Here is a 56343-nt window from a genome sequence, read left to right as displayed (position 1 = left end):
GACGTTCTCCCGTCCTCCGTCGAACGTGGATGCCGTGGTCGAGGTCGCCAGGAGCAGTCGGACAGGGCGCCCCTTCGTCGCCGTCCGTCCAAAGGGGACGCCGCATCGTCCGGCGAAGACGTCCCGAAGGTCGCAAGACGGATGAAGCGAGGAGGCTGCTGTCCGGTCCTGCCTCGAGTAGCCCCGTGACCGTTCGCACGAGTGCCTCGGCACTCATGCAGAAGATTCCTCGCCGCTCGCTCGCGCAGTCTCCGGTGGGCAGGAGCCTCCTTTCCGCATCCGCACCGACAGCATGCGTCCCCGAGTCTCGCCCCCACCCAGCAGAGCACGCCCGGGGAGGAGCGCTGCAACGAGAACCCAGGGCACCGGTCGGAGAAACACTGCGCTTGCCCTCCACGCAATGAGCGGCAACTCACCCGTGGCGACAGACGCGAGCCACCTCACTTCTTCGCCCCGATCACCCACCCGCACTCTGGGGCAGCCGCTCACCGCGGTCTACGCTCTGACCCATGGCGCAGATCGTCCTCTTCCACCACGCCCTCGGTCTCACAGACGGCGTGCGCGCGCTCGCCGAACAGATCGCCAGCGGCGGTCACACCGTCCACACCCCTGACCTCTACGACGGCCGCACGTTCGCCACCGTGGACGAGGGTGTCGCCCACGCCCAGCACCTCGGCTTCGAGGAGATCGGCCGACGCGGCATGCGGGCGTGTGCCGAGCACCAGGAGGCCTCCGTCGTCGCGGGCATCAGCATGGGCGTGATGCCCGCCTGGCGTGCCGCCCAGGTGGTCCCCGGCTTCCGCGCGTGCATCGCCATGGCCGGCGTCCTGGCCCTCGACGCCTACGCCCCGCTCTGGCAGCCCCACACCGCCCTGCAGATCCACCTCGGCACCCGCGACCCCTGGGCCCTCGAGGGCGACCTCGCGACCGCCCGCTCCTACGCGGCCACCGCCGAGCACCCGGACCGCCCCGCCGACCTCTTCGAGTACGACACGGACCGGCACCTGTTCATGAACTCCTCCACCGCGGACTTCGACGCGGACCTCACCGCCGTGCTGGTCCGCCGCATCCACGAGCTCCTGGCCTGACGCGCGGAGCGGGTCCGGCTCAGGCGGGACGCCGCCCGCGCATCACCGTCGCCAGGGCGGCCAGCAGCACGAGCACGAAGCCCGCGGCCGCCGCGAACACGTAGCCCGCGGACGGGGCGACGCCGTCGATGAACACGCCGGCCAGCGGGGCGCCCATGGCGGCGCCGGCGGTCATGGCCGAGCCGTAGAAGCCCATCGCCTCGCCGCGCCGCTCCTCCACCACGAGGTGCGAGAGCCGGGACGAGGCCGAGGCCAGGGTCGGCGCCGTCAGCAGACCCGAGGGGATCGAGGCCAGCGCGAGCGCCCACACCCCGTCCACGAGCGCGAGCGGCACCGTCGCCACGGCGAACAGCGCCATCAGCAGGTACGGGTGCACCTGGCGGCCCCAGGCCCCGTAGAACAGCCCGCCCACGGCGGAGGCGCCGCACCAGAACGCGTACACCAGACCCACCGACGCCGCGGCGCCCTGCGACTCCAGCTCGGCCACCATCGAGACCTCGGTGCCGACCATGACGATCCCGGCCGCCATCGACACCACGAGCACACCGAGCACCTCCGGCCCGACCCAGGAGAAGTGGGTCCGCCGCCACTGCCGCAGCCGCTCGGCCCGGGCCCGGCGCGGCGCCGTCGTCGGCCCGGAGCCGTCCGCGGCGATGACGGGCAGCGACCCGGTGACCAGGGGGATGGCCTCCGTGATGGCCGGCAGCGCACCGGTCGCCAGGCTGGGGGCGGCCATCTCCACGTGCATGGGCGCGGCGGTCACCGCCTGGGCGATCGCCTCCTGACGGTCCTGCTCCTCGGTGTAGGGATCCTCGGTCGCCGGTCCGACGACGGCCAGCTGACTCGACCGTGTCGGCGGGTTGAACCACATCAGCAGGATGCCGCCCAGCGCGCTGGAGAGGCCGACGATGGTCAGGCCGAGGGCACTCGACCACGTGGCCGCGACGACGGCGCCCAGCGCCGGGCCCATCATGAAGATCGTCTCCGTGACGATGGAGTCCAGGGCAAACGCCGTCTGCCGGTCCTTGCCGTGGGTGAGCACGCCGAGTCCCTGCCGGACGACGGAGAAGATCGGCAGTGAGAACACGCCGCCCAGGAACACGGCCAGGAGCATCGGCCAGAACGGCAGCCACGGGACGATCGGCCAGATCACGGCCTCCGCGATCACGGAGGGCAGCAGTGCACGGCGCAGCCCCTTCGCGTCCACCACGCGGCCCCGCCACGGCGAGCCCACCGCGATGCCCAGCGTCATCGCCGCCCCAGCCAGGCCGGCCTGGCCGTAGCCCAGGCCCAGCGTGAGCGCCACGTGCAGGGTGAGGATCACCCCGGCCGCGGTGTGCGGGAAGCGGGCGATGAACCCCACCGCCAGCAGATGGCGGATCCGAGGGTCCTGCAACAGCCGTCCGTACGCTCCGAAGTCCACCGTCGAATCCTACGGGAGGGGTCAAGGCACGCCCCGGAGGCGCCGTCGAGACGGCCGCGCGCTCGGCGGACTCAGCCGTTGCTGCGCCGGTCCTTGGCCCGGATCAGGTCGAGGGCGATGGCCGTGCCGAGCACGGCGCAGCGCACCACGGGCGGCATGCCGGGGTCCAGGCGCATCTCGTACCGCGAGCGCCCGGCCAGGGCGTTCATGACGCCTCCGAACCGCGCGGTCACGCGGGCGATCGGCTGCTGGCCCACGGTCATGGCGTAGTCGTGGTCCCACAGGTCGCCGGTCACCGCGAAGCACGTGCCGTCCACGACCTCGACGTTCACGGACGTCCGCAGGAACGCGATCTGGCGGACGAGGTTGGCGAAGGGCAGCCCGTCGGCGTCCAGGATCGCGAAGCGGTCGCGGCCGAACGTGGCCGGGTCGGCGAGGCGGAAGAGCACGCGGCCGTCGTCACCGTCGACCACGTCGAAGCTGCGGTTCCCCATCAGCATTCGGCCCAGGCCCCCGCCCGTAGTGACCACCGAGACGACGGTGCGCCCGTCCGGGTCCGTCACCTGGATGTCGTTGGACAGGAAGCTCGTCACCTGCTGCAGGATGAGGACGTCCGTGTGGGCGAGGCGACCGGCGTCGAAGGCGGGGCTCATGGGACCAGTCTGCCGTGTCGGGCCCTGCGGAATATTCAGGACGGGGCGGCTCGTTGTGCGGTATAGTTCATTTTTGAAGAACACGGCGACGGCGCGGCCGGCACCGTGAGACCCGCCCCCGGGCACACTGAGGAGCACACCATGCAGTTCGGCGTCTTCACGATCGGCGACATCACCGCCGATCCGACGAACGGGACCGCCCCCACCGAGCATCAGCGGATCAAGGACACCGTCAAGATCGCCCGCCACGCCGAGCAGGCGGGCTTCGAGGTGTTCGCGACCGGCCAGCACCACAACCCGCCCTTCGTGGCCCCGGGCAACCCGCCCACGCTGCTGGCCTACCTGGCCGCGCAGACCGAGACCCTCCAGCTCTCCACGGCGACGACCCTGATCACCACCATGGACCCGGTGCGTCTGGCCGAGGACTACGCGTACCTGCAGCACCTCGCCGACGGTCGCGTGGACCTGACGATGGGCCGCGGCAACACCGGCCCCGTGTACCCGTGGTTCGGCAAGGACATCCGCCAGGGCATCCAACTCGCCGTGGAGAACTACAACCTCCTCTACCGCCTGTGGCATGAGGAGACCGTGGACTGGAGCGGCAACCACCGCACCCCGCTGCAGGACTTCACCCTCACCCCGCAGCCCCTGGACGGCGTCGCCCCCTTCGTGTGGCACGGCTCCATCCGCTCCCCCGAGATCGCCGAGCAGGCCGCCTACTACGGCGACGGCTACTTCCACAACAACATCTTCTGGAACAAGGAGCACGTCATCCAGATGGTGCGCCTGTACCGCCAGCGCTACGAGTACTACGGCCACGGCAAGGCCCATCAGGCGTACGTGGCCCTGGGCGGCCAGGCCTACATGGCGAAGAACTCGCAGGACGCCGTGGCGGAGTTCCGCCCCTACTTCGACAACGCGCCGGTCTACGGCCACGGCCCGTCCCTCGAGGACTTCTCGAGGATGACGCCCCTGACGGTCGGCTCGCCGCAGCAGGTCATCGAGCGCACGCTCACGTTCCGCGACTGGGTGGGCGACTACCAGCGTCAGATGTTCCTCATCGACCACGCCGGCCTGCCCACGGACACCGTCCTGCGGCAGATCGACCTCTTCGGCGAGGAGGTCCTGCCCGTGCTGCGCAAGGAGTTCGACGCTCTGAAGCCGGACGACGTCCCGGCGGCCCCGACCCACGAGTTCCTCGTGGCACGCGCCCGCCGCGGCGAGGCTCCCGTGCCCGGCGGCAAGGAGGGATCGCAGGCCCAGCTCGACCGCGCGGCGGCCGCCGAGCAGCGCGCCACCGCCGATGCCGCGAAGGGCGGTGCCGCGCAGTGACCACCCCCGGCGCCCCCGATGCCTCCGCCCCGTTCACGCCGCAGGCCCGGCACCTCGCCGTGGTCTCCGGCGGGTCCGGGGACCCGTCCCAGACCCGCATGCTCGCCGAACGCATGGCGGAGTCCGCCTCGGCGGCGCTCTCCGAGCACGGCGTGGTCCCGCAGATCCACCTGATCACGCTGCGGGAGCTCGCCGTGGACATCGCGCAGGCCCTGGTGACCTTCGCCATCTCCCCGGCCCTGCGCGCCGCCCTGGACGAGGTCGCCCAGGCCGACGCCGTCATCGCGGTCTCGCCCACGTACAAGGCCTCCTACTCGGGCCTGTTCAAGTCCTTCTGGGACCTCGCGGAGCCCACGTCCGTCGTCGGGGTGCCCGTGCTCCTCGGCGCCACCGGCGGCACCGCCCGCCACTCGCTCATGATCGACACCGCCATGCGGCCGCTGTTCGCCTACCTCAAGGCCCGCATCGTGCCGACCGCGGTCTTCGCGGCCTCGGACGACTGGGGCGAGGCGGCCGGCGTGCAGGCCTCGATGCGGACCGACCCGCTGCAGTCCCGCATCCGGGCCGCCGGACGCGACCTGGCCGAGATCACCCTGAGCCGCCCCCCGCGGGCACGCGCCGCCGCGCCCGCGGACATCGACCTGGAGGTGACCCCCTTTGAGCAGCTCCTCAACCCCGGCCCCTGAGCCCGCCGCGCAGGACGCGGCGCCGGCGGAGCCCGACGGCGGCTGGTTCGGCTCCGCCTCGGAGGCGCACCGCCCGGTGGACCCGCCCAAGCGTGCCTGGCGCGCCTATTTCGAGGCCACCCAGATGCTCACGGAGGTGCTGGAGCGCCGCCTGAAACAGGACTGCGGCATGTCGCTGGCCGACTACAACCTGCTGCTGCTCCTCTACGAGTCCCCCGAGGATCGGCTCCGGCTGGGAGAGCTGGCGTCCCGGATGGTCTTCTCCCCGTCGCGCATCACCTACCAGGTGAAGACGCTCGTGGCCCGCGGCCTGATCGACCGCCGCCCGGTGGCCTGTGACCGGCGGGGCTTCGAGGCCGTCCTCACCGACGAGGGCCGGTCCGCCTTCCGGCGCGCCGCGATCGAGCACGCCCGGCAGGTGGACGAGCTCTTCCTCGTCGACCTGGCGCCGGGCGAGGCGGAGTCCCTCACCCGGATCTTCTCCCGCCTGGGGCGGCGGCTCGAGGGGCTGTGCTGACCGCGTCGCCACCTAACCGGGGCCGCCCCGGGACGTGACGAGGCCCGGTGATCCGTGCGGGATCACCGGGCCTCGTCGTGCCGTTCGGGGCGGAGTCGATCAGCCGACCAGCTGACCACCCAGGGTCACGGTGGCGTCCGTGGCGGCGCCGGCCGCGTCGACCACGGTGACCACCACGGAGCCGCCCGCGGGCACCTCGGCCGGCACGGGCAGCCAGGCGCGGTACTCGCCGGTGAGGTCCAGGCCGTCCTGGCCGAGGACCGTGCCGTCGGCGTCGTAGGCCGTGACGGTGACGGAGGCGAAGCCGCCCTGATCCGTCTGCGCGACCACCTGGGTGCCGTAGGCGACACCCTCGGCGGGCGCGGCCACGACGTCGGTCACGCCCGGCGCAGCGGCCTCGGCGACCGGGGCCTCAGCAGCGGGGGCCGCCTCGGCGGCCTCCTCCTCCGCGGCGGCCTCGGCGCGAGCCTTGAGCTCGGCCGCGATGGCCTCCTCCTCAGCCGGCGTGAACTCGGTCAGCTCGGACTCGTCCACGGCGGGCTCGCCGCCGGTGGGCAGGTCCTCGTCGGCCACGGGGCCCGCGACGTCGGCGATCGCCGGGGCGGTCTCGGCGGCCGGAGCGGTCTCCGCGGCCGCGGCGGTCTCGGCGGCGGGCGCCGCGGAGGCGTCCAGCGCGTCGAGGGACTCGACCGGGACCATGATCGAGGACATCGCCTGGGCGTCGCAGCCCACCACGTTGCCCTCGGCGTCGAAGGTCACCGGGGCGATGCCCGAGATGACCCCGACCACCCGCTGCTGGGCGTCATAGACGGCCCCGCCCGAGTCGCCGGCGTAGGTCGAGGCGGTGTCGAGGGCAACCTGATCCGCGTACGCGTCGTCGCAGACCGTGGCGGCCTCGAAGGTCTGCGTGTGGGACACGGTGTTCGGCGCGCCCAGCGGCACGGACGAGCCGTGGGTGTAGACGGTCTCGCCCACACCGATGGACGAGGCCGGCCGCGTGGACCAGTCGCCCACGACGTCGACGTCGTCGGCCAGGGCCACGCGGACCGCGTCCACGCCCGAATCGCCGGGCAGTGCCGAGACGGTGCCGATCGCGGTGCCGTCGACGTCGCGGACGGTCGAGCCGATCTGCCATTGGCCCGCACCACAGTGGGCCGCGGTGTAGGCGGTGGCGTCGTCGACGATGGTCAGACTGCACGCCCCGGCCGGCGCGGTGATCGCCGAGCCCTGGGTGAGCGTGGTCTGCGCGAGGGCGGGGCCGGCACCGGCCACCACCACCGCGCCCAGCGCCGCGGTGGCGACGCCGGTCAAGGTTCTGGTTCTCATGGGTACTCCTCGGAGGATGGGAGGCATGGGGCCGGCGCGCGGCGCACGGCCTCCAGGATGGGGTGGGGCCACCACGGGCCCTCCCCTCCCCCTCAACGGTACCGGACAGGCCGGGCGACCGATCAGGGTCGGCGGACCGTGATCTCCACGGAGTCGGCCCGCTCGGCCAGCAGCGGCAGGTCTGCCAGGAGGGTCTTGAGCGTGGCCGTCATCAGGCGCACCCCGGCCGCGTCGGCGTCCCGGGTGGGCATCGCGACGATCTGCAGCTCGGGCCCGGCCCCGCCTCCGTTCATCACCGCGCCGGAGCCCGTGTGCGTGGCCACCCCCGACCCGGGTGCGAGGCCCAGGTTGAGCAGGTTCGGGACCAGGTCGGCGACCTCGGCGATCTCGTCCGCGATCTCCTGGTCCCGATAGGCGGGGGTCCACTCCCTCTGCTGGGCGAGCGACCACACGGCCGGGCGTCGCACCACGTACGTGTGCTCGGCGCCGGCGTCGATGACGACGAGCTCACAGCCCTCGTCCACGGCGGACAGGCAGGCACGCGGCAGCCACACGGCCACGGGTCGGGCGACCGGGTTCCATGCCGTCAGCGCGGGCACGTTCGTGAACACCGGCAGCGCCTGCCGGCCGTCCGGCGCGCGCATGGTCACGAGGGCCACGTCCGCGGCCTTGTCCCCGTGCGCCGCGACGTCGTGCTCGTGACCGGTGTGGTCGGCGTGGTCGTGGACGTCGTCCTCGTCCACGGCAAGGGTGGGCACGACGGCGGCGAACACGCGGATGCGCGCGAGCACCTCCGTCACCTCCCGCTCATCGGCGGAGCCGTCCGTCAGGGCCGACATGACGGCGGTCCACTCGGCCGGGCTGGTGCCGTCGTCCTCGTCGAACACGTGCAACGGGTTCGCGGAGCCGTCCACGCCGGGGCCGGAGAGGTCACGGCCCCGCCACGGGACGCCCGCGGTGTCCGCGGTGTTCTCGCCCGCGGTCTTCTCCCGCATGCGGTCGAGTGCGGCCCGGATGTGCCCCGGCAGCTCCCGGGCCGCCGGATGCGGCACCGCGACCGTCTCGTCGATCGGACCGAGCCCGTCGTCGCGGGCCAGGCCGCCGTCGTCGTGCGAGCCCGTCACGGGGCGACCGGGCCGGGCTGCTCGGAGCGCGCCTGCTCCACCGTGGCGCCGCCGGCGACGGCCAGCGCCTGCTCCAGGCTGAAGCGGCCGGCGTACAGCGCCTTGCCCATGATCGCGCCCTCGACGCCCTGGCCGGTCATGGCCGCGAGCGCGGCAACGTCCTCGAGGGAGGAGATGCCGCCCGAGGCGACGACCGGCTTCGCGGTCTTCGCGCAGACCTGGGCGAGCAGCTCCGTGTTCGGCCCCTTGAGCGTGCCGTCCTTCGTGACGTCGGTGACCACGTAGCGGGCGCAGCCGGCATCCTCGAGGCGGGCGAGCACCTCCCAGAGGTCGCCGCCCTCCTTGGTCCAGCCGCGGGCGGCGAGCGTGGTGCCGCGCACGTCGAGGCCCACGGCCACCCGGTCGGCGAAGCGCTCGATGACGCGCGCGGTCCAGTCCGGGTCCTCGAGGGCGGCGGTGCCCAGGTTCACGCGCGCCGCACCCATCTCGAGGGCGTTCTCGAGCGAGGCGTCGTCGCGGATGCCGCCGGACAGCTCGATCTTCACGCCGATCTCCTCTACCACACGGCGCATGACCTCGCGGTTGTCACCGCGACCGAAGGCCGCGTCCAGGTCCACGAGGTGGATCCACTCCGCGCCGGCGCGCTGCCAGTCCAGGGCGGCGGTGACCGGGTCGCCGTACGAGGTGGCGCTGCCGGCCTCGCCCTGGACGAGGCGGACGGCCTGGCCGTCCTGGACGTCGACGGCGGGCAGCAGCTCGAGGGCGGGGGCGTTCGGGGTCATGGGGTTCCTCTCGGGTGGGGCGGCCGGCGCGGTCAGGCGCCGACGGTCAGGAAGGAGGCGGCGATGGCCATGCCGGCCAGCACGAGGACGATCACGATGGCCCACAGCGGCGCCTTCTGCGTGCGCATGGACCAGGCGGCGCCGAGCAGCAGCCCGCCGAGGGCGAGGTAGAGGACGGACCAGTAGGGCATCAGAGGGTCTCCAGCCAGTTGCGCAGCAGCTGCAGCCCGGCGTCCCCGGACTTCTCGGGGTGGAACTGCGTGGCCGACAGGGGGCCGTTCTCCACGGCGGCGATGAAGTCCGCGCCGTGGTGCGCCCAGGTGACCTGGGGCGGACGCATGGCGGAGATCGTCTGGTCGAACTCCCATTCGAGCACGCCGTAGGAGTGGACGAAGTAGAACCGCTCGTCCTCGATGCCCGCGAAGAGGGCGCTGCCCTCGGCCGGCCGGACGGTGTTCCAGCCCATGTGGGGCAGGACCTCGGCGGGCAGCTCGGCGACGACACCCGGCCACTCCCCCATGCCTGCGGTGCGCTCGCCGTGCTCGACGCCGGCGTCGAAGAGGATCTGGTGGCCCACGCAGATGCCGAGGACGGGTCGGCCCCCGGCCACGCGGCGGCCGATCCAGCGGGTGCCGCCGACCTCGGTCAGTGCCCGCATCACGGACGCGTACGCCCCGACGCCGGGCACGAGCAGCCCGTCGGCCTCCTGCACGGCCTGCGGATCGCGCGTGAGCTCGACCTCCGCGCCGGCCCGCTCCACGGCACGCAGCGCCGAGTGCACGTTGCCCGAGCCGTAGTCCAGGACGGCGACGCGCGGCCGCACGCCGGGGACGGTGGTGGGGCGGGCCATCAGAGGGCGCCCTTGGTGGAGGGCACGCCGGTCATGCGGGGGTCGTCCTCGACGGCGGCGCGCAGGGCGCGGGCGAAGGCCTTGAACTGCGCCTCGACGATGTGGTGCGGATCCCGGCCTCGCACGACGTCCATGTGGAGGCAGATCGCCGCGTGGTACGTGATCGACTCGAACACATGGCGGGTCATGGAACCGGTGAAGTGCCCGCCGATGAGGTGGTACTGCTGGCCCTCGGGCTCGCCCTCGTGCACGAGGTACGGCCGGCCGGAGACGTCGACGACGGCGCGCGCCAGCGCCTCGTCCAGCGGCACGGACGCCTCGCCGAAGCGGCGGATGCCGGACTTGTCCCCGAGCGCGGTCTTGAGCACCTCGCCCAGGGTGATGGCGACGTCCTCGACCGTGTGGTGCACGTCGATGTGCGTGTCCCCGGTGGCACGGACCGTCAGGTCGATCTGGGAGTGCCGGGACAGCGCGGTGAGCATGTGGTCGTAGAACGGCACGGTGGTGGAGATCTCAGCGCGGCCGGTGCCGTCCAGATCCATCTCGACGTACACGTCCGACTCGCTCGTGGTGCGCGTCATGCGCGCACGGCGTCCGGAGATCAACTCGGCTGCCACGGGTCCTCCTCGGGCTGGGTCCGCACCGGTCCGGGACGGGTGCGGGGGGATGCGGGTGCGCGCGGCCGGTGCCGGCGGGCCGGGGCGCCGCGCGCGCTGTCCCTATCCTAGGGAGCCGGGCGGACGCCGAGACTCCGGTGACGCCTCAGGACCGGTCCCCGGTCTCGCCGAGGACCTCCGCGAGAGCGGTGAGGAACGCCGTCGTCTCCGCCTCGGTGCCGGCGGTGACGCGCAGGTGGTGCGGGATGCCGACGTCCCGCACGAGGACGCCGCGGTCGAGCAGGCGGCGCCACACGTCGGACGCGTCCTCGAGGTGACCGAAGAAGACGAAGTTCGAGTCGGACACCGAGGGCCTCAGTCCCAGGCCGCGCAGGGTGGAGACGATGCGGTCGCGCTGGGCCTTGATGTCCTCCACGGTGCGCAGCAGCGCGTCCACGTGATCGAGGGCGGCCTCCGCCGTGGCCTGCGTGACCGCGGAGAGGTGGTACGGCAGGCGCACCAGGCGCAGGGCGTCGGCGACGGCGGGGTCCGCGGCCAGGTAGCCCAGGCGCGCGCCGGCCAGGGCGAACGCCTTGGACATGGTGCGCGTGACGATCAGCCGCTCACGGCCGGGCAGGAGGGTGAGGGCGGAGCGGGTGCCGGCGAGGGCGAACTCCGCGTAGGCCTCGTCCACGACGACCATGGCGCCGGGCCCGCCGGCGGCCTCGTTCTGCGCCTGCGCGGCGTACACGGCCTCGATGGTCGCCAGGTCCAGGGCGGTGCCCGTCGGGTTGTTGGGCGAGGCCAGGAAGACGACGTGCGGACGGTGCTCCCGCACCATGGCCGCCGCGTGCTCGGCGCTGAGGGTGTGGTCTTCGGCGCGGCCGCCGTCCACGAACACGGTGTCCGTGCCGCCGGCCAGCAGCGGGTACATGGAGTACGAGGGCAGGAAGCTCAGCAGTGTCCGCCCGGGGCCGCCGAAGGCCTGGAGGATCTGCTGCAGGATCTCGTTGGAGCCGTTGCCGGCCCACACGTGGTCCGCCGTGAGGCCGTGGCCGAGGTAGCCGGCGAGCGCGCGTCGCAGCCCCGTGAACTCGCGGTCCGGGTAGCGGTTCAGCCCCCCGGCGACGGCCGCGACCCGCTCGGCGATGGCGGTGGCGACCTCCTCCGGCACCGGATGCGTGTTCTCGTTGGTGTTGAGCATGTACGGCACGTCCAGCTGGGGGGCGCCGTAGGGGCTCAGGCCGCGGAGGTTCTCACGCAGGGGCAGAGAGCTGAGGTCGGTCATGGCCGCCAGTCTAGGAAGCGTGGAGGGCGAGGCCCGCCGTGCGTCACCGCGTGGCCGGGACGAACAGCTCCTCGCCCGGCGCGGGGGCCCGGCCCTCGAGCCCGTTGAGCTCGTCGATCGTGGCGATCACCTCGTAGACGTCCGCCTCCGGAGCCACCGTGGTGGCGATGGTCCACAGGCTGTCCCCGGGCATGACCGTGACGGACTGGGTGGCGGGCCCCGCGGTGTCCGCGGACACCGCGGCGGGCGACAGCAGCACACCCAGGAAGAAGGCGGCCGCCAGCGTGGCGGCCACGGCCGCGGCGATCACGGGGATCCCCCGCAGCACGAGGCGGCCGCGGCGGGTCAGACGGATGGTGGCCGGACGCGGCCGCGCCGTCGCGGGCGAGCCGGCGAACTGGGCGGTGGTGAGCGTCATGGTGTCCTCCTCCGGGGCGGATGCCCTCCAGGTGATCGAACATGTGTTCGAATCCGTTCGAATGCCTTTCTAGCACAGGTGTTCGAGACATGCCACGACGAGATCGAACATATCTTTGAAGGAGAGGCGGCTCTCCTCTAGGCTCGAGGCCATGCACGGACGCCCCGGAACGCCCCGGGACCGCCAAGACACAGGCAACCAGCGGGGGCGGACACGGTAAGCGTCCGGACGGCAGCCGGACGCCGGAACACGAGTCCGGCCACCATCACCCCGGGAGAACGGACGGCAGCCATGAGCACCACCGACGATCAGCCGGCGGCGCGCGCGCCGCTCACCGACCGCCAGCGGCGGATCGTGCAGACCATCCGGGACGCGATCGCCGACCACGGCTACCCGCCCTCCATGCGCGAGATCGGCGACGCCGCGGGCCTGGCCTCGCTCTCCTCCGTCACGCACCAGCTGGGCCGTCTCGAGCGGCACGGCTACATCCGGCGCGACCCCGGACGCCCGCGTGCCCTCGAGGTGCTGCTCGACGTGGACGGCACCCCGCTGGGCGAGGCCGCCTCCCCCACCGCTGCGCCGTCGTCGCGGGTCTCCGCGATCCCCGCGTGGCACACCGGCGCAGACGAGGCGGACAGCGTGCCGGTCCCCTGGGTCGGCCGCATCGCGGCGGGCGGCCCGGTCCTGGCTGAGCAGCAGGTCGAGGACGTCATGGCGATCCCGCGACGCCTCACGGGCGAGGGCGAGCTGTTCATGCTGCGCGTCACGGGCGACTCGATGGTGGACGCCGCGATCTGCGACGGCGACTGGGTGGTGGTGCGCCGGCAGGACACGGCGGAGAATGGCGACATCGTCGCGGCCCTCCTCGACGACGAGGCCACCGTGAAGACCTTCCGCCGCCGCGACGGACACACCTGGCTCCTCCCCCAGAACACGGCCTACGAGCCCATCCTCGGCGATCACGCCACCGTGATGGGGCGGGTCGTCACGGTCCTGCGTTCGCTCTGACCCGCTCCCTCCGGCCGGGCCGACGGCCCGAGGCCGAGCGAGGTCAATCGCCCGAGGCGAGCCGTGCCAGCACCCCGCGGACGACGTCGCGGTCCGTGGTGCGCCAGAAGTCCGGCAGGGCGCTCGTGATGTAGCCGCCGTACCGCTCGGTGGCCAGGCGGGGGTCCAGCACGGCCACCACGCCGCGGTCCGTCACGGAGCGCACGAGGCGCCCGGCGCCCTGGGCCATGCGCACGGCCGCATGCGTGGCGGAGATCCGCATGAACCCGTTGCCGCCGTGCCGGGCGACGTCCCGGGTGCGGGCCTGGGAGAGCGGGTCGTCCGGCCGCGGGAACGGGATGCGGTCGATCACCACGAGCCGCAGCGAGTTCCCCGGCACGTCCACGCCCTGCCACAGGCTCATGGTCCCGAACAGGGACGTGTCCGGCTCCTCGGAGAACTGGCGCACGAGGGCGGAGAGGGTCGCGTCCCCCTGGCACAGGATCGTGGTCTTCGGCCCGAGCCGACGGCGCATCTCGGCGGCGGCGTCCTCGGCCGCCCGGCGCGAGGAGAACAGGCCGAGGGCCCCGCCCCGCGACGCCCTCAGGAGCGCCTCGAGCTCATCCAGGGACTCGGGCGAGGCCGTCCGGCCGGGCCGGGGCAGGTGCCGGGCCACGTAGAGCACCCCCTGACGCGGGTAGTCGAAGGGGCTGCCGACGTCGAGGGCCTCGAACTTCGGGGCGTCCGGGCCGGCCAGGCCCACGTCGCCGGCCACCGAGTCGAACCGGCGCTCCCCCGAGCCCACGGTGAGCGTGGCGGAGGTGAGCACCGTCGTCGCCTTGCCGAACAGGCCCTCCCGCAGCTTGCCGGCCACCGAGAGCGGGGCCACGTAGAGCTGGGGCGGGTCGGTCTCGTCCCCCGGCTGCCAGCCCACGCCGGGCTCGAAGTGGCCGGGGCGGGTGGCCCACAGCACCTCGGGGAAGTCGGCCTCGGGCCGGGCCGCGAGCATGCGCTCCACCACCTCGAGGACCTCGAGGATCCGCGAGCGCGCCATCTGCCGTCCGCCGTCGGCATCGGCCTCCTTGTCCTTGTCCTGGCCGAGGTCGGACAGGCACTGACGCGCGGCGGTGAGGACGCCGGTGAGGGCCTGCTCCTGCACCTCGTCCGGGCCCGCGGCGATCAGGCCGGACGGGGTGTCCGTGAACGCGCGGTCCAGGGCCGCCCCGGCCTCGATCAGGTCCTCCACGGCCACCGTGGTGTGGCGGCGCAGCGAGGTGGCCGCGCCGTGCACGATCGACCCGGACAGCTGCCCCGTGACCGCGCCGGTCACCCGGTCCTGCAGCTCGTGGGCCTCGTCCACGACGACGGCCGAGTACGCCGGCAGCACCGCGAGCCCCTCGAAGGCGCTGATGGCGAGCATCGCGTGGTTGGTGACCACGACGTCCGCGTCCGCCGCGTCCGCGCGGGCCCGCTCGGAGAAGCACTCCTCGGCCTGGGGGCAGCGGGACGCGCCGAGGCAGTCGACCGCGGAGACGGAGACCTGCCGCCACGCGCGGTCGGTGACGGGGACCTCGAGGTCGTCGCGGTCCCCGGTCTCGGTCTGGTCCGCCCACGCCCGCAGGTACATGACCTCCTTGCCCAACAGGGAGGAGGGCCCGGCGGCGCCGTCCGTGGCGGAGCCGATCACCCCGCCGTCGTCGGCGACCGTGAAGAGGGCCTCCTCGCCCTCGTCCCCGGGGTAGCCGCCGTCCACCTTGTGGCGGCACAGGTAGTTGGAGCGGCCCTTGACCAGGGCGACGACGGGCTCGCGAGGCAGCTCGTCCTTGAGCGCCTCGACCAGCCGAGGGGCGTCCCGCTTCATGATCTGGGCCTGCAGTGCGAGCGTGGCCGTGGCGACGACGACGGGGTCCTCCTGCGTCATCGCGTGCTGGAGCGCGGGGATCAGGTAGGCCAGGGACTTGCCGGTGCCGGTGCCGGCCTGCACGAGCAGGTGGCGGCGCGACTCGAGGGCGCGCGCCACCTGCAGCACCATCTCCCGCTGACCCGCGCGGTGCTGGCCGCCGGTGGCCTGCACCGCGGCGTCCAGGAGGCGCAGCGCCTCGCGCTCGTGCTCCGTGCGTGGCTGCGCGCCGCCCGCCCCGGCTTCCTTCGCCCGGTCGCTCACGACGCGTCCGCCTCCACGACGAACTCGGCGAAGTCCGGCGCGATGTCCTCACGGACCAGCACGGACAGGCGGGTGCCGCCCTCCTCGTAGCCCTCGGCCAGGATCTCCGCGTCCGCCGAGTGGAGGCGGGAGACCAGCTCACCCCGGGTGAACGGGATCAGCAGTTCGAGCCGCACGTCAGGCCGCGGGATGGTGGCCGCGATGGCGCGCTCGAGCTCGTCGATGCCCTCGCCGGTGCGCGCGGAGACCACCACGGCGTGGGGCTCCTTGGCCCGGATCCGGGCGATGACGGCCGGGTCCGCGGCGTCCGCCTTGTTCAGCACGATGATCTCGGGGATCCGGTGCGCGTCCACCTCCGCGAACACGGAGCGCACCGCGGCGATCTGGCCCTCGGGATCCGGGTGCGAGCCGTCCACGACGTGCAGGATGACGTCCGCGTCCGCGACCTCCTCGAGGGTGGAGCGGAACGCCTCGACCAGCTGCGTGGGCAGGTTCCGCACGAAGCCGACCGTGTCCGAGAGGGTGTAACCGATGCCGTCCGGCGTCATGGCCTTGCGCACGGTGGGGTCCAGCGTGGCGAACAGGGCGTTCTCCACGAGCACCCCGGCGTGGGTGAGGCGGTTGAGCAGGGACGACTTCCCGGCGTTGGTGTACCCGGCGATCGCCACGGACGGCACCCGGTTGCGACGACGGTTGGCACGCTTGGCCTCCCGGGCCGGCTTCATCCCGGCGATGTCCCGGCGCAGCTTCGCCATGCGGGTGCGGATGCGGCGGCGGTCCAGCTCGATCTTGGTCTCGCCGGGGCCGCGGGAGCCGATGCCCTCGCCGGCGGCGGCACGGCCGCCGGCCTGCCGGGACATGGACTCGCCCCAGCCGCGCAGGCGCGGCAGCAGGTACTCGAGCTGCGCGAGCTCGACCTGGGCGCGGCCCTCACGCGAGCTCGCGTGCTGGGCGAAGATGTCCAGGATCAGCGCGGTCCGGTCGATCACCTTCACCCGCACCACGTCCTCCAGCGCGCGACGCTGAGACGGGGCGAGCTCGGAGTCCACCACCACGGTGTCCGCACCGGAGAGCGCCACGATCTCGGCGAGCTCCTGCGCCTTGCCCTTGCCGAGGAACGTGGCCGGGTCCGGGGTGGCGCGGCGCTGGATGACGCCGTCGAGCACCTCCGAGCCCGCGGTCTCGGCGAGCGCGGCGAGCTCCCGCAGGGAGTTCTCCGCATCCTCCGCGGAGCCCTCGGTCCAGACGCCCGCCAGCACCACGCGCTCCAGGCGCAGCTGGCGGTACTCGACCTCGGTCATGTCCTCGAGCTCGGTGGACAGACCCTGCACGCGCTTGAGGGAGTGGCGCGCGGCGAGCTCGTCCTGGTCACCGTCGGCGTCCGTGTGCCCGTCCTCGCCCTCGTCCAGGGCGAGTGCACGGCCCGCGAGCGCGCCGGAGCGGTCCGGGGTGCCGGCGTCGGGGGCGTCCTCGTGGTCCGCGACCACACTGTCCGCGGAGCCGCGCCCGGTCGCCTCGCGCTCGGAGGCGCGGCGAGCGTCATCGGCGGCCAGGATGCGGTCGATCACGGCCTGGATCTCGTCCTCGGAGCCGTGGGCGCCCTGAGGGCCGGGGGTGTGCTGGTTCTTCTCAGTCATGGTCTCCTCTGGGCCGCCGCGGTCGGGCGACCCGATCGTCTCAGGGTAGAGGGGTCGGCGGACGCGTTAGGCGGCTGTCCGCAGGGGGCGGACGTGGCGGGTGACGCGCACGGCCGGTTAGGCGGAGGTCGGCGCCGCGCTGCGACGATCTCGCGGCGGCTCCGTCGGCATGGGGAAGGTGAGCACGCGGCACCGCAGCCACGAGGTCTCGTCGGCGGGCGTGCAGGGACGGACCACATCGTCCATGGTGGGATCTCCATCAGGTGCCGGGGCGCGCTCGACGGCCTCATCCGAGGCGGGCGCGCGAGGGGGCGGGGGCGGGCAGTGACGCGGGGGCGTCAGCGCAGGAAGATCCACATGGGCGTCGAGTGTACCGGGCGGCGCGTGTGGGCGACAGGGGCCCCGGCGCCCGGTCCGCTGACGACGCGCACGTATCCTGCGGGCATGACCGCGTCCCCCTCCCCCGCCCCGCCGCGGCCCGGCCGGACGGGCCGGGCGACCGTCGTCGTGATCGGCGCGGGCCAGGCGGGGCTGTCCGCCGCCTACCACCTGCGCCGCCGCGGTTTCGTGGGGCTGGGTCCGAACGACGACGGCGCCGCCGGCGTCCCCGACGACGCCCCCGGCACGTTCGTGGTGCTCGACGCGGAGACCGCCCCGGGCGGCGCGTGGCAGCACCGCTGGGACTCGCTCACGATGGCCACCGTCAACCACATCCACGAGCTGCCCGGCGACCCGGTGCCGCCGGCCGACCCGGCCGCGCACGCCAACACCCTGCTGCCGGCCTACTTCGCCGATTACGAGGCACGGTTCGCCCTGCCGATCCGGCGGCCCGTGCGTGTGAGGCGCGTCGAGCGGATCGGCGAGCCGGGACGTGCGCGCGGGTTCTTCGTCCGCACGGACGGGGCGCCGGGCACGTGGCGGGCGGACTTCGTGGTCAACGTGACCGGCACCTGGACGTCCCCGCGGTGGCCCTCGGTGCCCGGGATGCGCTCGTTCCGCGGCCGGCAGCTGCACACCCATGACTACGTGTCCAGGGACGAGTTCGCCGGGCAGCGGGTGGTGATCGTGGGCATGGGCGTCTCGGCGACGCAGCTGCTGGCCGAGACCTCCACGGTCGCGGACACCCTGTGGGTGACCCGCCGCGAGCCGCAGTGGCAGGACTCGGCCGCGCCCGGCGCCCTGGCCGAGTCGGTGCGCGGGGTGGACGAACGGACCCGTGCGGGCCTGCCGCCGGGCTCCGTGGTCGAGGCGACCGGGATGCACCGCTCGTCCTGGGTGCGCGAGGCCGAGACACGAGGCGTGCTGGTGCGCCACCCCATGTTCACGGCCGTCGAGCCGGACGGGGTGCGGATGCCCGACGGCTCGTTCGAACCGGCGGACGTGATCCTCTGGGCCACCGGCTTCCGGCCGGCGATCCGGCACCTCGCTCCCCTGCGGCTGCGCACGCCCGCCGGCGGCATCCGCGTGGCGGGCGGGCGCGCCCTGGACGAGCCGCGCCTGTTCCTGCTCGGCTACGGGCCCTCCCAGTCCACGGTCGGGGCCAACCGCGCCGGGCGCGACGCCGTGCGCGCGATCCTCTCGGACCTGGCCGGGCCGCCGTCGGGCTGAGGGCCGCGACGACCCGCTGGCTACCATGGTCGCCGTGAGCTCCGCATCCCACTACTTCGACGCCGACCCCTCTGCACCCGAGCGGCGGCGCACCGTGCGGACACGCCTGGCCGGCCGCGACGTCGAGGTCCAGACGGCCAACGGGATCTTCTCCCCGGACGGTCTGGACAAGGGCACCGCGGCCCTGTTCTCGGCCGTGCCCGCGCCGCCGGCGAGGGGCCGGTTCCTCGACGTCGGCGCGGGCTGGGGACCGATCGCCCTCACGCTGGCGCTGCGGTCGCCCGAGGCGGAGGTGACCGCCGTCGAGGTCAACGACCGCTCCCTGCAGCTGACCCGCGACAACGCCGCGGCGCTGGGTCTCGACAATCTCGTGGCACTGCGGCCGGAGGACGTCCCCGAGGGCGCGGAGTTCGACCTCATCTGGTCCAACCCGCCCATCCGGATCGGCAAGCCGGCGCTGCACGCCCTGCTGGAGCGGTGGCTGCCGCGCCTGGCCCCCGGCGGCGAGGCCTGGCTGGTGGTGCAGAAGAACCTCGGCGCGGACTCGCTGCTGCCGTGGATCGGCCGGATGCTCGAGGAGCGCGCGCCCAGCCGGTTCACCGCGGAGCGGGCGGACAGCGTCAAGGGCTTCCGGATCCTGCGGGTGGCGCGGGCGCGCTGAGGCGCCGTTTCCCGAACGACAGCGGTTCGTGGCCCGCCGTTTCCCGAACGAAAGCGGTCAGGCGGTGAGTTCGCCGTCGAAGACGAGCTCGGCCGGCCCCGAGAGGACCACGTGCTCGGCCCCCTCCGGGCCCGGCACGACATCCACGGCCAGCACGCCGCCGGGCACCTCGACGAGCCACGAGTCCGAGCCCTGGTCGCCCGACCATGCGCGCATCGCCACAGCCGCCGCGCACGCGCCCGTCCCGCAGGACTGGGTCTCGCCCACCCCGCGCTCGTGCACGCGCATCCGCACGCGGCCGACGCTCTCGCGCACGAGCGGCTCGTGCGCGGCCACGAACTCGACGTTCGTCCCGTGCGGCGGGGCGGGGTCCACCTCGGGGGCGCGGCCCAGGTCCAGCCCCTGCAGGTCGGCGAAGGAGGCCAGCGGGACCACGGTGTGGGGGTTGCCCATCGAGATGCTCAGCGCCGGACGCGGATCGGTGAGGCCGTGGGCGAGGACCATCGAGTCCGACGCCGCCTCCTCCGCCAGCTCGGGGTCGAGGTACGACCAGGGGCCCATGTCGATCGCGTAGCCGTGCTCGAGCCGGGTCACGGCCTTCACACCGGCGCGCGTGCCGATGGTGATCGCCCGGCCGGGGGCCAGGTCCACGAGGCCCTTCTCGACCAGGAAGTGCACGAAGACGCGCACCCCGTTGCCGCACATCTCGGCGATCGAGCCGTCGCCGTTGCGGTAGTCCATGAACCACTCGGCCTCGGGGTGCTCGGCGAGCAGCGCCGCACCCTCCGGCAGACGCGCGGACCGCACGGCGCGGATGACGCCGTCGGCGCCGATCCCCCGGTGCCGGTCAGCCAGCCGTGCGACGCGCTGAGCGTCGAGCTGCGTGTTGCCGTCCGGGTCGGCGATCAGCACGAAGTCGTTGCCCGTGCCATGGCCCTTCGTGAACGGCACGCGCGGCGCGCTCGCGTGGAGGGGGTCCTGGGCGGCGGGCGCCGCGGGCTGCTCGGTCATGGGCCCAGTCTAGGTGGCGTCCCCGGCGACGACGGCGAGCGCCTCCGCCACGATGTCCTCGCCCTGCGCGTCGAGCCAGACGACGCGTGGGTCGGCCCGGAACCAGGTCTCCTGGCGTCGGGCGAACCGGCGCGTGGCCACGACGGTCTGCTCGGCCGCCTCCGCCTCGGTGAGCTCGCCGTCGAGGACGGCGAGCATCTGGGCGTAGCCGATCGCGCGGGACGCGGTCGGTCCCTGCCGCAGCCCGTCCGGCCCGGGGACGTCGAGGCGGCGGACCTCGTCCAGCAGACCCTCGGCCAGCATGCGCTCCACCCGGGCCGCGATCCGCTGGTGCAGCTCGGACCGGTCCAGGCGCAGGCCGAGCTGCACCACGGGGGCGACCTCCGGGGCGTACGTGCGCTCCGGCATGAACGCGGAGAACGGACGGCCCGTCAGCCGGCACACCTCCAGCGCGCGCACGATGCGGCGAGCGTCCTGCAGCCGCTCCGCCGAGACCGGGTCCAGGGCGGCCAGCTCGGCCCTCAGCCCGGCCAGGCCCTCCCGCTGCGCGCGCGCCTCCAGCTCGGTCCGCAGCGCCGGGTCCGTGGGCGGGAAGTCGAGCACGTCCAGCGCCGCCCGCACGTACAGCCCGGAGCCGCCCACGAGGATCGGGGTCCGACCCCGCGCGCGGATCTGGTCGAACAGGTCGCGGGCCGCGGACTGGAAGGCCGCCACCGAGGCCTCCTGGCCGACGTCGAGCACGTCCAGCAGATGGTGCGGGACGCCCTCGCGTTCAGCCGGGGTGACCTTCGCCGTGCCCACGTCCATCCCCCGGTAGAACTGCAGGGCGTCCCCGTTGACCACCTCGCCGTCCAGCGCGTGCGCCAGGGCGACGGCGAGGGCGGACTTGCCCGTCGCCGTCGCCCCGACGACGGCGACGACGGGCGGCCGGGCCGCGGCGGCGGGCATCAGGACCGCGGGCGCAGGGTCGGCATGCCGAGGCTCGTGGCACCGGAGCCGCCCGCCGTGCCGGGGGCCGGCGCGCCGCACGATTCGGCCTGGGCGCGGTCCCACGCATCGCCGGCGCGGGAGCGGCGCAGGACGTAGTCCTGTGCGGTCGGGTCGGCGACGGCGAAGAACGGGTGGGCCTCGGTGACCGTCACGGTGACGAAGTCGCCGGGGCGGGGGGTCTCGGCGCCGGCGGGCACGGAGAAGTGCACGAGCCGGTTGTCGGGTGCGCGCCCGGACAGGCGGCCGCGCTCCGCGGCCTTGGAGCCGGAGTCGGCGGTGACGAGCAGCTCCTGGCGGGTGCCGACGAGCGTGGCCATCTCCTCGGCCGAGATCCGGTCCTGCAGGGCCACGAGGCGCTCGAAGCGCTCCTGGACGACGGCCTTGGGCACCTGGTGGTCCATCTCCCCGGCGGGGGTCCCGGGGCGGATGGAGTACTGGAAGGTGAACGCGGAGGAGAAGCGGGAGGCCTCGACCACGCGCATCGTCTCGGCGAAGTCCTCCTCGGTCTCCCCGGGGAAGCCGACGATGATGTCCGTGGTGATGGCGGCGTGCGGGATGCGCTCGCGCACCTTCTCCAGGATCCGCAGGAACTTCGCGGACCGGTAGGAGCGGCGCATGTCCTTGAGCACCTTGTCCGAGCCCGACTGCAGGGGCATGTGCAGCTGCGGCATGACGTTGGGGGTCTCGGCCATCGCGTCGATGACGTCGTCCGTGAACGCGGCCGGGTGGGGGCTGGTGAAGCGGACGCGTTCGAGGCCCTCGATCTCCCCGCACGCGCGCAGCAGCTTGGCGAACGCGCCGCGGTCGCCGAACTCGACGCCGTAGGTGTTCACGTTCTGGCCCAGCAGCGTGACCTCGACGGCGCCGGCGTCGACGAGCGCCTGCACCTCGGCGAGGATCTCCCCGGGGCGGCGGTCCTTCTCCTTGCCGCGCAGCGACGGGACGATGCAGAACGTGCACGTGTTGTTGCAGCCCACGGAGATGGACACCCAGCCGGAGTGGGTGGAGTCGCGCTTGGTGGGCAGGGTGGAGGGGAACACCTCGAGCGACTCGAGGATCTCGATCTCGGCCTCGGCGTTGTGGCGCGAGCGCTCCAGCAGCACGGGCAGGGAGCCGATGTTGTGGGTGCCGAAGACGACGTCCACCCACGGGGCCCTGCGCTGGATGGCGGCCTGGTCCTTCTGGGCGAGGCACCCGCCGACGGCGATCTGCATGCCCGGGTGCGCGTCCTTCACCGCACGCAGGTTGCCGAGGTTGCCGTACAGGCGGTTGTCCGCGTTCTCGCGGACCGCGCACGTGTTGAAGACCACGAGGTCGGCCTGGGCGTCCTCGGCGACCGGGGCGTAGCCGGTGGACTCGAGCAGGCCGGAGATGCGCTCGGAGTCGTGCACGTTCATCTGGCAGCCGAAGGTGCGGACCTCATAGGTCAGGCCCTCGTGCGGGCGCGCGGCGGCGCCGTCCTGCGCGAGCGGGGTGGTGCGGGGGGTGGGGTCCGTCAGAGTCACCGCACCATTCTAGGAACTCCGGGCGCGGCCCGGGTCCGCTCACTCCTCGTGCTCGGCGAGGACCTCCTTCACGACGGCGAACGCGAGGCCGCCGCCGTAGCCCTTGCGTCCCAGCATGCCGACGAGGCGGCGGGTCACCTTGTCCCGCTCGGCCCGGGCCTCCGGCGAGGCACCGCCGGGGACGGTGCGGCCCCGCAGCCGTCGGCGCACGAGGTCGAGGGCGGCGGCCCGTTCGTCCTCGCCGTCGATGGCCTCGAGCGCCTCGGCGGCGATCTCCCGGTCCACGCCCTTCTGCTGGAGCTCGTGCCCGAGGGCACGGCGCGCCAGGCCCTTGCTTCGGTGACGGCTGCGGACCCAGACCTCGGCGAAGGCGGCGTCATCCACGAGGCGCACCTCCTCGAAGCGGTCGAGGACGCGCTCGATCAGCTCGGGCTCGGCCTGGCGCTCGGCGAGCTTGCGTTCGAGCTGGCCGCGGGAGCGGGGGCCCAGGGCGAGCTGGCGCAGGACGACCTCGCGTGCGGCCTCCTCGCGCTCACGCGGTGCGGTGGGCAGGGGCGCCGGGCCGGGGCGACGTCGGGGGCGGTCGGTCTCGACGGCGGGGCGGGGATCCACGGCCGGGCGTCCCTCGTCGCGAGGACGGCCACGCCGCGGGGGCGTGGTGGCCCGCTTCCGGCCCCGGCGCTCGATGTCCGCCCGGGTGTCCTCGCGCCCGGACCAGGGCAGCGCACGGGGCCCGGCGCCGGGCGCGGGACTGGGCAGATCGCTCGCGCGAGTCAGCAGGGCCCCGAGATCCGGTGCCGCGCCGGGGGCGGGATCCGAGCCGTCCCCCGCGGGGGTTCCGGCGTCGCGCGCGGGCACGGCGTCCCGCGCGGCGTCCGCGTCGGACGACGTCGGCTCCGGTGCGCCGGCCAGGTCGAGCCACATCCGGCCCACGTCCGAGTCCCGGGCGTCGTCGAACGCGGACGCACCGGAGGCGGAGCCGCTCCGGCCGGTCGTCTCCGACCGGTGGGCGGCCCCGCCTCCGACGTTCCTGCGCGATCGGGTCATCCGGCCGCGGTGTCCCCCGGAACCGCGGTCAGGGCCGGGGCCTCGTCGTCCTCGGCCTCCGGGGCCACGCCGATGCCGAGCTTCGTGAGGATGCGCTCCTCGATCTCGTTGGCGAGGTCCGGGTTGTCCCGGAGGAAGCGACGGGCGTTCTCCTTGCCCTGCCCGAGCTGGTCCCCGTCATAGGTGAACCACGCGCCGGACTTCTTGACGATGCCCTCCTCGACACCCATGTCGATCAGGCCGCCCTCGCGGGAGATGCCGACCCCGTAGAGGATGTCGAACTCGGCCTGCTTGAAGGGCGGGGCCATCTTGTTCTTGACGATCTTCACGCGGGTGCGGTTGCCGACGGGGTTGCCGGCCTCCTTGAGGGTCTCGATGCGGCGGACGTCGATGCGCACGGACGCATAGAACTTGAGCGCCTTGCCGCCCGTGGTGGTCTCCGGGGAGCCGAAGAACACGCCGATCTTCTCGCGCAGCTGGTTGATGAAGATGGCCGTGGTCTTGGTCTGGTGCAGGCGGCCGGTCACCTTGCGCAGCGCCTGGGACATGAGGCGGGCCTGCAGGCCGACGTGGGAGTCGCCCATCTCGCCCTCGATCTCGGCGCGCGGGGTCAGCGCGGCCACGGAGTCGATGACGACGATGTCCAGGGTGCCCGAGGAGACGAGCATGTCCATGATCTCCAGGGCCTGCTCGCCGGTGTCCGGCTGGCTGACCAGCAGGGCGTCCGTGTCCACCCCGAGCTGGCGGGCGTAGACCGGGTCCAGGGCGTGCTCCGCGTCGATGAAGGCCGCGATGCCGCCGTTGCGCTGCGCGTTGGCCACCGCGTGCAGGGCCAGGGTGGTCTTGCCCGAGGACTCCGGGCCGTAGATCTCCACCACGCGGCCGCGCGGCAGGCCGCCGATGCCCAGGGCCACGTCCATGGCCACCGAGCCCGTGGGGATGACCTCGACGGGTGCCTGGGTCTGGTCCCCCAGCCGCATGACGGAACCCTTGCCGAACTGCTTGTCGATCTGGGCGAGAGCGGCCTCGAGGGCCTTCTCGCGATCCGTCACCTTGCTCATCCTTCACCCCTAGCTCTGGTGGTGCTGCCGCGGACGCTGGAGCGCCCGCCTCGGTCATGTCCGTGAATCTACGGGGGGCGGCGGACACGATAAGCGTGGCCGGCCCCGCCTGTGCACGAGATCACCCCGTCGCACTGCTGTGCAGGACTCTACCGCATTCTTCGAACACGTGTTCGAACAGGGGCAGTGCCCCGCCAGCGCGTCGCGGCGTCAGCGTTTCGGCGGCACGTCCCGACCGAGACGCCGCTCCTGGGGGATCTCATGCAGGTCGCAGACCGCCAGCCAGACCCGCCGCGGGTCCACGCCGGCGGCGAGCGCCGCCGTCGCGGTGGTGTCCAGGCCGGGCAGGTGCAGGGAGTCGGCCACGAGGCCGGCCCGGGCGGGGCCGAACTCCTCGTCCATCAGCCGGCGGAACTCGCTCTCGCGCACGGGCGGTCCTCTCTGTGGTCGGTCGCGGGGTCAGGGACGGGGACGCAGACGGCGCGGGCGCCCCGAGACGGGGCGCCCGCGCCGTGGGTGTGGCGGGGTCAGCGGCCGGCCAGCGAGCCCAGGCTGGGGTCCGTGAGGTCGTCCGGCAGGGTGTCCGGGACGACCATGCCCTCCTGCTCCACGAGCCGGTCCGAGACCTCCCGCAGCAGGTAGGACAGCGGGATGTCCAGCGCCTGGCAGATCGAGGCCAGCAGCTCGGAGGAGGCCTCCTTCTGGCCGCGCTCCACCTCCGACAGGTAGCCGAGCGAGACACGGGCGTCGTGCGAGACCTCGCGCAGGGTGCGGCCCTGGAGCTGCCGGACGTCGCGCAGGACGTCGCCGATCTCGTGGCGGAGGAGGGGCATGCTGCGCTCCTTGATGTCGGGGGCGGCCGCGCGGGGACGGGGCTGGTCATCGACCCAGCGCGTGATTCCGTGGGAATGGACGGGATGTCGCATCATGTCTATCGCCTGCTCCTGGACTTTTCCTGAAGGGCGCCGGGCCGCGGGCCTGATCCCGCCGGGGCACTCTTCTTGACTCGTTACATTCAACGTCGGGCGGGGTCGCGTTCATTCCCGAGACATGGTCTCCTCCGCCGTCGGGCCCTCGGCGGCCCCGTCGCCCTCGTGCCGCTCCGAGCGCCGATGTCGTTCCCGCAGGGAGTACGTGGCGTTCCGGATGCGGTCGGAGTCGTCCAGGCTCGAGCCGACGGCCCCGGCCATCGTGCCCATCGACGCCGCGAGCCACACGAGCCGCACGTAGTCGCGCACGCCGCCGGGCTGGTCGAGCTCCTCCTCCAGATACTCCACGGGGATGATCATGAGCGCGACCAGCAGCAGCGTGACGAAGAGCAGCACGTAGACGACGGTGCAGGCCAGACCGACGGTGAGCACGGTGGAGAGGTTGTCCAGCCGCGAGCTGTGCCGGTGGGTCGCACCGTGCGTCCACAGGCCGTTCGTGGTGACCAGCCACGCCACCAGCAGCACCACGGACAGCACGCTGACCGCCGCGAGCCGCACCGGGGACATCACGCTGGAGAGCACCCAGATGGAGCCGAAGAACACGCCGTAGGCACCGGCCGCGCTGGCCGAGGCGATCGTGAACGTCATGTCCCGCGGCATGAGCAGCGGCCGGTTGGCCATCACCATCCCGGCCAGCAGACGCAGCGTGCCCGTCCAGCCCTTCACGTACACCGTGGACGTGCGCCGGGACCCGCCGCCCATCCGGGTGGTCGTGGTCACGTCCGCGTCGACGTCGACCAGGGGGGCGATGCCCCGCAGTGCGGCCGTGTCGGGCTCGGGGGGCTCGTCCGTCGGGGACGGGCCGTCGTCCTCCTCCACCTCGCCGGACTCGTCGGAGGACTGCACGTCCAGCTCCCCGTCCGGCGGGTCCACGTGGGGGGCGGTGTCGATGTGCTCGACGATCCGCAGCACCGTCTCCCGCAGCCGGCGGGCCGGGGTGATGACCCCCAGCGCCGGGACGCACACGACGCCGACCCGCAGCTGCGGCACGACGTCCGCCACCACGCCGCGCCGGTCGTCGAACCGGGGCAGGTCGACGACGGCGACCACCGTGTCCCATCCCTGCCCGTCTGCGAGGGAGCGGACCGGCTCCTCCAGGACCATGCCCCCGGTCGCACCGACCGGCAGCGACTCCTGCCGCGTCTCGACCCGCCAGCCGCCGGGCTGCGGCAGGCGTTCGTCGAGCCGGTCCTCGACGTCCCCGGCGATGCGGCGCACGAGAGCCCACGGGGTGCCCGGGTCGGCCACGAGGCCGATGACGCGGGGGCCCGGGGCGTCGTCGCCGTCCTGCGGTGCATGCTCGGGCGGGGTGGGAGGCGATGCGGTCTCCATCGCGCCGAACCTACGCGGCGGGGCGGGCCGGCACCAGGGACGGGGCGCCGAGGCGGGTCGGTCGGCGCCCCCATGCAGCCTCAGTGGCCGGGGCCGGCGAGCAGGTGCGTCAGGGCCTGCAGCGCCGCGGCGACGGTGGCCTCCCGGATCGCGGCCCGGTCGCCGTCGAGCCGGAGGAGGATCGCGGTGGCCGCGCCGTCGCGCTCGCCGCCGAGCACGTCCAACGCGTTCGCGTCCGCGTCGGGCACGGCCAGGCCGAGCCACACGGTGCCCACCGGCCGGCCCTGGTGGGGCTCGGGCCCGGCGACGCCCGTGGTGGCCACGCCGACGTCGGCGCCCAGGGCCGCCCGGGCGCCGAGGGCCATCCGTCGGGCCACGTCCGCGTCCACCGCCCCGACCCGCGTGAGCAGGTCCTCGGGCACACCCAGCAGGCCGGTCTTCACGGCGTTCTGGTAGGCCACCACGCCACCGTGCAGCACGGCCGACGCCCCGGGGACGTCGGCCAGGCGCGCGGCCAGCAGGCCGGCGGTGAGGGACTCCCCCGTCGCCACCGTGCGGCCCGCGTGCGCGAGCGCGTGCACCACGTCCTGGGCGCCTGCCATGGTCATCGCCTCAGGCCCCCCGCTGGGCGGCGAGGGCGTCCCGCCGCAGGACCCACGCGTCCTTGACGTACTCCAGGCCGGTCAGCACCGTCAGCACGGTGGCGGCCCCGATGACCACCCAGCCGGCCCACGGCCACCAGCCGCCCACGACCGGGGCCAAGGGCAGGAGCAGCAGGCCGATGCCCACGGTCTGCAGCACGGTCTTGAGCTTGCCGCCGCGGCCGGCCGGCATCACGCCGTAGCGGATCACCACGAAGCGCATCAGGGTGATGCCCCATTCGCGCACCAGGATCACGATGGTCACCCACCACCACAGCTCCCCCAGCAGGGAGAACAGCACGAGGGCCGTGCCCGTGAGCAGCTTGTCCGCGATGGGGTCCGCGATCTTGCCGAAGTCGGTGATCAACCCGCGGGCGCGGGCGATGTCCCCGTCGAGCTTGTCGGTGTACATGGCCGCCGCGAACAGCGCCAGCGCGAGCCACCGGGCGACGAGCGAGTCACCGCCCCACGGCCCGCCGACCCACAGCGCCCAGGCGAAGAAGGGCACCATCAGGATGCGCACCGAGGTCAGGATGTTCGGCAGGTTCCAGGCGGACACGCGCTGCGCCCCGCCCGCCGCGCTCATCTGCCCGTCAGCTGCCACGCGTCCTCCGATCCCTCATCATCGTCCTCGTCGTTCCAGTCCACGGCGGCCGGGCGCGAGTCCAGGTCCTCCTGCACCAGGTCGCGCGGAGCGGCCGACGCCGAGGCGTCGCCGTCGCCGGTTCCGGCCGAGGCGTCGCCGTCGCCGGAGGTGGCCGAGGGCGGGGTGTCTCCGGAGATGGTGGCGAGCACGTCCGCGAGGTCGTCGGGCTTGACCAGCACGTCGCGGGCCTTGGAGCCCTCGGAGGGGCCCACGACGCCGCGGGACTCCATGAGGTCCATGAGGCGGCCGGCCTTCGCGAAGCCCACCCGCAGCTTGCGCTGCAGCATGGACGTGGAGCCGAACTGCGTGGTGACCACGAGTTCGACGGCCTGCAGGAGCAGGTCCAGGTCGTCGCCGATGTCCTCGTCGATGACCTTCTCGGTCTTCTCGGGGATCACGTCCGCGCGGTACTGGACCTGCATCTGCGACTTCACGTGCTCCACGACGGCGTGGATCTCGGACTCGTTGACCCACGCCCCCTGCACGCGCATGGGCTTGGACTTGCCCATCGGCAGGAACAGGGCGTCGCCCTGGCCGAGCAGCTTCTCCGCGCCGGGCTGGTCCAGGACCACGCGGGAGTCCGTGACCGACGACGTCGCGAACGCCATGCGCGAGGGCACGTTGGCCTTGATCAGGCCCGTGACCACGTCCACGGACGGCCGCTGCGTGGCGAGCACGAGGTGGATGCCGGCCGCACGGGCCAGCTGGGTGATGCGCACGATCGCGTCCTCGACGTCGCGCGGGGCGACCATCATCAGGTCCGCGAGCTCATCCACGATGACCAGCAGGTACGGGTACGGGCGCAGCACGCGCTTGGAGTCCGGCGGCAGCTTCACCTGGCCGGCCCGGACGGCCTTGTTGAAGTCGTCCACGTGCTTGTAGCCGAACGCCGCGAGGTCGTCGTAGCGGGTGTCCATCTCCTTGACGACCCACTGCAGCGCCTCGGCCGCCTTCTTCGGGCTCGTGATGATCGGGGTGACCAGGTGGGGCACGCCCTCGTACGCGGTGAGCTCGACGCGCTTGGGGTCCACCATCACCATGCGCACCTCGTCCGGGGTGGAGCGCATGAGGATCGAGGTGATCATCGAATTCACGAACGAGGACTTGCCGGCGCCGGTGGCGCCCGCCACGAGCATGTGGGGCATCTTCGCGAGGTTGGCCACCACGTAGCCGCCCTCCACGTCCTTGCCGACGCCCATCACCATCGGGTGGTCGGTGCGCTGGGCGGCCTGCGAGCGCAGGACGTCGCCGAGGGCCACGACCTCCTTGTCCGTGTTGGGGATCTCGATGCCGATCGCGCGCTTGCCCGGGATGGGGCTGAGGATCCGCACGTCCGAGGAGGCCACCGCGTACGCGATGTTCTTCTCCAGCGCCGTCACCTTCTCCACCTTGGTGCCGGGGGCGACCTCGACCTCGTAGCGCGTCACCGTCGGCCCGCGGGAGAACCCGGTGACCTGGGCGTCCACCTTGAACTCGGTGAACGTGGTGGTCAGCGCGGCGACGACCCGGTCGTTGGCCTCGGAGCGCTCCTTCGGCTGGGGCCCGGCCGGGAGCAGGGCCGACTGCGGCAGCGTGTAGGACACGTCCCCGCCCAGCTCGGACTGGGTGCCGCGGGCCGGCTCGGCGGTCACCGGCGGCACCGGCGCGGGGGTGCTGGCGGGCACGGCGGAGGACGACGACGGTGCGGCGGCCCCGGAGCCCTGACGTGGGGCGTCGTCCAGGGCGAACGGGGTGTCCTCCCCCGCGTCCTCCTCCGGGGCTGCGGCGGCCGGGGCGGCGGCCTCGCGCTGGGCGCGGGCGTGCTCGCGGACCTGCTCGAGGGCACGGTCCGCGGCCGTGGGCCGGCGCACTCCGGCGGGCGGCTGCGGCTCGGCGTCCGCGTCCTCGGGCGCGTCGTCCTCGTCCACCCACGGGTCGAAGTCGTCCGAGGCGTCCCGGCCCGCGTCCCGCGCGTCCGCGGCGGCCTGCTCGGAGTCGAACACGCCCTGCTCCCCGCGAGCGGCTCGCCGGGGGGCGGGCCGGGGCAGGACCTGGGTGGTCTCCGCCTCGGGGGCGGCGTGGGAGCCGACCTCGGCCTCGTGGATCACCGGGGAGTCGTAGGCGGTGCTGGCGGTGTGCTCCGGGGCGGCGTCGGCGGCCTGCTCCTCGCGTGCCCGGCGCCCGCCGAACAGGCGCGCGAACAGGCCGGGGCGGGAGGCCCCGGCGGCGTGGGCGCCGGCGGCCGGGCCGTCCAGGTAGGACTGGTCGTGGTCCGGGTGGGTGCGCCCGGTCTCCGCGTCCACGGAGAGCGGGGCGGCGAGGTCCTCGGCCTCGCGGCGCTCCTCACGGGCCCGGCGCCGCTCGGCACGGCGGGCGGCCCGCTGTTCGGAGGCGCCCTCGGGGTCCTGGCCCGTGAGCCAGTCGTAGCCGCCCGCGATCCGCTGCGGGATCGAGCCGACGGGCGTCGCGGTGAGCACGAGCACCGAGAAGAAGGCCAGCAGGATCATGAGGACCCAGACGGGCACGGGTGTCAGCAGGGAGGCCAGCGGCGCCGTCGCGAGGTAGCCGACCATGCCCCCGGCGCCGAGCATGTCCTCGAAGGCGTCGGCGGCCGAGGGCACGCCGCCCACGAGGTGGGCGATGCCGGAGCCCGCGACCGTGGCCATGAGCAGGCCGATGATGATGCGCCCGTTGGCGCGATGGTCCGTGGCGTGGCGGAAGCAGCGCACGGCCACGACGAGCAGGGCGATCGGCACCAGGAGGGCGAACCACCCGACGGTGCCGCCCACCACCCCGTGCACCACGCGGCCGACGGCGGTGCCGCGCAGGCCCCACCACTCCACGGCCGCGATCAGCGCGGCGAGCAGCAGCAGGACCAGGCCGGTGCCGTCACGGCGTTCCTCGCGGTCGATGCGCACGTCCGGGCCGAGCTTGCGGAAGCCGGCGCCGACCGGCGTGGCCAGCCCCATCCACAGGGTGTGCAGGGCGCGCAGGGGCGCGGCGGGCCGGTCGGCCTCGGGGACGGTCGCGGTCGACCCCTTCCGTCCGGAGCCTCGGCGTCCGGCGGAGCCGGAGCGGGACGTGGCGGAGGAGGACGACGAACGCGTGGGGGAAGTACGGGTCGCCATGCCCACCAAACTACCGCGAACCGCGGACACGGCAGGCATGGCGACCCGGAGGGGTCAGGCCTCCAGGACCACCGGGATGATCATCGGGCGGCGGCGCAGCTTGCGGTTGACCCACGTGCCGACGGTCCGGCGGACCACCTGCTGGAGCTGGTGGGCGGTGTGGTCCTTGCTGGACTGCACGGCCTCCTCGAGCGCCCGGACGATCTTCGGCTTGATCTCCTCGAACACCTTCTCGTCCTCGGCGACGCCGCGGGCGTGGACGTCCGGGCCGGACACGATCGCGCCGGTCTGCCGGTTGACCACGGTGATGATCGAGAGGAAGCCCTCCTCGCCCAGGACACGGCGGTCCTTGAGGTCCGAGTCGGAGATCTCGCCCACGGAGGAGCCGTCCACGTACACGTAGCCGCACTCCACCTCGCCGACGACCTTCACGAGACCGTCGGTCATGTCCACCACGGTGCCGTTGCCGGCCAGGATGACGTTCTCGGCCGGCACGCCGGTCTTCTCCGCGATCCGGCCGTTGGCGATCAGGTGGCGGGTCTCGCCGTGCACCGGCATCACGAACTCGGGCTCGACGATGTTGTAGCAGTACAGCAGCTCGCCCTCGGAGGCGTGGCCGGAGACGTGCACCTTGGCCATGCCCTTGTGCACCACGGTCGCGCCGAGCTTCATGAGCCCGTTGATCACGCGGAACACGGAGTTCTCGTTGCCCGGGATCAGCGAGGAGGCCAGCACGACGAGGTCGCCCTCCTCCAGCTGCACCTGGTGGTCGCCGTTGGCCATCCGGGACAGGGCCGCCATCGGCTCGCCCTGGGAGCCGGTGACCATCAGCACGATCTCGTCGTCGCGGTACTTGTCCACCTTGCGGATGTCCACGAGGATCCCGTTCGGCACGTTGAGGTAGCCGAGCTTCGCCGCGATGGTCATGTTGCGGATCATGGAGCGCCCGCCGAAGGCCACCTTGCGACCGTGCTTGTGGGCGGCGTCGAGGACCTGCTGCACGCGGTGCACGTGGGAGGAGAACGAGGCCACCACGATGCGGCGCTTCGCCGTGGCGAAGTAGCGCTCGAGGGTGGGGCCGATCTCCGCCTCCGTGGTGGTGAACCCCGGGACCTCGGCGTTCGTGGAGTCGGTCATGAACAGGTCCACGCCCTCCTCGCCGAGACGGGCGAAGGCGCGCAGGTCCGTGATGCGGCCGTCGAGCGGCAGCTGGTCCATCTTGAAGTCGCCGGTGTGCAGGATGGTGCCGGCGTCCGTGTGGATGGCGACGGCGAGCGCGTCCGGGATCGAGTGGTTCACGGCCACGAACTCGCACTCGAACGGGCCGAACTCGACGATGTCGTCTTCCTTGACCACGCGGGTGCGCGGCTTGATCCGGTGCTCCTCGAGCTTGGCCTCGATCAGGGCGAGCGTCAGCTTGGAGCCGATCACGGGGATGTCGTCGCGCAGGCGCAACAGGTACGGCACGGCGCCGATGTGGTCCTCGTGGCCGTGGGTCAGGACGATGCCGACGACGTCGTCCACGCGGTCCCGGATGTAGTCGAAGTCCGGCAGGATCAGGTCGACGCCGGGCTGGTGCTCCTCGGGGAAGAGGACGCCGCAGTCGACGATGAGGATCTTGCCGTCGATCTCGAAGGTGACCATGTTGCGGCCGACCTCCTCGAGGCCGCCCAGCTGGACGATGCGGCAGGTGCCCCGCTTGAGCTTGGGCGGGGTGGACAGGCGGGTGCCTGCGGTCATGGAACGGGTCCCTTCTAGAAGGTGATGCCGGCCTCCGCGAGGTCGGCTCGGATGACGGAGAGCTCGTCCCGCGTGGCCTGGACGAGGGGCAGCCGCACGGCTGCGGACGGGATGACGCCCTGGGCGGCGAGGACGGCCTTCGCGGCCACCGCGCCCTGGACATGGGTCATGATGCCGCGCTGGACGGGGTCCAGCGCGAAGTGGTGATCACGGGCACCGGCCAGGTCGCCTGCGTGGACGGCGTCCACGAGCTGGCGGTACAGCTCGGGGGCCGCGTGCGCGGCCACCGAGACGACCCCCACGGCGCCGAGCGCCATGAGCGGCAGGGTCGCGCCGTCGTCGCCGGAGTAGAGGTCGAGGTCCGTGTGCGCCAGGACGGTCGTGGTGGACTGCAGGTCCCCCTTCGCGTCCTTGAGCGCACGGATGTTGGGATGCTGCGCGAGCGCGATCAGCGTCTCGGGCTCGATCGGCATCACGGAGCGGCCCGGGATGTCGTAGAGCATGATCGGCAGGTCCACGCCGTCGGCCACGGTCTCGAAGTGCGCGCGGATGCCGGCCTGGTTGGGCTTGTTGTAGTACGGGGTGACGAGCAGCAGCCCGTCCACGCCCGTCTCGGCCGCGCGGCGGGACAGCTCGAGGGTGTGCGCCGTGTCGTTGGTGCCGGTGCCGGCCACGACCCTGGCGCGGTCCCCCACGGCCTCGACGACGGTGCGGAACATCGCCACGTTCTCGTCGTCCGTGAGCGTGGAGGTCTCGCCGGTGGTGCCGGTGACCACGAGGCCGTCGGCCCCGCGGTCCACCAGGTGCTCGGCCAGCGCGGCGGCCGCCTCGAGGTCCACGGCGCCCTCGTCCGTCATGGGGGTGACCATGGCGGGCACGACCGTGCCGAAGAGCAGCTCGGAGGGGATGACGGCGGAACGGACGGCACTCATGGGCCCCACCCTACCTGCGAGACTGGGGGCCCGCGCCGTCCGTGGCCCCTCCGCGACGCGCGGCGACCCGAGAGGAGCCCGCCCTGCGTCCCGCCCCGCCCCCCGCCGCCGTCCGCCCGGACCGGCCCGCGCGTCGCCGGCTGCCCGGCGTCGACGCGGCCCGCGCGATCGCCCTGCTCGGCATGATCACCGTCCACGTCCTCGACCCGGTGACGGCGGACGGGGCGCCGCACCCGGCGTTCCTGTGGTTCGCCGGACGCGCCTCGGTGCTGTTCGTCCTGCTGGCCGGAGTCGGGCTGGCCCTGTCCACGGGGGGCGCGACGCCGGCCACGGGGGTCCGGCGCGCGGCGCTGCGCCGCCGGATCGCCCGACGGGCGGGCCTGCTGTTCGTGCTCGGGCTCGCGTGCGGGACGCTCGGCGTCCCCGTGGCCGTCATCCTGTGCCACTACGCCCTGCTCTTCCTGCTCGCGCTGCCCCTGCTGGGCCTGCGCGCCCGCGCCCTGGGCCTGATCGCGGGGGCGTGGCTCGTGCTCGGGCCGGTGCTGGTGTTCGCGGTGGTCGCGGCCGCGCAGGCCGCCGTGGGGCGTCAGGAGTTCTTCGTGGGCGGGCGGCTCTGGCTCTCCCCCGGCCCCGCGGACCTGCTGCGTCCCGGGCTGCTGCTGGCCGATCTCACGGTCACGGGCTACTACCCCGTCCTGTCCTGGGGCGCGTTCCTCGTGCTGGGGCTGGCCCTGGGGCGGCTGCCGCTGGACCGTCGCCGCGTGGCCGCCGGGATCCTCGGCGGCGGGGCCACGGCGTGGGCGGCGGCCGGCGTCGTCGGTGCGGCGGTGCTGCGGGCCCCGGGCACGGTCGGGCGGGTCGCCGCGGCGATCGGCACGGACCCGGTCGAGACGGCGCTCACGCTGCGCACGGGCGAGCCGCGGCTCGCGCTGCTGATCCCGGATCCGCTGTGGCTCGCCCTGCCGACCCCGCACTCCGGGTCCGTGGTGGCCGCCGTGCTTGCGGCGGGCTGGGCCTGCGCCGTGCTGGGCGCCTGCCTGCTGGCCCGGCCGCTGGTCGGGCACGCCGCGCTGCGCCCGCTCGTGGGTGCGGGGCGCATCCCGCTCACGCTCTACGTGGGGCACCTCGTGGTGCTCGCGCTCGTGGACGCGACCGGACTCGATCCGGCCGACGGGGCGCTGCTCACCGCCCTCGTCGTGCTGAGCCTCGCGGCCGGGCTGGCCGCCGAGCTCAGCGGCCGACGGGGTCCGCTCGAAGCCGTGATGGCCCGGCTCTCCCGGACGGGTGGGGAACGGGCCGTCGGAGGGCGCTGAGCGACGCGTGGGCCGCGTCAGCCGGCGCGGTGCAGGCGGACGGCCTCCCGGGCCGCCTCGCGGGCGCGGCGGCGGTCGCCCGAGGCGTCGTAGGCCAGGGCGAGGCGGTAGCGGGCGCGCCAGTCGCGCGGTGCGGCCTCGGCCTCCACGCGGTACAGCTCGAACTGGGCGTCGGCGGCCTCCCGGTCGATCCGGCCGCCGGGCGAGCGCGGCAGGTCGTCCTCCGGCAGCCCGCCCTCGGCCTCGAGCTGGTCGGCCAGGCGTTCGGTCTGGCGCCCGAACCACACCTCGCGGGCCAGGACGGCCACGGTCACCAGCACCACGAGGATGACGCCCGCGCCGATCGCCTTGGCCAGTGGCTGCGGGGCGCGCACCAGCGCGACGGACGCGTTGAGGGCGAACCCGGCGAACAGCAGCACGAGCAGGCACACGAAGCCGACCCACACCTTGCTCATCACGGTCGAGCGGCGGGCACGGACGGCGGGCGCGGGCGGGCCCACGGCGCCGTCGTCGGGGGTGCGGGAGGGCTCAGCCAAGGTCCAGGTATCCGTCCAGTCCATAGGTCAGACCCGGGCGGGAGGCCACGGTCCGCAGGCCGAGGACGACGCCGGGCATGTAGGCCCCGCGGTCGAACGCGTCGTGCCGGACCACGAGCTGCTCGCCCGGCCCGCCCAGCAGCACCTCCTGGTGCGCCTCCAGGCCGCGCAGGCGCACCGCGTGCACGTGCACGCCGTGGACGACGGCGCCGCGCGCGCCGTCCGGGTCGTGCTCGGTGGCGTCCGGGGAGACGGGCACGCCGGCCGCGTCCCGGGCCGCGCCGATGAGCTCGGCGGTCCGCACGGCCGTGCCCGACGGGGCATCCACCTTGTCCGGGTGGTGCAGCTCGACGAGCTCGACGGACTCGAAGTACCGCGCCGCCTGCGCGGCGAACGCCGAGGCCAGCACCGAGCCGACCGAGAAGTTCGGGGCGATCAGCACGCCCACCCCCGGGTGCTCAGCCAGCTGCGCCTCGAGGCGCTCGCGGCGCTCGGGCACCCAGCCCGACGTGCCGACGACCGTGTGCAGCCCGTGCTCCACGGCGAAGGCCACGTTCTCGGGCGAGGCGTCCGGGACCGTGAGGTCCAGGACGTGGGTGGCGCCGGCGTCGAGCACCGCGTCCAGGCGGTCCTGCGAGCCGAGCTCGGCCACGAGCTCCAGCCCCTCGGCCGCTCGCACCGCGGGCACCGCGTGGCGGCCCATGCGGCCACGGGCGCCCAGGATCGCGACGCGCGGGACGTCGTCGGGAGCGGACACGGCGGAGGGGGTGCGGGTCTCGGTCATGGCCTCCAGCCTACGCGGCCCGCCCCGGCGGCCGTGGCCGAGGTCAGGCCGGGGCGACGACGACGCGCGCCCGGTCCCCCGCGGCCAGGCGCGCGGCCACGGCCCGGACCTGGCCGGCGTCGACCTCGCGGACCCGGGCGAGGGAGGCCGCCAGGTCCACGTACTCCCCCGTGACCAGCTCGGCCCGTCCCAGCCGGGACATGCGGGCGCCCGTGGACTCCATGCCCAGCACGGTGCCGCCGCAGATCTGCCCGTGGGCGCGCGCGAGCTCCTCCCCGGTGACGTCGGCCTCGGCCATCCGGTCCAGCTCGGCCTCCATCAGCGCGGCCACCTCGTCCACCCGGTCCGGCTGGCAGCCCGCGTACAGGCCCCAGTAGCCGGCGTCGGAGTACCCGGCGGAGAACGAGTAGGTGTTGTAGGCCAGGCCGCGGCGCTCGCGGATCTCCTGGAACAGCCGCGAGGACATGCCCCCGCCCAGGACGGACTGCATGACGCCCAGGGCGAAGCGGTCCGGGTCCGTGGTGGACAGCGAGCGGCCGCCGACGAGGACGTTGGCCTGCTCGACCGCCTTGGTGACGGTGTGCGTGCCGGTCCGCACCCGCGAGGCCGCGGCCCCGGCGGTGTCCACGGCACGACGCGGGGCGGGCAGGGCCCCCTGGGTGAGCTCCCAGCCCGAGGCGCGCAGGGCGGCGAGGACGAGGCGGCAGACCTCGTCGTGGTCGAGGTGGCCGGCGGCGGTGACGACGAGCTCGTCCGGGCGGTACCAGTGCGTGTAGTGCCCCACCACATGGTCGCGGGTGACGGCCCGGATCGTCTCGGGCGTGCCGCCGATCGGCCGGCCGAGGGGGTGGCCGTCCAGCATGACCTCGGCGAGCTTCTCGTGGGCCACGTCCACGGGGTCGTCCGCGTCCATGGCGAGCTCCTCGAGGATCACGCCGCGCTCGGTCTCGAGCTCGTCCGGGTCGATCAGGGAGGAGGTGAGCATGTCCGTGAGGACCTCCACGGCCATCGGCAGGTCCTCGTCCAGCACGCGGGCGTGGTAGACGGTGGACTCCTTGGCCGTGCCGGCGTTGGACTCCCCGCCCACGCGGTCGAAGGCGGCCGCGATGTCCATCGCGGTGCGCGTGGGAGTGCCCTTGAAGAGCAGGTGCTCGAGGAAGTGCGTGGCGCCGTAGCCCTCGGGCGACTCGTCACGGGACCCGACGGCCACCCAGTAGCCGATGGTCACCGAGCGCTGGTCCGGCATGGCCTCGGTGAGCACGCGGACGCCGCCGGGCAGCACGGAGCGGCGCACCACGGAACCGTTGCCCTCGTCCGCCAGCACGCCGTCGAAGTCCAGGGGGATCTCACGGTGAACACTCATGACGGCCATTCTCGCCCATGCGCGACGACGGCGCCGCACCACTCGCGGGGAGGGTGCGGCGCCGTCGTGGTCACCGGGCCGGGCGGGGCGGATCAGGCCTCGATCTGCGAGGACTCGATCGCGTCCGCGGTCTCGGCCAGGGCGTCGGACTCCGCCACCACCGGGGAGAGGGACAGCTTGCCGCGGTCGTCGATCTTGGTGATCTCGACCTGGACCTTCTGGCCCACGCCGAGCACGTCCTCGACGTCGTCCACGCGCTTGCCCTCGTTGAGCTTTCGCAGCTCGGAGATGTGCAACAGGCCGTCCTTGCCCGGGGTGAGCGAGACGAACCCGCCGAACGTGGTCAGCTTCACCACGGTGCCGAGGTAGCGCTCACCGACCTCGGGGACCTGCGGGTTGGCGATCGCGTTCACCGCGGAGCGCGCGGCCTCGGCCGAGGCGCCGTCGGTGGCGCCGATCAGCACGGTGCCGTCGTCCTCGATGGTGATGTCCGCGCCCGTGTCGTCCTGGATCTGGTTGATCATGGCGCCCTTGGGGCCGATGACCGCGCCGATCTTGTCCACCGGGATGCGCACGGAGATGATCCGCGGGGCGGTGGGGGCCATCTCGTCCGGGGCGTCGATGGCGGCGTTCAGCACGGACAGGATGTGCAGGCGCGCCTCGCGGGCCTGCGTCAGGGCGGCGGCCAGCACGGAGGCCGGGATGCCGTCCAGCTTGGTGTCCAGCTGGATCGCGGTGACGAACTCCGCGGTGCCGGCCACCTTGAAGTCCATGTCGCCGAACGCGTCCTCGGCGCCGAGGATGTCGGTCAGGGCCGCGTACTGGGTCTGGCCGTCCACCTCGGCGGAGACCAGGCCCATGGCGATGCCGGCCACGGGCGCACGCAGCGGCACGCCCGCGTTCAGCAGGGACAGGGTGGAGGCGCAGACGGAGCCCATCGACGTCGAGCCGTTGGAGCCGAGGGCCTCGGAGACCTGGCGGATCGCGTAGGGGAACTCCTCGCGGGCCGGCAGCACGGGCACGAGGGCGCGCTCGGCGAGGGCGCCGTGGCCGATCTCGCGGCGCTTCGGGGAGCCCACGCGGCCGGTCTCGCCGGTGGAGTACGGCGGGAAGTTGTAGTGGTGCATGTACCGCTTGGCCGTCTCCGGCGCCAACGAGTCGATCTGCTGCTCCATCTTGAGCATGTTCAGCGTGGTGACGCCCATGATCTGGGTCTCGCCGCGCTCGAAGATGGCGGAGCCGTGCACGCGGGGCAGGACCTCCACCTCCGCGGTCAGCTTGCGGATGTCCGTCAGGCCGCGGCCGTCGATGCGCACCTGGTCGGTGAGGATGCGGCGGCGCACGATCTGCTTGGTGAGGGAGCCGTAGGCCTTGGCGATCTCGCCCTTGCGCTCGGCGAAGTCCTTGCCCTCGCCGGCGAGCTCCTCGAGCACCTCGAGCAGGTAGGCGTCCGAGGCCGACTCGCGCTCCTGCTTGTCGCCGATGGAGAAGATCTCGGTCAGGCGGTCCGTGGCGAGCTTCTCGACGGCGGCGTAGGCGTCGTCCTGGTAGTCCTGGAACACGGGGACGTCCACCGGGTCCTTGCCGGCGCGCTTGACCAGGTCGGCCTGGGCCTCGCACAGGGCGCGGATGAAGGGCTTGGCGGCCTCGAGGCCCTCGGCCACGATCTCCTCGGTGGGCGCCTGCGCGCCGCGCTCCTTGACCAGGGTCCAGGAGTCCGGGGTCGCCTCGGCCTCGACCATCATGATGGCGACGTCGTCGCCCACCACACGGCCGGCCACGGCCATGTTGAACACGGCGCCCTCGAGCTGGGAGTGCTTCGGGAACGCGACCCACTGGCGCGTGCCGGAGCCGTCGTCCATGAGGGCCATGCGCACGCCGCCGATGGGACCGGAGAACGGCAGGCCGGACAGCTGCGTGGACAGGGAGGCGGCGTTGATGGCCACCGTGTCGTAGATCTCGTCCGGGGCGATCGAGGTGACGGTCACGACGACCTGGACCTCGTTGCGGATGCCCTTGACGAACGCCGGGCGCAGCGGGCGGTCGATCAGGCGGCAGGTGAGGATCGCGTCCGTGGACGGGCGGCCCTCGCGGCGGAAGAACGAGCCGGGGATGCGGCCCGCGGCGTACATGCGCTCCTCGACGTCCACGGTCAGCGGGAAGAAGTCGAAGCCCTCGCGGGGCGACTTGCCGACGGTGGTGGCGGACAGCATCGACGTCTCCTCGTCGAGGTAGACCATGGCGGCGCCGGCGGCCTGCTGGGCGAGGCGCCCGGTCTCGAAGCGGACGGTGCGCTTGCCGTACGAGCCGTTGTCGATGACGGCCTCGGCGAAGGTGATCTCAGGACCCTCCATGAGGGCCTCCTTTCAGGTGGACGGCGCCGCAGGCGTCCCTGTCCCCCTGGTCTTCGATCGAGGCCCTCGGCATCCCGCCGTGCGGCGGGGTCCGGGAGCCACTGTCGAGGACCGCGAGCGATGGGCGCGGAGCCGTCGGGTGTGTCGATGATGCGGGGATGCGCGCCATGGCGCGCCGGAGTGCCGCAGGCTGCGGCGATCTCTCCCCCGGGACACACTACGTGCGTCCGGGGGCAGACGAAAGGCGGCGCCGGCGCTCGCGGGTCTCCCGCGGGCTCCGGCGCCGCCTCCTCAGGTCACTTGCGCAGGCCGAGGCGCTCGATCAGCGCGCGGTAGCGCTCGATGTCGACCTTCTGCAGGTAGCCGAGCATGCGACGACGGCGACCGACCAGGGCCATCAGGCCGCGACGGGTGTGGTGGTCGTGCTTGTGCTCCTTGAGGTGCTCGGTCAGGTCCTTGATGCGGCGGGACAGGACCGCGATCTGCACCTCGGGGGAACCGGTGTCGCCCTCGTGGGTGGCGTACTCCTTGATGATCTGCTGCTTGACAGCGGGATCCAGGGCCATGGTGGGCCTCCTTCACTTCGGTACCGCGAACACGGGCCGCGCCCCGCCGGGGCGGACGACGCGGGGCCCACCCCACCGCGGACTGCAGGGAGGCCGAGGGTCGAGTCTACCGCATCGCCTACCCTGGCCCGGTGAGCACCCCACCGGTCCCCCACTCCCCGGCCCCGTCGTCGTTCCCCCTCCGGCCGCCCGCGCCGCCCCTGGATCTGCCGCTGATCGGCCACGGCTACCCCGCGCTGCTGCGCACGCCGCGGGCCCGATGGTGGAACCCGCTCGCGTCCTTCGGCCTCGTGCTGGCCGGCCTGGTGGGCCTCCTCGTGCTGGGGGGCGTGCTGGGCGCTCTCGCCCTGATCGCCACGTCCGGGCCCGCGCTGCTCGGCGCGGCCGACCCGACGGACGTGACCGACCTCGACCTGTACTCCGCGCCCATGGTGCTGCTGAACAACCTCCTGCTCGCCGCGCTGATCGGGGTCGCGCTGCTGGCCGTGGCGCTGGGCCACCCCGTCGCCGCCCGCTTCGTCCACTCGGTCGAGGGCCGCGTGCGCTGGCGCTGGCTGGCGCGCTGCGTCGTCGTGCTGACGCCGCTGTTCCTCGCCTACGTGCTGGGCGCGTGGGCCCTCGACGGCGCCCCCACGGCCCCGCGCGCGCAGGACTGGGTCTGGCTGCTCGTCATGGCGTTCGTGCTCACCCCGTTCCAGGCCGCGGGCGAGGAGTACCTGTTCCGCGGGTGGCTGCTGCTGGCCGTCGGCACGTGGATCCGCCGGCCGGTCGTGGCCGCCGCGGTCACCGCGGTGCTCTCGGCGGCGACCTTCTCGCTCGCCCACGGCTCGCTCGACCCGTGGATCCTGCTGGACCTCGCCGCGTTCGCCGTCGCCGCCGTCCTGCTCACGTGGCGCACGGGCGGGCTCGAGGCCGCCGTCGCCCTCCACGTGGTCAACAACGTGGTGATCATCGCCGTCGGCACGCTCGTGGGCACCGTCGAGGACAGCTACGTGGGCGCGGAGACCGCCGGCTCCCCGGCGGCCACGCTGCTCTCGGTGGCGGTGGTCGCGGTGGCCACGGCGCTGCTGCTCTGGCAGGCGCGGCGGGCCGGGATCGCCCGGACGGTCCCGGTCACCGTGGGCGCCCGCCCCTGACCGGCGCCGCCCACCAGGCCACCGTCACGTAGGGCACCTGCAGGACCGCGTCCGCCGCATGGCCCAGGTGCTCGTGCAGGTACCAGTCGAGGTTGGCCGTCATCCGGGACCGGATCCGCTCGTCCGCGCGTAGCCAGTACGAGCGCGAGGCCATGAGCCCGTGCAGCCCCGCCGCGGTCATGGGCTGCGTCCACGCCCAGCGCGCGTGCTCCTCCGCCCCGAACGGGGCGGCGAACCGGCGCTGCTCCGGCCGGGCGGCGTGCACGTCCCCGGCGTGCATGATCCGGGTGAGACGGTGCACCCACGGCACCGCCGTGTCGAGCTGGTTCCACACCGCGGCCAGGCGCCCGCCCGGGCGCAGCACCCGTGCGGCCTCCGCGCTCGCCGCGGCCGGGTCCATCCAGTGCCATGCCTGGGCCGCCACCACGACGTCGGCGCTCGCCGCCGGCAGGCCCGTGGCCTCGCCCGTGCCCGGCACGGCGCGCACCCGCCCGCCCGTGCCGGCCGCGACCTCGCGTTCCAGGACGGCGCGCATCGACGCCGACGGCTCGAGGGCCGTCACCGTCCGCACCCGGTCCGCCGGGCGGGCCGCGAGCAGCCGGGTGAACAGTCCCGTCCCGGCCCCGAGCTCCACCACGTCCGCGCCGTCGGCGGTGCCCGCCAGGACGCGGTCCACCGCGGCGGCCGGGTAGGAGGGGCGGACGGCGTCGTAGTGCTCCCCGCCGGTCTCGAAGGGGTTGGGCCCGGCCCGACGGGCCCGGGCCGGGCGCCCCGGCAGGTTCGGCACAGCGGGGGGAGCGCCCGGCTCCGGGGCGCTCACCGGTCGGAGGGGGTCGTGGCCAGGATCGCCCGGGCCTCGTCCACGTCCTGCGTGATCTGCGCCACGAGCTTCTCGACGCCCTCGTAGGCGACCATCCCGCGCAGCCGGGCCACGAACTCCACCTCGATGTGCTGGCCGTACAGGTCGAAGTCCTCCACCCGCTCGTCGTGGCGGTCGATCACGTGTGCCTCCACCACGCGGGAGACGTCCTCGAACGTGGGGTTCGAGCCGATGGAGATCGCGGCCGGCCACACCCCGCCGTGCGCGTCGTGCACCCAGCCGGCGTAGACGCCGTCGGCCGGGATCATGCCCTGCACATCCGTCTCGAGGTTCGCCGTGGGGAAGCCGAGCTCGCGGCCGCGCGCGAACCCGTGCACCACCTCGCCGGCGAGCACGTGGTGCCGGCCGAGCACGGCCGCGGCCTGGGCGACGTCGCCCGCGGCCAGGGCCTCCCGCACCCAGGTCGAGGAGCAGCGGCGCTCCGGCTCGGCCCCGTGTTCGGCGGGGAACTCCTCGACGGCCTCGACCTCGAAGCCGTAGCGGGCCCCCAGGCGCACCATCTCCGCGACGTCGCCGGTGTTGCCCCGGCCGAAGCGCACGTCGTGCCCCACGACCACGACGGCGGCGTGCAGCCCGTGCACGAGCATGCCGCGGACGAACTCCTCCGGGGACTGGTCCGCGAACTCGAGGGTGTAGCGCTGCAGGAGCACCGCGTCCAGACCCGCCTCGTCCAGGAGGACGACCCGCTGCTCGGGGCTGATGATGTCCACGTGGGGCACCTCGGGATGGTGCACGGCGCGCGGGTGCGGGGTGAAGGTCACGGCCACGGCCAGGGCGTCGCGGGCCCGCGCCAGCTCGACGACCCGGCGCAGCACCTCCCGGTGGCCGCGGTGCACGCCGTCGAAGTTGCCCAGGGTGACCACGGTGCGCGGCAGGTCCGTGGGGACCTCGTCCAGGCTGTTCCAGACCCGCATCAGAGCGCCCCCGCCTCGGCCGGGCGGGCGGGGCGGTGCGTCAGCAGCCAGATCAGGCCGACCACCGGCAGCACGAGCGGCACGTAGCCGTAGCCCGCGCCGAACCGGGACCACACGGTGTCGTGGGCGAACATCCCCGGATCCAGGACGGTCCACAGGCCCACGCCCACCACGCCGGCCAGCTCCACGAGCACGGCGCCCAGCGCCACGGCCCAGGCGCGCGCGCCGGAGCGGGCGAGCGCGAACGTCGCCACGATGTACACGACCGCCGCGACCGCGGAGAGCGTGTACGCCACGGGGGCGGCGTCGAACTGCGTGAGGATCTGGAAGAGGCTGCGCGCGCTCGCCGAGAGGGCGAACACCGCGTAGACCATGACGATGATCCGGCCGAGACCCTGGTTGCGCGCGGGGGCGCCGTCGCTGGGTGCCATGTCCATCCTCCTCACCACTGCCCGAACCAGATGACCTGCATGCGGTGCAGCATCACGGCGATCGTGGGCCCGACCACGGCCAGCACGAGGTTGGACCACCGGGTCTTGTCCGTGACGGCCCAGCCCACGGCGATCACCGGCACGATCAGGGCGGTGAGGATGTAGCCCCAGAACTCCCAGCCGGGGCCGTTCAGGGTGTCCCCGCCGAGCTGGCGGACGGCGGCGGCCGCCGCATAGACGAGCGTGAACAGCTCGACGGCGGCCACCGAGAGGATCGAGGCGTCCGCGGGGTGGCGGCGGATCGCCGTCATCACCACGCAGACGACGAACGAGACGGCACCGATCACCAGTCCCGTCCAGAACCAGGCGTCGAGGATCATGCGGTCCTTCCCTGTCCCGGCCCCTCGGCCGGGGCGAACACGAGCTGGGGCTTGGCGACGTCGGCGCCGCGGCGGCGCACGTCGGAGACGAGGGCGATGACGCGGCCGTCCGGCGCGCGCCCGGCGACGAGCGTCTCACCCGTGCCGGTGGGCGCCACGACCCGCCCGAAGGCAAGCTCGTGGGCCTCGTGCTCCGTCAGCTCGCGCACCGGGAAGAGCCCGGCGGCGGCCTCGGAGAGCTCGGTCATCGCGAACCGCTCCGCGAGGGCCTCGAGCGAGAGCGCGTCGGCCACGTCGAACGGGCCGACGGCGGTGCGGCGCAGCGCCGTCAGGTGCCCGCCGGTCTCGAGGGCCTCGCCCAGGTCGCGGGCGAGCGCCCGGATGTAGGTCCCGGACGAGCAGCGCACGGTGACGTCGAGGTCGACCAGCCGGCCGCCGTCGAGCCGGCGCAGCTCGTGCACCGTGAACTCGTGCACGGTGACGGGGCGGGCGTCGAGGGTGACGTCCTCTCCCGCGCGGACGCGATCGTAGGCGCGCCGGCCCGCCACCTTGACGGCGGAGACGGCCGAGGGCGCCTGCAGGATCTCGCCCGTGAGGGCGGCGACCTGCTCGGCCACGCGCTCGGGCGTGACGGCGTTGGCCAGCCGGGTCTGCACGACCTCGCCCTCCGCGTCGTCCGTGACGGTCGACTGCCCGAGCCGGATCGTGGCCGTGTACGTCTTGTCCGTGCCCGTGATGGCGGTCAGCAGGCGCGTGGCCTTGTTGACGCCGACCACGAGCAGGCCCGTGGCCATGGGGTCCAGGGTGCCGGCGTGGCCCACCTTGCGGGTGCCCGCCAGCCGGCGGACCCGCCCGACGACGTCGTGCGAGGTCCACCCCTGCGGCTTGTCCACGAGGACGACCCCCGACGCCTCCGTTCCCGGCGCGTCGGGGGCCTGTCCCCCGGTGCTGCGTGCGCTCACCGTGCCGCGGGCCTCAGGCGCGCGGGGCGTCGTCGGCGTCGGCGTCCGGCTCCGCGGTGCGGTACGGGTCCGCGTCACCGGCGTACGACGCGCCCTCGCGCGCCTTCGCCAGCTCGGCGTCCCGCTCCTTGGCCGCGCGGAGGACGTCCTCCAGGTGTGCGGCCGCCTCGGGGACGGTGTCCGCCACGAACTCGAGGGTGGGCACCAGGCGGATGGTGAGCCCGCGGCCCACCTCGCGGCGCAGGATGCCGCGGTTGTCCTGGATGCCCTCGTGGGCGGCGGCCACCGTGGCCTCGTCGCCCAGGACGGTGTAGTAGACGGTGGCGTGCTGCAGGTCGTTGGTCACGCGGACCTCCGTCACGGTGACGGGCTCCACGCGATCGTCCTTGACGCCGCGGCGCAGCGCCTCGGCCACGAGGACCTTGATGCGCTGGGCCAGGCGGCCGGCGCGTGCCGGATCGGCCATGGTGCGGTTCCTTCCGGTGGTGATGGTTCAGAGGGTGGGACGCGGAAGGCGGGGGCCCGTGCGGGCCCCCGCCCCGGCCGTCAGACGCGCGGCTTCTCCTGCATCTCGAAGGTCTCGATCACGTCGCCCTCCTTGATGTCGTTGAAGCTGCCCAGGCCGATGCCGCACTCGTAGCCCTCGCGGACCTCCGTGGCGTCGTCTTTGAAGCGGCGCAGCGACTCGATCTTGAGGTGATCGGAGACCACCACGCCGTCGCGCACCAGGCGGGCCTGGGCGTTGCGGCGGATGAGGCCCGAGCGCACGAGCGAACCGGCGATGTTGCCCCACTTGGAGGAGCGGAACACCTCGCGGACCTCGGCCGAGCCGAGCTCGACCTCCTCGTACTCCGGCTTCAGCATGCCCTTGAGCGCGTTCTCGATGTCGTCGATCGCGTCGTAGATCACGCTGTAGAAGCGCATGTCCACGCCCTCGCGGTCGGCCAGGTCGGCGACCCGCTCGGCGGGGCGCACGTTGAAGCCGATGATGATGGCGTTGTCCACGGTCGCCAGGTTCACGTCATTCTGCGTGATGGCGCCGACGCCGCGGTGGATGACGCGCAGCTGCACCTCGTCCTCGCCGACCTCGATCTTGAGCAGCGAGTCCTCGAGCGCCTCGACGGCACCGGACGCGTCGCCCTTGATGATGAGGTTGAGCGTGTCCAGCTTGCCCTCGGCCACGGCCTGGTCGAAGTCCTCCAGGGTGATGCGCTTGCGGCGCTTGGCCAGCTGGGCGTTGCGGTCCGCGGCCTCGCGCTTCTCCGCGATCTGGCGGGCGGTGCGCTCGTCGTCGGTGACGAGGAACGAGTCGCCGGCACGCGGCACCGCGGACAGGCCGAGCACCTGGACGGGACGCGACGGATCGGCCGCCTCCACGGCGTTGCCGTTCTCGTCGAACATGGCGCGCACACGGCCGTGGGCGGAGCCCACCACCATGGTGTCGCCCACGCGCAGCGTGCCGGTCTGCACCAGCACGGTGACGACGGCGCCGCGGCCCTTGTCGAGGTTGGCCTCGATGGCCACGCCGCGGGCGGCCTTGTGCGGGTTCGCCCTGAGCTCGAGGGCGGCGTCCGCGGTGAGCAGGATCGCCTCGAGCAGCTTGTCGATGTTGATGTTGCTGCGCGCGGAGACGTCCACGAACATCGTGTCGCCGCCGTACTCCTCGGGCACGAGGCCGTATTCGGTGAGCTGACCGCGGATCTTGTCTGGGGCGGCGGTGTCCTTGTCGATCTTGTTGACCGCCACCACGATCGGCACGCCGGCCGACTGGGCGTGGTTGAGCGCCTCGACGGTCTGCGGCATGACGCCGTCGTCGGCCGCCACCACCAGCACGGCGATGTCGGTGACCTTCGCACCGCGGGCACGCATGGCGGTGAACGCCTCGTGACCCGGGGTGTCGATGAAGGTGAGGCGACGCTGCTCGCCCTCGTGCTCCACGGGCACCTGATAGGCGCCGATGTGCTGGGTGATGCCGCCGGCCTCGCCCTCGATGACGTTCGAGGAGCGGATGGCGTCCAGCAGACGCGTCTTGCCGTGGTCCACGTGACCCATGACGGTGACGACCGCGGGGCGCGGCTCGAGGTCGGCCTCGTCCTCGTTGGCCTCCTCGGCCTCGAGGTCGATGTCGAAGGCCTCCAGCAGCTCCTTGTCCTCGTCCTCCGGGGACACGATCTGGACCTTGTAGCCCAGCTCGTCGCCGAGCAGCTGGAAGGTGTCCTCGTCGAGGGACTGGTTGGCCGAGGCCATCTCGCCGAGGGTGAAGAGCACCTTCACCAGGTCGGCGACGTCGGCGCGGATCTTCTCGGCGAAGTCGGCCAGGGACGCACCGCGGCGCAGACGCAGGACCGTGGTGCCGTCGCCCTTGGGGACCTTGACGCCGCCGATCTCACGCGTGTGCTGCTGCTCGAACTCCTGGCGCTTCGCGCGCTTCGACTTGCGTCCCTTGCGCGGGCCGCCGCCGCGCCCGAAGGCGCCCTGGGCGTTGCCACGACCGCCACGGCCGCCCGGGCCGCCGGGACGACCCGGACCGCCGCCGGGGCCGCCGCCCGGACGGCCACGGCCGCGGGCCGGCTGCGGGGCCGGGGTGATCTGCTTGGGCATCATGCCCGGGTTCGGACGCGGCCCACCGGGGCGGGGGCCACCGGCGCCCGCGGCCGGGCGCGGACCGCCCGGACGGGGGCCGCCGGCGCCGGCCGGCGGACGGGGGCCGCCCGGACGAGGCGCGCGGTCCTCACGACCGGAGCGCATGCCCTGCGAGGGGGCGAACGGGTTGTTGCCCGGGCGCGGAGCACCGCCACGGCCGCCCGGGCGGGCGCCCGGACGAGACCCGGCGGAACCGCCCTTGGGGCTGAACGGGTTGTTGCCGGGACGCGGGGCGCCCGGCTTGGGCGCGGAGGCACCCGGCTTGGGCGCGGCGGCGCCCGGCTTCGGCGCGGCCGACCCCGGCGTGGCCGGCGGCTGCGGGGCCTTCGGCTCGGCCGGGGCGGCCGGCGTCGGTGCGGCGGGGCCGGGGGTCGGGGCGGCGCCCGGCTTGGGCGCGGCGGTGCGGCCCGCGGCGGGACCGGGCGCCGGGGCGCCGGCATTCGACGTGGGGGCCGCGGCGCGCGGCGACGGGGCGGCCGCCGGCTTCGGCGCGGCGGAACGGCCCGGGGCGGCGGGCGTGGAACCGGGCTTGGCGGCGGACTTGCCGGCACCCGGGTAGGCGTTGCGCAGCTTCTTGACCACCGGGGGCTCGATGGTGGACGAAGCCGAGCTGACGAACTCGCCGAGGTCCTTGAGCGTGCTCAAGGCCTCCTTCGAGGTGATGCCGAGCTCCTTGGCGAGCTCATGGACGCGGACCTTGGCCACGGTTCTCCTGTTCTGGCCCCACGGGCCGGAACGGAGCCGCTCGGGCTGTCCGTCTCAGCGCGTCCTGGGACCGTTGACGTTGCTCCAGGCCGTCGCGCGCGCCACCAGGGCACGCGCACCACGGCCTGCCTGATAGCAGGGGGTGAAGTTCATCGCTGGGCACTCATGCTTCAGTGCTCATCGGGTACGCATCAGATCTCTGACCCGCCTTCATCTGTCGGTCTGTCAGCCGGTGCCTCCGCGGTGCGGCCCAGCGCGTCGGCGTCGACGGCGGACCGGAAGGCCCGCCCGAACGCGCGGCGGCGCAGGGCGAGGAGGAGGCAGTCCTCGCCGGGATGCAGCCACGCACCCCGGCCGGGACGGCGTCGTTCCGGGTCCCAGACGACGGATGGGGGTTCCGTCGAGGAGTCCAGGGCGACGCGCACCAGCTCTTGCTGGTCCGCCCTCGATCGGCATCCGATGCAGGTGCGCACGACCGTCCGAGACGTCATGCGTTCACCCCTCACGGGCGTCGGATCGAGAAAGGACCTCATCCATCCTAGCGCGTCCGGGCCCGGATCTGTTCCCGGGGACGGTCAGCGGCCCGGGGCGGAGGTGGTGACCCCGTCGCCGACGATGTCGATCCGCCAGCCCGTGAGCTTGGCCGCGAGGCGGGCGTTCTGGCCCTCCTTGCCGATGGCCAGGGACAGCTGGTACTCCGGCACCACGGCGCGGGCCGAGTGCTGGTCCGCGTCGAGGATCTCCACCGAGACGGTCGTGGCGGGCGAGAGGGCGTTGGCGATCATCGCGGCGGGGTCGTCCACGTGGTCGACGATGTCGATCTTCTCGTCGTTGAGCTCCGTCATGACGGCGCGCACGCGGCTGCCCATCTCCCCGATGGAGGCGCCCTTGGCGTTCACCCCGGGGCGGGTGGCGCGCACGGCCATCTTGGTGCGGTGGCCGGCCTCGCGGGCCAGCGCCGTGATCTCGACCGAGCCGTCCGCGATCTCCGGGACCTCGAGCTCGAAGAGCTTGCGCACGAGGCCGGGGTGCGAGCGGGACACCGTGACGGACGGGCCCTTGGCGCCGCGCGTCGCGGAGACCACGTAGGCGCGGATCCGGCGGCCGTGGGCGTAGTCCTCGCCGGGCACCTGCTCGGGCGGCGGGAGGACGGCCTCGAGGGTGCCGAGGTTCACCTGGACCATGTGGCGGTTCAGGCCCTGCTGGATGACGCCGGAGACGAGCTCGCCCTCCTTGTCCTTGAACTCGCCGAGGACCTTGTCGTCGTCCTCCTCGCGCATGCGCTGGATCATCACCTGGCGCGCCGTGGAGGCGGCCACCCGGCCGAAGCCGTTCGGGGTGTCGTCGAACTCGCCGATGGGCGTGTCGTCCTCGTCCAGCTCCGTGGCCCACACGGTGACGTGGCCGGTCGCGCGGTCGATCTCCACGCGGGCGCGCTTCAGGGCCCCCGGGGTGCGGTGGTACGCCATGAGCAGGGCCTGCTCGATGGTGGGGATGAGGCGGTCCATCGGGATCTCCCGCTCCGCCTCCAGCATGCGCAGCGCGCTCATGTCGATGTCCAACTCATGCCTCCGTGTGCTCGGCCGTGTCCTCGCCCGCGGCGGCGTCGGCGTCGCCGGCCTGCTGAGCGGGGCTCCACTCTACCTGCACGATCGCCGGACCGAGGCGGTCGAGGGCGACCCGCTCGGCGGGCAGCTCCTTGGCCTTCATGCCCTTCTTCGCGGGCGGGCGCACCACGGCCAGCTCGACGTCGTCGTCCGTCACGTCCTTCAGGCGGGCGGTCACGGGCGCGGCGCCGTCGACCGAGACCTCGACGAGACGGCCGACGTTGCGGGCGAAGTGGCGGGGCTCGGTGAGCGGGCGGTCCACGCCCGCGGTGGTGACCTCCAGCAGGTACTCCCCCGCGCCGACGCCGGGCACGTGGTCGCCCAGGGCGTCGAGGGCGGCGGAGACCCGGCCGGAGAGGCGGGCGACGTCGTCCAGGCTCAGGCCCTGGGTGCCCGAGGCGCGGTCGAGGACCACCTCGACGGTGCGGTGCTCGGCGGTGCCCGTGGCGCGCACCTGCTCCACCACCACGTCGTCGGCCGCCAGGGCCTCCTCGACGCGGGTGCGCAGCTCGGCGAGGTCGTCGCGGCGGTCGGTGCTGTCCATGGGGTGCCTCACTCGTCGGGTCGGGGCCGCCGCGCCACGCGGGCGGGGGCCGGGGTCGGGATCCGGGGCCGAGCCTACCGGCGGCCCACGGCGGGGCCGAGTGCTCCCGACCGGGTTGGACGGGGCGAGCTCAGCGCAGCAGCGGGGCGAGGGTGTCCGCGCCGACCTTGACGATGAGCGCGGTCACCACCATGAGGTACACCACGCGGATGAAGCCGGTGCCGCGGGCGATCGCCATGCGGGCCCCCACGTAGCCGCCCATGAGGTTGGCCGCGCCGAGCAGCAGCCCCAGGCCCAGCACCGCGTGCCCCGAGGGCACGAAGTACGCGAGCGCGCCGAGGTTGGTCGCGAGGTTGACCACCTTCGCCTGTGCCGAGGCGTGCAGGAAGTCGAACTTGAGCAGCAGGACCAGCCCCAGGATGAGGAACGTGCCCGTGCCGGGGCCGAGGACGCCGTCGTAGAAGCCCACCGCCGCGCCGAGCGCCACGGCCCGGGCCAGCGCGGTGCTCCGCCGCGGCCCCACGCCGGCGACCTGTCCGAGGCCTGGGCGCACGGCCGTGAACACGGCGACGGCGATCAACGCCGCCAGGATCACGGGCCGGATCACGCCGGCCGGCAGATGCGCGGCGACCACGGCCCCGCCCAGGGCCGCCGCGAAGGCGACGGCGGCCATCGGCAGTGCGGTGGACAGATCCTGCCGCAGGCGCCGCCGGTAGGTGAGCGCCGACGTCGCCGTGCCGAACACCGAGCCGAGCTTGTTGGTGGCCAGGGCCTGGATCGGGCTCAGCCCGGGCACGAGCAGCAGGGCCGGCAGCTGCAGGAGCCCGCCCCCGCCCACGACGGCGTCGATCCAGCCCGCCGCGAAGCCCGCGGCGAGCACGAGGACGAGCAGCCCGGCGGTCAGCTCGACGGCGCCGAACCACTCAGCGCCCGTCGCGCACCTCCGCGAGCACCGCCGCGACGGCCCCGTCCACGGGCACGGGGCGCGCCTCACCGGTGGCACGGTCCTTGAGCTCGAGCTCGCCGTCGGCCAGGCCGCGGCCGATCACCACGGTGGTGGGCACGCCGATGAGCTCGGCGTCCTTGAACTTCACGCCGGGGCTGACCTTCGGACGGTCGTCCACGAGCACGGTCAGGCCCTCGGCCTCGAGGCCCGCGGCGAGGGTCTCGGCGGCGGCGAGGCCGTCCTCGCCCTTCGTGGCGACGACGACGTGCGCGTCCGCCGGGGCCACCGCGCGCGGCCACGCCAGGCCCTTGTCGTCGTGGTAGCGCTCGGCGATCGCGGCGACGGCGCGCGTGATGCCGATACCGTAGGAGCCCATGGTCACCACGACCTGCTTGCCGTGGACGTCGAGGACCTTCAGGTCGAGGGCCTCGGCGTACTTGCGGCCGAGCTGGAAGATGTGGCCCATCTCCATGCCGCGGCGGGTGTGCAGCGGGCCGGAGCCGTCCGGGGCCTCGTCGCCCTCACGCACCGCGGTGGCCTCGAGCACGCCGTCCCACGTGAAGTCGCGGCCGGCCACGAGGCCGAACACGTGGCGCTGGTCCGCGTTCGCGCCGGTGATCCACGCGGTGCCGGGGGCGATGCGCGGGTCCACGAAGAAGGGCAGTCCCGAGACGGAGCCCTCCGCGCCGAGCACCGGGGTGCCCTCGACCGCGTCGGCGGCCGCGGGGCCGATGTAGCCCTTGACCAGGGCGGGGTGCGCGGCCAGGTCCGCGGCGGTCGCGGCCTCGAGCGTGGGCTCGCCGACCACGCCGAGCGCCGGGCCCACGGACGCCTCGAGACGCTTGAGGTCCACCTCACGGTCGCCGGGCACGCCCACGACGAACGGGCGGCGCTCGCCGCCGTCCACCACCGCGGTGACCACGACGCACTTGAGCGTGTCCGCGGCGGTCCACGGCTCGCCCTCGCGCGGGGCCAGCCGGTTGGCGACGTCCACGAGCGCGGCGATGGTGGTGGAGACCGGGGTGTCCTTGACCTCGGCGGCGGGCAGGGCCGCCATGGCCGCCTCGTCCAGCGGGGCGGGGGCCACCGTGGTGACGGCCTCGACGTTGGCCCGGTAGCCGCCGTCGGACTCGACGAAGGTGTCCTCGCCCACCTCGGTGGGGTGCAGGAACTCCTCGGAGCGGGAGCCGCCCATCGCGCCGGAGGTGGCCCGCACCGGCACCACCTCGAGGCCGAGGCGGTCGAAGATCCGCAGGTAGGCGGCCCGGTGGGCCTCGTACGCGGCGTCCAGGCCGGCGTCGTCCACCGTGAAGGAGTAGGAGTCCTTCATGATGAACTCGCGCCCGCGCAGCAGGCCGGCCCGCGGGCGGGCCTCGTCCCGGTACTTGGTCTGGATCTGGTACAGGTACGCGGGCAGGTCCTTGTACGAGGAGTACAGGTCCTTCACCAGGAGCGTGAACATCTCCTCGTGCGTGGGGGCCAGGAGGTAGTCGTTGCCCCTGCGGTCCTGCAGGCGGAACAGCCCGTCGCCGTACTCCTCCCAGCGCCCCGTGGCCTCGTAGGGCTCCCGCGGCAGCAGCGCCGGGAAGTGCACCTCCTGGGCGCCGATCGCGTCCATCTCCTCGCGCACGATCCGCTCCACCTTGGCCAGCACCTTCAGGCCCAGCGGCAGCCACGAGTAGATGCCCGGGGCCGCGCGACGGATGTAGCCGGCACGGACGAGGAGCCTGTGGCTCGCCACCTCGGCCTCCGCCGGGTCGTCGCGCAGGGTGCGCAGGAACAGGGTGGACATGCGCAGGGGCATGACGGGGCCTCCTCGGACGGGCTCGCGCGGTCGGGGGCGGCGCGCGGGACGGGACGACGCCGGCACGGGGTGCCCGGCGTCCTGACCGCCGATCCTATCGCCCGCGCAGGGCCCGCCGGGTCAGTACAGGACGGTCGCGAACGTGCCGCGCCGCTCGAACCCCACGCGCTCGTACGTGCGCAGCGCGGGGGTGTTGTACGCGTTGACATAGAGGCTGACCACGGGCGCCTGGAGTCGCACGTAGTCCACGACGGCGGCCATCGCCGACGCCGCCAGTCCTCGGCCCCGCGCGGCGGGGGCCATCCACACGCCCTGGATCTGGGCGCACCGGGAGGAGAGCAGCCCGATGTCCGCCTTGAAGCGCAGCGGGCCGCCCGCGTCGCGCGGTCCCGGGTCGATGAAGACGCGTCCGGTGTGGATCAGCCGCTCGACCCGGTCCCGGTACTGGGCCGCGCCCCCGGCGAACGGGGAGAAGCCGAGCTCCTCCTCGAACATCGCCGCGCTGGCCGGCAGGACGCGCGCGAAGTCGTGTGGCTGCGCCTGCACCACGTGCGGGTTCGGGTCGATCCCCCCGGCCGTGCCCAGCACGAGCAGCGGCTGGTCGGGGCGCACGGACCGGGACCGGTGGCCCGCGGCGGCGAGGGCCTCGCCGGCGGCCAGCACGGGACCGGCCGGGCCGTAGATCGACCCGTACCGGCGGCGCAGCGCGGCGGCCGCCGCGCCGAGCGCCTCCGCGTCGCCCGGCGTCCAGCCGGCGTCCGGGGCCTCGGACGCGGCGACCGGCACCACGTTCGAGCCGATCCAGACGGCCGCACGCAGCCCCCCGGCGCCCGGGGCGTCGTCGTCGATCCCGAGGAACAGGGTGCCCGCCGCTCCCCCGCGCGGGCCGGCCAGGCGGCCCGCCTCGAGCAGGGAGTCCACGAACACGTTGGACACGGGGGCACGGGCGGACAGGGCCGCGAGCGCGGCGGTGTCCGCGTCGGTCAGCAGGCGGACGCGGTCACCCGTGGCGGCCCGGACCTCCCGGTCAGTGGACGGAGACCACCGGGGCACCGGCGGCAGCCTGGTCACCGCCGTCCTCCCCCAGGTCCATCTCACCGGCGATCCGGTTGGCCTCCTCGATGAGGGTCTCCACGATCTGGTCCTCGGGCACGGTGCGGATGACCTCGCCCTTGACGAAGATCTGGCCCTTGCCGTTGCCGGAGGCGACGCCGAGGTCGGCCTCGCGGGCCTCGCCCGGCCCGTTGACGACGCAGCCCATGACGGCCACCCGCAGCGGGACCTCGAGGTCCTGGAGGCCCTCGGTGACCTGCTCGGCCAGCGTGTACACGTCCACCTGGGCGCGGCCGCACGAGGGGCAGGAGACGATCTCGAGCTTGCGCTCACGCAGGTTCAGGGACTGCAGGATCTGCAGGCCCACCTTGACCTCCTCGACCGGCGGCGCGGAGAGGGAGACGCGGATGGTGTCACCGATGCCCTGGCCGAGCAGGTAGCCGAAGGCGGTAGCGGACTTGATGGTGCCCTGGAAGGCCGGGCCGGCCTCGGTGACCCCGAGGTGCAGCGGCCAGTCACCCTGCTCGGCGAGCAGCTCGTAGGCGCGGGCCATGATCACCGGGTCGTTGTGCTTGACGGAGATCTTGAAGTCCTTGAAGCCGTGCTCCTCGAAGAGGGAGGCCTCCCAGACGGCGGACTCGACGAGGGCCTCCGGGGTGGCCTTGCCGTACTTCTGCAGCAGGCGCGGGTCCAGGGAGCCGGCGTTGACGCCGATGCGGAGGGAGGTGCCGTGGTCCGAGGCGGCCTGCGCGATCTCCTTGACCTTGTCGTCGAACTTCTTGATGTTGCCCGGGTTCACGCGCACGGCGCCGCAGCCGGCCTCGATCGCCGCGAACACGTACTTCGGCTGGAAGTGGATGTCCGCGATCACGGGGATGGTGGACTGCTGGGCGATGACCTTGAGGGCCTCGGCGTCCTTGTCCGTGGGGCAGGCCACGCGGACGATGTCGCAGCCGGCGGCCGTGAGCTCGGCGATCTGCTGCAGGGTCGCGCCGATGTCGTGCGTCTTGGTGGTGGTCATCGACTGCACCGAGACGGGGTGCTGCGAGCCGACGCCCACCGAGCCCACCTGGATCTGCCGGGTGGTGCGGCGCGGGGCCAGCACGGGCGGCGGGGCGGACGGCATTCCAAGGCTGACGGGCACGGGGGCGCTCCTCATGGGTTCTCGGGGTCGACGGCGCGGGGCCGCCGGGTTCTCCGGTCCATCCTAGGCGCGCGGGCGCCCCGGGGCGCGGGGCGACCGCCCACGGCGAACGGGCCGGGCTCAGAACAGCCGGACCG

At 73.8% G+C, this 56343-nt stretch carries 54 protein-coding genes (1 of these 54 cut by a window edge); 9 read left to right on the top strand and 45 right to left on the bottom strand.

The window, feature by feature from the left end; all coding sequences use genetic code 11:
- The first annotated feature begins 509 nt into the window (after positions 1-509).
- Positions 510-1088: a dienelactone hydrolase family protein gene (locus tag O3T09_RS00555; RefSeq protein WP_070708710.1), complete on the top strand. Its 579-nt coding sequence runs from the start codon at positions 510-512 to the stop codon at positions 1086-1088.
- A 19-nt stretch (positions 1089-1107) separates the two neighbouring features.
- Here the strand turns inward: O3T09_RS00555 and O3T09_RS00550 are convergent, their stop codons facing one another.
- Complete coding sequence (locus O3T09_RS00550; protein WP_036339096.1) at positions 1108-2511, bottom strand: MFS transporter; 1404 nt, start codon at positions 2509-2511, stop codon at positions 1108-1110.
- Positions 2512-2582: 71 nt separating this feature from the next.
- Positions 2583-3164 (bottom strand): LURP-one-related/scramblase family protein, encoded by a 582-nt coding sequence (locus O3T09_RS00545; RefSeq protein ID WP_036339093.1) that lies wholly within the window; start codon positions 3162-3164, stop codon positions 2583-2585.
- Between the two features lie 141 nt (positions 3165-3305).
- On the opposite strand from O3T09_RS00545, the gene O3T09_RS00540 reads away from it, so the two are divergent.
- The 3 genes from O3T09_RS00540 to O3T09_RS00530 are packed head-to-tail and all read left to right on the top strand — an operon-like array spanning position 3306 to position 5699.
- Positions 3306-4496 (top strand): LLM class flavin-dependent oxidoreductase, encoded by a 1191-nt coding sequence (locus O3T09_RS00540; protein WP_036313995.1) that lies wholly within the window; start codon positions 3306-3308, stop codon positions 4494-4496.
- The gene (locus O3T09_RS00535; RefSeq protein WP_020628145.1) at positions 4493-5182 is read left to right on the top strand and encodes an FMN reductase; all 690 of its coding nucleotides are present in this window, start codon (positions 4493-4495) and stop codon (positions 5180-5182) included. The genes O3T09_RS00540 and O3T09_RS00535 overlap by 4 nt, the downstream gene beginning before the upstream one ends.
- Complete coding sequence (locus O3T09_RS00530; RefSeq protein ID WP_250203113.1) at positions 5154-5699, top strand: MarR family winged helix-turn-helix transcriptional regulator; 546 nt, start codon at positions 5154-5156, stop codon at positions 5697-5699. Before O3T09_RS00535 ends, O3T09_RS00530 begins: the two co-directional genes overlap by 29 nt.
- Positions 5700-5798: 99 nt before the next feature.
- Here O3T09_RS00530 and O3T09_RS00525 read toward each other — a convergent pair whose 3' ends face one another.
- From O3T09_RS00525 to O3T09_RS00490, 8 genes are all read right to left on the bottom strand, one after another.
- Positions 5799-7025 carry a trypsin-like serine protease gene (locus O3T09_RS00525; RefSeq protein WP_223247523.1) on the bottom strand — a complete coding sequence of 409 codons (1227 nt, stop codon included), beginning with the start codon at positions 7023-7025 and terminating at the stop codon, positions 5799-5801.
- 122 nt (positions 7026-7147) lie between these two features.
- Positions 7148-8149, bottom strand: a complete 1002-nt coding sequence (locus O3T09_RS00520) for an SseB family protein (protein ID WP_269295259.1) — start codon at positions 8147-8149, stop codon at positions 7148-7150.
- Entirely contained in the window at positions 8146-8931 is a 786-nt protein-coding gene (priA, locus tag O3T09_RS00515; protein ID WP_036313998.1) for a bifunctional 1-(5-phosphoribosyl)-5-((5-phosphoribosylamino)methylideneamino)imidazole-4-carboxamide isomerase/phosphoribosylanthranilate isomerase PriA, read from the bottom strand. The genes O3T09_RS00520 and priA overlap by 4 nt, the downstream gene beginning before the upstream one ends.
- Before the next feature lie 32 nt (positions 8932-8963).
- The gene (locus O3T09_RS00510; protein ID WP_004167696.1) at positions 8964-9122 is read right to left on the bottom strand and encodes a hypothetical protein; all 159 of its coding nucleotides are present in this window, start codon (positions 9120-9122) and stop codon (positions 8964-8966) included.
- Positions 9122-9781, bottom strand: coding sequence for an imidazole glycerol phosphate synthase subunit HisH (gene hisH / locus O3T09_RS00505; protein ID WP_069941327.1), 660 nt, complete (start codon positions 9779-9781; stop codon positions 9122-9124). The genes O3T09_RS00510 and hisH overlap by 1 nt, the downstream gene beginning before the upstream one ends.
- Positions 9781-10362 (bottom strand): imidazoleglycerol-phosphate dehydratase HisB, encoded by a 582-nt coding sequence (gene hisB, locus O3T09_RS00500; RefSeq protein WP_152743305.1) that lies wholly within the window; start codon positions 10360-10362, stop codon positions 9781-9783. Before hisB ends, hisH begins: the two co-directional genes overlap by 1 nt.
- 181 nt (positions 10363-10543) lie before the next feature.
- On the bottom strand, positions 10544-11665 hold the full coding sequence (locus O3T09_RS00495; protein ID WP_020628150.1) for a histidinol-phosphate transaminase: 1122 nt from the start codon (positions 11663-11665) through the stop codon (positions 10544-10546).
- A gap of 43 nt (positions 11666-11708) precedes the next feature.
- Complete coding sequence (locus tag O3T09_RS00490; protein ID WP_020628151.1) at positions 11709-12083, bottom strand: LysM peptidoglycan-binding domain-containing protein; 375 nt, start codon at positions 12081-12083, stop codon at positions 11709-11711.
- 291 nt (positions 12084-12374) lie between these two features.
- Between O3T09_RS00490 and lexA the strand changes: the two genes are divergently transcribed.
- Positions 12375-13091, top strand: a complete 717-nt coding sequence (gene lexA / locus O3T09_RS00485) for a transcriptional repressor LexA (RefSeq protein ID WP_020628152.1) — start codon at positions 12375-12377, stop codon at positions 13089-13091.
- A 43-nt stretch (positions 13092-13134) separates the two neighbouring features.
- Here the strand turns inward: lexA and O3T09_RS00480 are convergent, their stop codons facing one another.
- Together O3T09_RS00480 and hflX are read right to left on the bottom strand one after the other, a co-directional pair.
- Entirely contained in the window at positions 13135-15234 is a 2100-nt protein-coding gene (locus O3T09_RS00480; RefSeq protein ID WP_020628153.1) for an ATP-dependent DNA helicase, read from the bottom strand.
- Positions 15231-16871 carry a GTPase HflX gene (gene hflX, locus O3T09_RS00475; RefSeq protein WP_020628154.1) on the bottom strand — a complete coding sequence of 547 codons (1641 nt, stop codon included), beginning with the start codon at positions 16869-16871 and terminating at the stop codon, positions 15231-15233. Before hflX ends, O3T09_RS00480 begins: the two co-directional genes overlap by 4 nt.
- Positions 16872-17315: 444 nt before the next feature.
- Here hflX and O3T09_RS00470 point away from each other — a divergent pair, with 444 nt between their 5' ends.
- Both O3T09_RS00470 and O3T09_RS00465 read left to right on the top strand, forming a co-directional pair.
- Positions 17316-18479, top strand: a complete 1164-nt coding sequence (locus tag O3T09_RS00470; protein WP_020628155.1) for an NAD(P)-binding domain-containing protein — start codon at positions 17316-17318, stop codon at positions 18477-18479.
- A 25-nt stretch (positions 18480-18504) separates the two neighbouring features.
- The gene (locus tag O3T09_RS00465; RefSeq protein ID WP_020628156.1) at positions 18505-19140 is read left to right on the top strand and encodes a class I SAM-dependent methyltransferase; all 636 of its coding nucleotides are present in this window, start codon (positions 18505-18507) and stop codon (positions 19138-19140) included.
- Between the two features lie 57 nt (positions 19141-19197).
- Here the strand turns inward: O3T09_RS00465 and dapF are convergent, their stop codons facing one another.
- The 13 genes from dapF to dapA all read right to left on the bottom strand — a co-directional run bounded on the left by dapF (position 19198) and on the right by dapA (position 34141).
- Positions 19198-20151 (bottom strand): diaminopimelate epimerase, encoded by a 954-nt coding sequence (gene dapF, locus O3T09_RS00460; protein WP_020628157.1) that lies wholly within the window; start codon positions 20149-20151, stop codon positions 19198-19200.
- Between the two features lie 9 nt (positions 20152-20160).
- Positions 20161-21099, bottom strand: coding sequence for a tRNA (adenosine(37)-N6)-dimethylallyltransferase MiaA (miaA, locus tag O3T09_RS00455; protein ID WP_043282562.1), 939 nt, complete (start codon positions 21097-21099; stop codon positions 20161-20163).
- Positions 21099-22646 (bottom strand): tRNA (N6-isopentenyl adenosine(37)-C2)-methylthiotransferase MiaB, encoded by a 1548-nt coding sequence (gene miaB, locus O3T09_RS00450; protein ID WP_020628159.1) that lies wholly within the window; start codon positions 22644-22646, stop codon positions 21099-21101. Before miaB ends, miaA begins: the two co-directional genes overlap by 1 nt.
- 39 nt (positions 22647-22685) lie before the next feature.
- On the bottom strand, positions 22686-23693 hold the full coding sequence (locus tag O3T09_RS00445) for a regulatory protein RecX (RefSeq protein ID WP_136939827.1): 1008 nt from the start codon (positions 23691-23693) through the stop codon (positions 22686-22688).
- On the bottom strand, positions 23690-24754 hold the full coding sequence (recA, locus tag O3T09_RS00440) for a recombinase RecA (protein ID WP_070708704.1): 1065 nt from the start codon (positions 24752-24754) through the stop codon (positions 23690-23692). The genes O3T09_RS00445 and recA overlap by 4 nt, the downstream gene beginning before the upstream one ends.
- A 210-nt stretch (positions 24755-24964) precedes the next feature.
- Positions 24965-25183, bottom strand: a complete 219-nt coding sequence (locus O3T09_RS00435; RefSeq protein WP_002856506.1) for a DUF3046 domain-containing protein — start codon at positions 25181-25183, stop codon at positions 24965-24967.
- A 98-nt stretch (positions 25184-25281) separates the two neighbouring features.
- Positions 25282-25683 (bottom strand): helix-turn-helix domain-containing protein, encoded by a 402-nt coding sequence (locus O3T09_RS00430; protein WP_036315027.1) that lies wholly within the window; start codon positions 25681-25683, stop codon positions 25282-25284.
- Between the two features lie 108 nt (positions 25684-25791).
- Positions 25792-27075, bottom strand: a complete 1284-nt coding sequence (locus tag O3T09_RS00425) for a hypothetical protein (protein WP_102708367.1) — start codon at positions 27073-27075, stop codon at positions 25792-25794.
- A gap of 80 nt (positions 27076-27155) precedes the next feature.
- On the bottom strand, positions 27156-27677 hold the full coding sequence (locus O3T09_RS00420) for a CinA family protein (protein ID WP_169577768.1): 522 nt from the start codon (positions 27675-27677) through the stop codon (positions 27156-27158).
- 10 nt (positions 27678-27687) lie between these two features.
- Positions 27688-28302 (bottom strand): CDP-alcohol phosphatidyltransferase family protein, encoded by a 615-nt coding sequence (locus O3T09_RS00415; protein ID WP_044658592.1) that lies wholly within the window; start codon positions 28300-28302, stop codon positions 27688-27690.
- A complete protein-coding gene (locus O3T09_RS00410; protein ID WP_078026117.1) occupies positions 28299-31469 on the bottom strand; it encodes an FtsK/SpoIIIE family DNA translocase in 3171 nt (1056 codons plus the stop codon). Before O3T09_RS00410 ends, O3T09_RS00415 begins: the two co-directional genes overlap by 4 nt.
- Before the next feature lie 54 nt (positions 31470-31523).
- Positions 31524-33209 (bottom strand): ribonuclease J, encoded by a 1686-nt coding sequence (locus tag O3T09_RS00405; protein ID WP_078026116.1) that lies wholly within the window; start codon positions 33207-33209, stop codon positions 31524-31526.
- Between the two features lie 14 nt (positions 33210-33223).
- On the bottom strand, positions 33224-34141 hold the full coding sequence (dapA, locus tag O3T09_RS00400) for a 4-hydroxy-tetrahydrodipicolinate synthase (protein WP_078026115.1): 918 nt from the start codon (positions 34139-34141) through the stop codon (positions 33224-33226).
- A 41-nt stretch (positions 34142-34182) separates the two neighbouring features.
- Here dapA and O3T09_RS00395 point away from each other — a divergent pair, with 41 nt between their 5' ends.
- Positions 34183-35454: a heparan-alpha-glucosaminide N-acetyltransferase domain-containing protein gene (locus tag O3T09_RS00395; RefSeq protein WP_078026114.1), complete on the top strand. Its 1272-nt coding sequence runs from the start codon at positions 34183-34185 to the stop codon at positions 35452-35454.
- A gap of 17 nt (positions 35455-35471) precedes the next feature.
- Here the strand turns inward: O3T09_RS00395 and O3T09_RS00390 are convergent, their stop codons facing one another.
- From O3T09_RS00390 to rpsO, 5 genes are all read right to left on the bottom strand, one after another.
- Entirely contained in the window at positions 35472-35990 is a 519-nt protein-coding gene (locus O3T09_RS00390) for a hypothetical protein (RefSeq protein ID WP_044658599.1), read from the bottom strand.
- Complete coding sequence (gene dapB / locus O3T09_RS00385; protein ID WP_002855289.1) at positions 35983-36774, bottom strand: 4-hydroxy-tetrahydrodipicolinate reductase; 792 nt, start codon at positions 36772-36774, stop codon at positions 35983-35985. Before dapB ends, O3T09_RS00390 begins: the two co-directional genes overlap by 8 nt.
- 43 nt (positions 36775-36817) lie before the next feature.
- Positions 36818-38146 carry a M16 family metallopeptidase gene (locus tag O3T09_RS00380; protein WP_036315003.1) on the bottom strand — a complete coding sequence of 443 codons (1329 nt, stop codon included), beginning with the start codon at positions 38144-38146 and terminating at the stop codon, positions 36818-36820.
- An 83-nt stretch (positions 38147-38229) separates the two neighbouring features.
- A complete protein-coding gene (locus O3T09_RS00375) occupies positions 38230-40491 on the bottom strand; it encodes a polyribonucleotide nucleotidyltransferase (protein ID WP_269295258.1) in 2262 nt (753 codons plus the stop codon).
- A gap of 296 nt (positions 40492-40787) precedes the next feature.
- Positions 40788-41057 carry a 30S ribosomal protein S15 gene (gene rpsO, locus O3T09_RS00370; protein WP_017488396.1) on the bottom strand — a complete coding sequence of 90 codons (270 nt, stop codon included), beginning with the start codon at positions 41055-41057 and terminating at the stop codon, positions 40788-40790.
- Between the two features lie 131 nt (positions 41058-41188).
- On the opposite strand from rpsO, the gene O3T09_RS00365 reads away from it, so the two are divergent.
- Complete coding sequence (locus O3T09_RS00365; protein WP_044658601.1) at positions 41189-42193, top strand: CPBP family intramembrane glutamic endopeptidase; 1005 nt, start codon at positions 41189-41191, stop codon at positions 42191-42193.
- On the opposite strand, the gene O3T09_RS00360 is transcribed toward O3T09_RS00365, so the two are convergent.
- The 15 genes from O3T09_RS00360 to O3T09_RS00290 all read right to left on the bottom strand — a co-directional run.
- Positions 42171-43013 carry a class I SAM-dependent methyltransferase gene (locus tag O3T09_RS00360; RefSeq protein WP_044658602.1) on the bottom strand — a complete coding sequence of 281 codons (843 nt, stop codon included), beginning with the start codon at positions 43011-43013 and terminating at the stop codon, positions 42171-42173. The two genes, O3T09_RS00365 and O3T09_RS00360, sit on opposite strands and share 23 nt — an antisense overlap.
- On the bottom strand, positions 43010-43987 hold the full coding sequence (locus tag O3T09_RS00355) for a bifunctional riboflavin kinase/FAD synthetase (protein WP_041104239.1): 978 nt from the start codon (positions 43985-43987) through the stop codon (positions 43010-43012). Before O3T09_RS00355 ends, O3T09_RS00360 begins: the two co-directional genes overlap by 4 nt.
- A complete protein-coding gene (locus O3T09_RS00350) occupies positions 43987-44418 on the bottom strand; it encodes a hypothetical protein (protein WP_036314984.1) in 432 nt (143 codons plus the stop codon). The genes O3T09_RS00355 and O3T09_RS00350 overlap by 1 nt, the downstream gene beginning before the upstream one ends.
- An 11-nt stretch (positions 44419-44429) precedes the next feature.
- The gene (locus O3T09_RS00345) at positions 44430-44798 is read right to left on the bottom strand and encodes a hypothetical protein (protein ID WP_002855305.1); all 369 of its coding nucleotides are present in this window, start codon (positions 44796-44798) and stop codon (positions 44430-44432) included.
- The gene (gene truB / locus O3T09_RS00340; RefSeq protein ID WP_078026112.1) at positions 44795-45760 is read right to left on the bottom strand and encodes a tRNA pseudouridine(55) synthase TruB; all 966 of its coding nucleotides are present in this window, start codon (positions 45758-45760) and stop codon (positions 44795-44797) included. The genes O3T09_RS00345 and truB overlap by 4 nt, the downstream gene beginning before the upstream one ends.
- 13 nt (positions 45761-45773) lie before the next feature.
- A complete protein-coding gene (gene rbfA, locus O3T09_RS00335) occupies positions 45774-46226 on the bottom strand; it encodes a 30S ribosome-binding factor RbfA (RefSeq protein ID WP_036314977.1) in 453 nt (150 codons plus the stop codon).
- An 80-nt stretch (positions 46227-46306) separates the two neighbouring features.
- Entirely contained in the window at positions 46307-49108 is a 2802-nt protein-coding gene (gene infB, locus O3T09_RS00330; RefSeq protein WP_269295256.1) for a translation initiation factor IF-2, read from the bottom strand.
- A gap of 191 nt (positions 49109-49299) precedes the next feature.
- Positions 49300-49599 carry a YlxR family protein gene (locus tag O3T09_RS00325; protein WP_223247521.1) on the bottom strand — a complete coding sequence of 100 codons (300 nt, stop codon included), beginning with the start codon at positions 49597-49599 and terminating at the stop codon, positions 49300-49302.
- 84 nt (positions 49600-49683) lie between these two features.
- Entirely contained in the window at positions 49684-50670 is a 987-nt protein-coding gene (gene nusA / locus O3T09_RS00320; RefSeq protein WP_036314069.1) for a transcription termination factor NusA, read from the bottom strand.
- A gap of 1 nt (position 50671) precedes the next feature.
- Entirely contained in the window at positions 50672-51259 is a 588-nt protein-coding gene (rimP, locus tag O3T09_RS00315) for a ribosome maturation factor RimP (RefSeq protein WP_036314068.1), read from the bottom strand.
- Positions 51260-51389: 130 nt separating this feature from the next.
- Positions 51390-52139: a sulfite exporter TauE/SafE family protein gene (locus O3T09_RS00310; protein WP_169577818.1), complete on the bottom strand. Its 750-nt coding sequence runs from the start codon at positions 52137-52139 to the stop codon at positions 51390-51392.
- A gap of 43 nt (positions 52140-52182) precedes the next feature.
- Positions 52183-54009 (bottom strand): proline--tRNA ligase, encoded by a 1827-nt coding sequence (locus O3T09_RS00305; RefSeq protein WP_070708682.1) that lies wholly within the window; start codon positions 54007-54009, stop codon positions 52183-52185.
- A 120-nt stretch (positions 54010-54129) separates the two neighbouring features.
- Positions 54130-55062, bottom strand: coding sequence for a GNAT family N-acetyltransferase (locus O3T09_RS00300; RefSeq protein ID WP_136940234.1), 933 nt, complete (start codon positions 55060-55062; stop codon positions 54130-54132).
- Positions 55037-56221, bottom strand: a complete 1185-nt coding sequence (gene ispG / locus O3T09_RS00295; RefSeq protein WP_061866731.1) for a flavodoxin-dependent (E)-4-hydroxy-3-methylbut-2-enyl-diphosphate synthase — start codon at positions 56219-56221, stop codon at positions 55037-55039. Before ispG ends, O3T09_RS00300 begins: the two co-directional genes overlap by 26 nt.
- A 105-nt stretch (positions 56222-56326) precedes the next feature.
- Positions 56327-56343 carry the 3' portion of a M50 family metallopeptidase gene (locus tag O3T09_RS00290; RefSeq protein WP_269295255.1) on the bottom strand. The gene runs 1351 nt beyond the window's last position, so 17 of the gene's 1368 nt are visible here — the last part of the coding sequence; its start codon lies beyond the right edge, outside the window — the gene reads right to left on this strand; it ends in the stop codon at positions 56327-56329.

The sequence above is a fragment of the Micrococcus sp. H39-S4 genome (assembly GCF_027158145.1).
In the GTDB taxonomy this organism is placed as follows: Bacteria; Actinomycetota; Actinomycetes; order Actinomycetales; family Micrococcaceae; genus Micrococcus; species Micrococcus luteus.
The sequence above is the reverse complement of the archived record's forward strand: the minus strand, read 5'-3'. Positions and strand labels throughout refer to the sequence as shown.

Bases quoted from the DNA above. Each gene is read 5' to 3' on its own strand.
- O3T09_RS00555 (WP_070708710.1), top strand. From the start codon at position 510: ATGGCGCAGATCGTCCTCTTCCACCACGCCCTCGGTCTCACAGACGGC.
- O3T09_RS00545 (WP_036339093.1), bottom strand. From the start codon at position 3,164: ATGAGCCCCGCCTTCGACGCCGGTCGCCTCGCCCACACGGACGTCCTC.
- O3T09_RS00540 (WP_036313995.1), top strand. From the start codon at position 3,306: ATGCAGTTCGGCGTCTTCACGATCGGCGACATCACCGCCGATCCGACG.
- O3T09_RS00525 (WP_223247523.1), bottom strand. From the start codon at position 7,025: ATGAGAACCAGAACCTTGACCGGCGTCGCCACCGCGGCGCTGGGCGCG.
- priA (WP_036313998.1), bottom strand. From the start codon at position 8,931: ATGACCCCGAACGCCCCCGCCCTCGAGCTGCTGCCCGCCGTCGACGTC.
- O3T09_RS00510 (WP_004167696.1), bottom strand. From the start codon at position 9,122: ATGCCCTACTGGTCCGTCCTCTACCTCGCCCTCGGCGGGCTGCTGCTC.
- hisH (WP_069941327.1), bottom strand. From the start codon at position 9,781: ATGGCCCGCCCCACCACCGTCCCCGGCGTGCGGCCGCGCGTCGCCGTC.
- hisB (WP_152743305.1), bottom strand. From the start codon at position 10,362: ATGACGCGCACCACGAGCGAGTCGGACGTGTACGTCGAGATGGATCTG.
- O3T09_RS00495 (WP_020628150.1), bottom strand. From the start codon at position 11,665: ATGACCGACCTCAGCTCTCTGCCCCTGCGTGAGAACCTCCGCGGCCTG.
- O3T09_RS00490 (WP_020628151.1), bottom strand. From the start codon at position 12,083: ATGACGCTCACCACCGCCCAGTTCGCCGGCTCGCCCGCGACGGCGCGG.
- lexA (WP_020628152.1), top strand. From the start codon at position 12,375: ATGAGCACCACCGACGATCAGCCGGCGGCGCGCGCGCCGCTCACCGAC.
- hflX (WP_020628154.1), bottom strand. From the start codon at position 16,871: ATGACTGAGAAGAACCAGCACACCCCCGGCCCTCAGGGCGCCCACGGC.
- O3T09_RS00470 (WP_020628155.1), top strand. From the start codon at position 17,316: ATGACCGCGTCCCCCTCCCCCGCCCCGCCGCGGCCCGGCCGGACGGGC.
- O3T09_RS00465 (WP_020628156.1), top strand. From the start codon at position 18,505: ATGGTCGCCGTGAGCTCCGCATCCCACTACTTCGACGCCGACCCCTCT.
- dapF (WP_020628157.1), bottom strand. From the start codon at position 20,151: ATGACCGAGCAGCCCGCGGCGCCCGCCGCCCAGGACCCCCTCCACGCG.
- miaA (WP_043282562.1), bottom strand. From the start codon at position 21,099: ATGCCCGCCGCCGCGGCCCGGCCGCCCGTCGTCGCCGTCGTCGGGGCG.
- O3T09_RS00445 (WP_136939827.1), bottom strand. From the start codon at position 23,693: ATGACCCGATCGCGCAGGAACGTCGGAGGCGGGGCCGCCCACCGGTCG.
- recA (WP_070708704.1), bottom strand. From the start codon at position 24,754: ATGAGCAAGGTGACGGATCGCGAGAAGGCCCTCGAGGCCGCTCTCGCC.
- O3T09_RS00430 (WP_036315027.1), bottom strand. From the start codon at position 25,683: ATGATGCGACATCCCGTCCATTCCCACGGAATCACGCGCTGGGTCGAT.
- O3T09_RS00425 (WP_102708367.1), bottom strand. From the start codon at position 27,075: ATGGAGACCGCATCGCCTCCCACCCCGCCCGAGCATGCACCGCAGGAC.
- O3T09_RS00420 (WP_169577768.1), bottom strand. From the start codon at position 27,677: ATGGCAGGCGCCCAGGACGTGGTGCACGCGCTCGCGCACGCGGGCCGC.
- O3T09_RS00415 (WP_044658592.1), bottom strand. From the start codon at position 28,302: ATGAGCGCGGCGGGCGGGGCGCAGCGCGTGTCCGCCTGGAACCTGCCG.
- O3T09_RS00410 (WP_078026117.1), bottom strand. From the start codon at position 31,469: ATGGCGACCCGTACTTCCCCCACGCGTTCGTCGTCCTCCTCCGCCACG.
- O3T09_RS00405 (WP_078026116.1), bottom strand. From the start codon at position 33,209: ATGACCGCAGGCACCCGCCTGTCCACCCCGCCCAAGCTCAAGCGGGGC.
- dapA (WP_078026115.1), bottom strand. From the start codon at position 34,141: ATGAGTGCCGTCCGTTCCGCCGTCATCCCCTCCGAGCTGCTCTTCGGC.
- dapB (WP_002855289.1), bottom strand. From the start codon at position 36,774: ATGACCGAGACCCGCACCCCCTCCGCCGTGTCCGCTCCCGACGACGTC.
- O3T09_RS00380 (WP_036315003.1), bottom strand. From the start codon at position 38,146: ATGGCCGTCATGAGTGTTCACCGTGAGATCCCCCTGGACTTCGACGGC.
- O3T09_RS00375 (WP_269295258.1), bottom strand. From the start codon at position 40,491: ATGGAGGGTCCTGAGATCACCTTCGCCGAGGCCGTCATCGACAACGGC.
- rpsO (WP_017488396.1), bottom strand. From the start codon at position 41,057: ATGGCCCTGGATCCCGCTGTCAAGCAGCAGATCATCAAGGAGTACGCC.
- O3T09_RS00355 (WP_041104239.1), bottom strand. From the start codon at position 43,987: ATGCGGGTCTGGAACAGCCTGGACGAGGTCCCCACGGACCTGCCGCGC.
- O3T09_RS00350 (WP_036314984.1), bottom strand. From the start codon at position 44,418: ATGGCACCCAGCGACGGCGCCCCCGCGCGCAACCAGGGTCTCGGCCGG.
- O3T09_RS00345 (WP_002855305.1), bottom strand. From the start codon at position 44,798: ATGATCCTCGACGCCTGGTTCTGGACGGGACTGGTGATCGGTGCCGTC.
- rbfA (WP_036314977.1), bottom strand. From the start codon at position 46,226: ATGGCCGATCCGGCACGCGCCGGCCGCCTGGCCCAGCGCATCAAGGTC.
- O3T09_RS00325 (WP_223247521.1), bottom strand. From the start codon at position 49,599: ATGACGTCTCGGACGGTCGTGCGCACCTGCATCGGATGCCGATCGAGG.
- rimP (WP_036314068.1), bottom strand. From the start codon at position 51,259: ATGGACAGCACCGACCGCCGCGACGACCTCGCCGAGCTGCGCACCCGC.
- O3T09_RS00305 (WP_070708682.1), bottom strand. From the start codon at position 54,009: ATGCCCCTGCGCATGTCCACCCTGTTCCTGCGCACCCTGCGCGACGAC.
- ispG (WP_061866731.1), bottom strand. From the start codon at position 56,221: ATGAGGAGCGCCCCCGTGCCCGTCAGCCTTGGAATGCCGTCCGCCCCG.